We start from the raw sequence: 57,671 nt of genomic DNA on the forward strand, positions 1-57,671 counted from the left end.
CGAACCGGTAATCCCGCAGCGCGATGCCCAGCGCGATATTGGCCGCCTCGCGCGTGTTGCCGGCCATCAGAAGCAACGCCTTTGTGCCCTTCAGCTTGGCCAGCGTCGCGCCCGCCTTGCGCGCGTCGACCGGTGTTGCCTTGCGGTCCAGCACCAGCACGTCCAGCGCCTCGGCCGCCATGCCGGCCGGCCAGGCCAGGGTCATCACCTGTCCCGACTTCGCCTTGCCGAACCGCTCGCTCTCGACCAGCCGCGCCACCGCCCCCTTGGTCAGGCGGTTGGCCCGGCGCGCGCCGGGGTCCAGCTTGCCGTCCGGCGTCACCATGATGGCGACACGCCCCTCGGCGGTCGCGATGGCATCCAGATCGGTGGCTTCAAAACGGATCGATGTCGAAAGGCTCATCAATAGGGCTCCCATGTCCTGATTGCGCCCAGAGGTAACGCGCGGGGCGCGGCTTGACCAGACGCCAGTTTTCACCGCATACCGGGCGCAGCGGGTCGGAGCCGATATCGCGCAGGCAACCGGGGGAACGAAGTGTCACGCTACGACAGATATGTCCTGTCGCAATACCTGGTCTTCTTCGGCTTCTTCGCGCTGATCCTCGTCGCGGTCTTCTGGATCAACCGGGCGGTCGTGCTGTTCGACCGGCTGATCGGCGACGGGCAGTCGGCGCTGGTCTTTTTCGAGTTCACCGCCCTGACCCTGCCCAACCTGATCCGCATGGTGCTGCCGATGGCGGCCTTCGCCGGCGCGCTCTACGTCACCAACAGGCTGAACAACGAAAGCGAACTGACGGTGATGCAGGCCACCGGGTCGAGCCCCTGGCGCCTCGCCCGCCCGGCGCTGGTCTTCGGCCTGATCACCGCCGTCATGATGGCGATCCTGACCCATGTGCTGATCCCCGCCTCGACCAAGCAGCTCGCCCTGCGCGAGGCCGAGGTCGCGCGCAACGTCACCGCCCGCCTGCTGAACGAGGGCAGCTTCCTGCACCCGGCCGCCGGCGTCACCTTCTACATCCGCCAGATCGACCCGGACGGCACCCTGAACGAGGTGTTCCTGTCCGACCTGCGCGACCCGGCGCAGAGCGTGACCTACACCGCCGCCGAGGCATTTCTCGTCCGCGACGGGGCGCAGGCCAACTTGATCATGGTCGACGGGCTGGCGCAGCGGCTCGACACGGAAACCCAGACCCTGTCGACCACCGTGTTCTCGGATTTCTCCTATGACATCAGCCCGCTTCTCGCGCGGAGCGACGACCGCAGGCGCAACATCCGCGCCATTCCCACGCTCGAACTGATGAACGACAGCGCCGGCCTCGCCGAGTCCGAGGGCTTCTCGGCCGGGCGTCTGGCCGAGGAACTGCACCTGCGCTTCGCCCGGGCGACGGTCTGCGTCGCCGTCACCCTGATCGGTTTCTCCGCCCTGATGCTGGGCGGCTTCTCGCGCTTCGGGGTCTGGCGTCAGGCGCTGCTGGCCTTCGTGGTGCTGGTCCTCCTGGAGGGGCTGCGCGGCGTGCTCTCCGACCCGGTGATCGAGGACCCCGCGCGCTGGCCGCTGATCTACCTGCCGACTCTGATCGGGCTTGGCATCGCGGTGCTGTTCCTGCACCTCGCCTCCCGGCCCGCCCTGTTCCGCCGCCGCACCGCCGAGCCCGCCGCGGACGAGGTCGTCGCATGATCCTCGACCGCTACTTCGCCCGCCGCTTCACGCAAAGCTTCCTGCTCATCGGCGCGGTCTTCCTGACGCTGATCATGCTGGTCGATCTGATCGAACAGCTGCGCCGGTTCGAGGGCGTCGAGATCGGCTTCGGCCAGCTCATGTTCCTGATGCTGCTGAACGCGCCGGCGGCGATCAACGAGATCCTGCCGCTCCTGATGATCCTGTCGACCATCGTGCTCTTCGTCGGACTGGCCCGCAGCAGCGAACTGGTCGTGACCCGCGCCTCCGGCCGCTCGGGCATCCGCGCGCTCGCCGGCCCGCTGCTGGTCGCGCTGGTGATCGGCGGGCTGGCGGTCAGCACGCTCAACCCGATCGTGGCGGCGACCTCGAACCGCTACCAGGACCTGTCGGACACCTACCGCACCGGCGGCCCCTCGGCCCTGTCGCTCAGCGGCGAGGGGCTGTGGCTGCGCCAGGGCGGCGGGCGCGGCCAGTCGGTGATCCACGCCACCGGCTTTGGCGGCATCGATGCGGACGTGACGCTCTACGGCGTGACGATCCTGACCTATGCGCCGGAAGGCAACCCGGTCCGCCGCATCCAGGCCGACAGCGCCCGGCTGTTGCCCGAGGAATGGCTGCTCACCGGGGCCAAGGTCTGGGTGCTGGCCGCCGGCATCAACCCGGAAACCACCGCCGCGCAACATGACGAGCTGCGCATTCCCACCACCCTGACCGAGGACCGCATCCGCGACAGCCTCGGCCGCTCCACCGGCGTGTCGATCTACGACCTGCCCGACACCATCCGCCAGCTCAAGCAGGCCGGCTTCTCGACCAAGAAGCACGAGGTCTGGCTGCAGGTCGAACTGGCGCGCCCGCTGTTCCTGATGGCGATGGTGCTGGTCGGCGCCGCCTTCACCATGCGCCACACCCGGCTCGGCGGCACCGGCGTCGCGGTGCTGACGGCGGTGCTTCTGGGCTTCGGTCTCTACTTCGTGCGCAATTTCGCCCAGATCCTCGGCGAGAACGGTCAGTTGCCGGTCGCCTTCGCCGCCTGGGGTCCGCCGATCGCCTCGATCCTGCTGACCGTCGGCCTGCTGCTGCACGCGGAAGACGGCTGATGCGCTGGCGACGCGGCCCCTCCCTGCGCGGCCTGGCGCTGGCCCTGGCGTTGAGCACCGCCACCCTTCAGGGCGCGGCGGCCCAGCAGGCTGAAGCCGCCGATTCCGCGGCCCCGGCGACGCTGGTCGCCGACAGTCTCTTCATCACGCCCGACCGCCAGCTGATCGCCGAAGGCAATGTCGAGGCCTATCAGGGCGACGTGCGACTCAGCGCCCGGCGCATCACCTACGACCGCGCCAGCGGCACCCTGTCGATCGACGGCCCGATCCGTATCGAGGAAGACGGCGAGATCACCATACTGGCCGACGCCGCCCAGATGGACGCCGGGTTGCAGAACGGGCTGCTCAGCGGCGCGCGCCTCGTGCTGGACCAGCAGGTCCAGATGGCCTCGCTGCAGATGGCACGGGTCGGCGGCCGCTACACCCAGCTCTACAAGACCGCCGTCACCTCCTGCCATGTCTGCGCCGATGGCCGCCCGCCGCTCTGGCAGATCCGCGCCCGCAAGGTGATCCATGACCAGGTCGAACAGCAGGTCTATTTCGAGGACGCCCAGTTCCGCATTCTCGACGTGCCGGTGCTCTACCTGCCCGCCTTCCGCCTGCCCGACCCCACGCTCGACCGGGCGCGCGGCTTCCTCGTCCCCTCGGTGCGCACCACGTCACAGCTCGGCACCGGGGTGCGGCTGCCCTATTTCATCCCGATCGGCGACAGCCGCGACCTGACGCTCGCGCCCTACGTCTCCTCGTCCACGCGCACGCTCGACTTCCGCTACCGCCAGGCCTTCCGCAACGGCCGCCTGACGCTCGAGGGCGCCTATACCCGCGACGACCTGATGCCCGGCGAATCGCGCGGCTACCTGTTCGGGATCGGCCAGTTCGACCTGCCGCAGGATTTCCAGCTGCGCTTCGACATCGAAACCGTCAGCGACAATGCCTATCCCTCCGACTACGGCCTGCCCGATGTCGACCGGCTGCGCACCGAGATCGCGCTGAACCGGGTCCGGCGCGACAGCGCCTTCCAGTTCGACCTGATCAAGTTCAAATCGCTGCGCGACGAGGATGAAAGCACCCTGCCGCTGTTCGCCTCCGACGCCTTCTACGAACGGCGCTTCTTCCCCTCGGCCATCGGCGGCGAGGCACGGCTCAGCTTCATCCTGCACGGCCACCAGCGCGAATCCGATCTCGACCAGGTGGGCCGCGACCTCGCGCGCGCCACCGCCGACCTCTCCTGGCAGCGCAGCTGGTTCACCGCCGCCGGGTTGCGCGCCGACTGGCGGCTCGGGGTCGCAACCGATCTCTTCGAGATCTTTCAGGACAGCCTCTATCCCGACGAGATCGTGCGCGTCACCCCGCGCACCGCGCTGACCCTCAGCTACCCGATGGCGCGCACCCTGCCCTCGGGCGTGACCCATTACCTCGAACCGATGCTGCAGGTGGGCTGGAGCGACGTGCATGGCGAAGAGCCGCCGAACGACGAAAGCACCTTCGTCGAGTTCGACCGTGGCAACCTGCTGGCGATGTCGCGCTTTCCCGCCGTCGACCGGCGCGAGGACGGCCCGACCCTCGTCTACGGGCTCAACTGGTCGCGCACGGCGCCCACCGGATGGCAGGCCTGGGCCACCGTCGGGCAGATCTTTCGCAAGACCGCCGATGCCGATTTCTCTCCCACCTCGGGCCTGTCGGGCACCTCCTCCGACATCCTGCTCGCGGGCCAGCTCAAATCCGATTTCGGCCTCTCCGTGACCGGGCGCAGCCTGCTCGATGGCGACCTGACCCTGTCCAAGGCCGAGCTGCGCGCCGATTACCTGTCCGAGCGGCTGAACGTCAGCAGCACCTATCTCTGGCTCGGAACCGACCCGGTCATCGGGCGCGACGACGCGCTGTCCGAACTCTGGTTCGACGGCGACTACCGCATCAACCGGGCCTGGTCCGCCGGGGCCGATCTGCGCTACGACCTGACCGATGCGCGCGCCACCCGCGCCGGGATCGGCTTTGTCTATCGCAACGAATGCGTGACGGTCGATCTTTCGGTCAGCCGTCGCTATACCTCTTCATCAAGTGTTGAGCCTTCCACCGATTTCGGATTTAGTGTGTCGCTCAACGGCTTTGCCATCGATGGCGGAAACGAACAGTACAGGCGGTCATGCAGTTGAATTCGATGCCCTTTCCCACGTCCTTCACCCGGCCCCTGCGCCATGCCGTGCTGGCGCTCTCGCTCGGGTTGGGCGCGGTCGCCGCGCAGGCCCAGGGCCTGTTCTCGCCGGTCATCACCGTCAATGACGAGGTCATCACGCAATACGAGCTGGAACAACGCGCCCAGTTCCTGCGCCTGCTGCGCGCACCCGGCAATCCCGAGGAACTGGCAAAGCGCGACCTGATCAACGACCGCCTGCGCGTTCAGGCCTTCAAGGATGCCGGGATCGAGGTGACGCGCGACGACATCGACGCCGGGATCGAGGAACTCTCCTCACGCACCAACCTGTCCCCCGAGGAATTCATCCAGGCCCTCGAAGAGGGTGGCGTCGCCGTGCAGACGCTCGAGGATTTCGCCCGCGCCAATGTCGGCTGGCGCGACCTCGTGCGGGCGCGGTTCCTCGCCCAGGCCCGCCCCAGCGACGCCGAGATCGACCGGGCGCTCGGCTCCGGCGGCAGCGGCGGCGGGGTGCGCGTTCTCCTGTCCGAGATCATCATCCCGGTGACCCCGCAGACCATGGACCAGGTCGAGGAACTGGCCGGCCAGATCGCCCAGATCCGAAGCTACGACGCCTTCTCGCAGGCCGCCTCGCAGTATTCCGCCGCGCAGACCCGCAACAATGGCGGCCGGATGAACTGGATCGACCTGAACACGCTGCCGCCGGGGCTGCGGCCGCTGATCCTCGAACTGACGCCGGGCGACGTGACCGACCCGATCAACCTCCCCGACGCGGTGGCCCTGTTCCAGATGCGCGGCATCCAGGAAACCGCCAGCGCCGCGCCGCGCTATTCGGCCATCGACTACGCGATGTATTACATCCCCGGCGGACGCACCCCCGAGGCGCTCGGGACCGCCGCCCAGATCGCGGCCAGCATCAACACCTGCGACGACCTCTACGGCATCAACAAGGGCCAGCCGCCCGAGCGGCTGGAGCGCGAGAGCCGCGCGCCGGGCCAGATCCCCAACGACGTGGCCGTCGAACTGGCCAAGCTCGACGAGGGCGAGATCTCGACCACGCTGACCCGCTCGGGCGGTCAGACGCTCGTGCTGCTGATGCTCTGCAGCCGCACCGCCGACCTGAACCAGGACGCCTCGCGCGAGGAGGTCGCCGGCGCCCTCGTCCAGCAACGCCTCGCCGCCTCGGCGCAGAGCCTTCTCGACCAGCTGCGCGCCGACGCCGTGATCGTCGAACGATGAGGCCCCCGGTCGCGCTGACCTGCGGCGAACCCGCCGGGATCGGGCCCGAACTGGCACTGAAGGCCTGGCAGACCCTGCGCGACACCTGCCCGCTGGTCTGGATCGGCGACCCCCGCCACCTCCCCGAAGGCGCCCCCGTCACACTGGTCGACGATCCGGCCCAGGCCGTCGCCGCCAGCGCCGCCGCGCTGCCCGTCCTGCCGCACCGCTTCGCCCGCGAGACGGTTCCCGGCACGCCCGACCCGTCCAATGCCCGCGGCGTGATCGAGGTCATCGAACGCGCGGTCGCCCTGGTGCAGACCGGCAAGGCCAGCGCCGTCTGCACCGCGCCGATCCACAAGAAGGCGCTGATCGACGGCGCCGGCTTCGCCTATCCGGGCCATACCGAATTCCTCGCCGCGCTCGGCGGCTGCGACCGCGTGGTGATGATGCTGGCCAGCGAGCGGCTCCGCGTGGTGCCCGCGACGATCCACATCGCGCTGGCCGAGGTGCCCAAGGCCCTCACCCCCGACCTGCTGCGCGAGACGATCCGCATCACCGCCGACGGGCTGCGCCGCCGGTTCGGAATTGCGGCGCCCCGTATCGCGGTGGCCGGCCTCAACCCCCACGCCGGCGAAGGCGGCGCGATGGGGCGCGAGGAGCTCGACTGGATCGCGCCGCTTCTGGCCGAGATCGCCGCCGACGGGCTGTCCGTCAGCGGCCCGCATCCCGCCGACACGCTGTTTCACGCGGCCGCGCGCACGCGCTATGACGCCGCGATCGCGATGTATCACGACCAGGCCCTGATCCCGATCAAGACGCTGGATTTCGACCGCGGCGTGAACGTGACGCTGGGCCTGCCCTTCGTGCGCACCTCGCCCGATCACGGCACCGCGCTGGACATCGCCGGCCGCGGCGAGGCCGACCCGACCAGCCTGATCGAGGCGTTGAAACTGGCACAACGCATGGCTTCCGGATGAGCGCCATCGACGCGCTGCCGCCGCTCAGCCGGGTGATCGCGGATCACGGGCTCAGCGCCCGCAAGTCGCTGGGCCAGAACTTCCTGCTCGACCTCAACCTGACCGCCAAGATCGCCCGCCAGGCGGGCGACCTCACCGGCTGCGATGTGCTCGAGATCGGCCCCGGCCCCGGCGGGCTGACCCGCGGTCTGCTGGCCGAGGGCGCACGCCGCGTGCTGGCGGTGGAAAAGGACAGCCGCTGCATTCCGGCCCTGGAGGAGATCGCCGCCGCCTATCCCGGACGGCTGACGGTGATCGAGGGCGATGCGCTGGAGATCGACCCGCTGGCCCACCTGACGCCACCGGTGCGGGTCGCGGCCAACCTGCCCTACAATGTCGGAACCGAACTGCTGGTGCGCTGGCTGACGCCCCCCGACTGGCCGCCCTTCTGGCAGAGCCTGACGCTGATGTTCCAGCGCGAGGTCGCCGAGCGGATCGTCGCGCAGCCCGGCAGCAAGGCCTATGGCCGGCTCGCGATCCTCGCGCAATGGCGCTGCGAGGCGCGGATCGTGATGGCGCTGCCGCCCGGCGCCTTCACGCCGCCGCCCAAGGTGGCCAGCGCCGTGGTGCACCTGACCGCCCTGCCGGAACCGCGCTTCCCGGCGGATGCGGCGGTCCTGTCGCGGGTGGTCGCCGCCGCCTTCAACCAACGCCGCAAGATGCTGCGCGCCGCGCTCAGGGGGCTGGCGCCGGATATCGAGGAGGTTCTGCGCGCGGCCGGGATCGCCCCCACCGAGCGGGCCGAACAGGTGTCGCTCGAGGGCTTCTGCGCCCTCGCCCGCACCTTGGCCGCCCGCTAGGCGCCTTTACTCGGCCGCTTCCGGATTGTCGTTGGACTCGGGCTTGGGCTTGGCATCGGCCTTGACCGCGGGCTTGCGCGCGCGCGGCTTGCGGGCCGGCTTCTTGGGCGCGCTTTCCGGCGTCTCGACCAGGCCGCTGTCGTTGCCGTCGTCGCTGTCGCCGCCCAGGTCCAGAACGTCCGGCTGCGGTGCCGAGGACGGATCGTTGCCCGACGGCGCGTTGGCGGCTTCGCGCTCCTGGCGCTCGGCGCGTTCGCGGTCGCGTTCGGCCTGGCGCTCGCGGTTCTGCCGCTCCTGCTCCTCGCGCCGCGCATCCATCTCGCGCTGCGCCTCGCTCAGCAGGCGCAGGTAATGCTCGGCATGCTGCTGGAAATTCTCGGTGGCAACCCGATCATTGGACAGCTGCGCATCGCGCGCCAGCTGGTTGTATTTCTCGATGATCTGCTGCGGCGTGCCCCGCACCTTGCCTTCGGGACCGGAACTGTCGAACACGCGGTTGATGACATTCCCGCCGCTCTGCGGACGGTTGCGGTTGGATTTCGACCGCGAACGTGATTTGGACGATCTCATGTGACTAGTGTCAGCCTTGTCTTCCGTGTCTGTCGATCCGTTTCACGCCTCTTGCGTTCAGTTCTACCGGATCATCGACTTTTTGGGCTTGGCGTTGCATGGGGGCCGCGAACGGCACCGGACGAGGCAACGCTTCTGAGTAAACACGTCCTGCGCCCACAGACAAGGGTTTCAAGACAGTTTTTCGCAAATTCCATGTCAAAAACGCCATTTTTGGCGGTTTCAAGCGACGGTCTCAGCCATTTTCCGCGCGGATCACGCGCGGGCGGCGGTCCATGTCGAGGATCGTTCCGATGCCGCTCAGCCCCGCCTCGGCCAGCAATCCGCCCACCGCCTCGGCCTGTGTCGGGCCGATTTCCAGCAGCACCCGACCACCCGGCGCCAGGTGCGCGCCCAGCCCCGCTGCGATGGCCCGATAGGCGCCCAGCCCGTCGCCGCCATCGGTCAGAGCCATTTCCGGTTCATGCCGCCGCACCTCGTCCTGCAGGTCCGCCATCTCGCCCTTGGCGATATAGGGCGGGTTGGCGACGATCAGGTCGAACTGCCCGGTGACCGCGCCGAACCAGTCCGATTGCAGGATCTCCGCCCGCGCCTGCACCCGGTGCAACACCGCGTTGGCGCTGGCCTGCAGGCAGGCGGCTTCGGACAGGTCGATGCCCACGCCCGTGGCGTCCGGGGTTTCGGCCAGCAGCGTCACCAGGATGCAGCCCGAGCCCACGCCGAGGTCCAGTACCCGCGAGAACGGCGCCGACAGCGCCGCCTCCACAAGGGTTTCGGTCTCCGGGCGCGGGTCCAGCACGTCGCCGCTGATCTTGAAGCGGCGGCCATAGAAGGCACGCTCGCCCAACAGGTGCGACACCGGCACCCGCACCGCGCGCAGCGCGATCAGCTGCTCGTAGCGTTCGCCCACGTCCGGCGCCAGGTCCTCGGGCGCGATCAGGGTGACCCGGGCGGCCTCGATCCGGGCGGCATGGGCCAGCAGGATACGCGCGTCCCGCGCCGGCTCGTCGATCCCGGCGGCGCGCAGGCGCGCCGTGGCGGCGACCATGGCCTGCGCGGCGGTCGTCACGCGCCCATCTCCGCCAGCATCCGGGCCTTGTCATCCGCACTCAGCGCGTCGATCACCTCGTCGAGGTCCCCCTGCATCACCTGGTCCAGCTTGTAGAGCGTCAGGTTGATGCGGTGATCCGTCATCCGTCCCTGCGGGAAGTTGTAGGTGCGGATGCGCTCGGAGCGGTCGCCGCTGCCGACCTGCGCCGCGCGGCTGGCCGAACGCTCGCTGTCCACGCGCTGGCGCTCCAGGTCGTAGAGCCGCGATTTCAGCACCTGCATCGCGATCTCCCGGTTGCGGTGCTGCGATTTCTCGGAACTGGTGACGACGATGCCGGTGGGCAGATGGGTGATGCGCACCGCGGAATCGGTGGTGTTCACGTGCTGCCCGCCCGCGCCCGACGATCGCATCGTGTCGATTCGGATGTCGCCCGGATCGACCTGCACGTCCACGTCCTCCGCCTCGGGCAGCACCGCGACGGTGGCGGCGCTGGTGTGGATGCGCCCGCCGCTCTCGGTGGTCGGCACCCGCTGCACCCGGTGCACGCCGCTCTCGTATTTCATCCGGGCGAACACGTTCTGTCCCTTGATATGGGCGACCAGCTCCTTGATCCCGCCCAGCTCGGTCGCCTGCTCCTCGACGATGTCAAAGCTCCAGCCCCGCGCCTCGGCATAGCGTTGGTACATCCTGAGCAGGTCTGCGGCGAACAGCGCCGCCTCGTCGCCCCCGGTGCCGGGCCGGATCTCGAGAATCGCGGGCCGCGCGTCGGCCTCGTCGCGCGGCAGCAGCGCCAGTTGCAGCGCATGTTCCGCCTCGCGCAGGCGCGCGCGCAGCAGCGGCAGCTCCTCCTCCGCCAGCTCGCGCATGTCCGCATCCGCCAGCATCGCCTCGGCCTCGGCCAGTTCCCCGACGAGCCCGCGATAGCTGTCGATCTGCTCGACCACCGGGCGCAGGTCGGAATATTCCTTGGCAAGCCTGGCGATCTCGCCCCCGCCGCCACCGGACATCGCGGCTTCCAGATACTGAAACCGTTGCACGATCTGATGGAGGCGTTCGTCTGGAACCATGCGCGCGGTGTCCGACATCGCAGGGCTTTGGTCAAGAGGCACGCTGTGCTAGGATTCGCACCATGAGAGTTCTGACCTGCCTATCGCTGATGCTCGCCGTCTCCCCCGCCCTCGCCGACGTGACGGGCCCCAACGGCAAGGTGCAGGATTGCTACTGCACCGACACCTCCGGCGCCCGGGTCGAACTGGGCGAGACGATCTGCCTGCACGTGGACGGGCGCATGTTCATGGCGCAATGCCAGATGTCGCTGAACGTGCCGATGTGGCGCGAGGTCAGCAAGGGCTGCCTGTCATCCCGCCTGCAGAGCGTCGATCCAGCCCTCGACCCGCTCCCGGTTCACTCCCAGATCTGACCGCCCGAACCGCGCCCGGCCGTGGATCACCAGGCTGTCGCCCTCGCGGCGCACCGTGGTATAGTCGGGAAAGCCCATCACCGCGCTGCGGGTCACGTAGGTCACCATGCCCTCCTCGACCGTGCCGGCCAGCGGCTTGGTGCGCGGCGTCGACAGGATGATCGCGTCCAGCCGCGACAGCGTGTCCGGCCCCGCCTCGATCACCCGCACCACGCCGTTGCTTCGGTCGCGGTCCTCGCTGATGCCCTCGGGCATCGCGTGCCAGACCACCGGGTCGCTCGGCGCCAGCCGGATATAGCCCAGCAGCACCACCACGACCGCCACCAACACCCAGAGCAGCATCATCAGTCTTCCCATGTCCGCCTTGTCCCGGTCGTCCCCTCGCCCGGACCACGGGGCCGGGCGTTATCTCTGTTGCACCCCGGGCAGCACGCACAGCAACTCGTAGAGGAGGTTCGCCCCCGTCAGCGCCGTGTTGCCCGACGGGTCATAAGGCGGCGACACCTCCACCAGATCGCATCCGACGATCCGCAGCCCCTTGAGCGCGCGGATCAGCTGCAACGCCTGCGGGGTGGTCAGACCGCCGATCTCCGGCGTCCCGGTGCCCGGCGCATAGGCCGGGTCAAGACTATCGATATCATAGGTCACGTAAGTCGGCCTATCGCCGATATCGCGACGTATTTCCGCACCCAGCTCGGCCAGCGGATGGTTCCACAGCGCCTCGGCCGGGAACTGCTGGAACCCCCAGCCGCGCGCCTCGGCGAAATCGGTGGCCGCGTAACCGCTGCCGCGCAGGCCGATCTGATAGGTCTTGTCCGCCTCGATCAGCCCTTCCTCGTAGGCGCGGCGGAACACCGTGCCGTGGGTCTCGCGCTCGCCGAACATCTCGTCGTTCACATCCGCATGCGCATCCACATGCACCAGCGCCACCGGGCCATGCTTGTCCGCGATGGCGCGCAGGATCGGCAGGGTGATCGAATGATCGCCCCCCATCGCCATCGGGATCAGGTCATGCGTGAGGATCGCGCCGTAACTGTCTGATATGATGCTGATACTGTCAGACAGCGAAAAGGTGTTGATCGCCAGATCCCCGATATCCGCCACCTGCAGGCTGTCAAACGGCGCCGCGCCCGTGGCCATGTTGTAGGGCCGGATCATCGCGCTTTCCGCGCGGATCTGCTTGGGGCCGAAGCGGGTGCCCGAACGCCACGAGGTGCCGATATCCATCGGGATGCCCAGCACCGCCACGTCCAGCCCCTCCAGCGCGTTGGCCGCCGGCAGGCGCATGAAGGTGTTCGGCCCGGAGAACCGGGCCAGGTCGTTGCCGCTGATCGGCTGGTTCAGCCGCTTCATGCCAGTTTGCGCCAGCCGAGAAGGCACAACAGCTCGGTCGCCACGTGGGCGCCCGCGATCGCCGTCGCGCCGGTGGTGTCGAACGGCGGGCTCACCTCGACCACGTCGCCGCCCTTGATGTCGATACCCGCGATCCGGCGCAGGATCACCGCCACCTGCGCGCTGGTCAGACCGCCCCAGACCGGCGTGCCGGTGCCCGGCGCATAGGCCGGGTCCAGCCCGTCGATATCGAATGTCAGATAGGTCGGATGATCGCCCAGGATCGCGCGGATCTTGTCGGCCGTCGCCTCGGGCCCGATCGCATGAACCTCGCGCGCGTCGATGATGTTGACGCCCAGCGTGTCCTCGTTGACCGTGCGGATGCCCACCTGCACCGACCGCTTCGGGTCCACGATCCCCGATTTCACCGCCTTGTAGAACATCGTGCCGTGATCGACGCGGCTCATGTCGTCATCGGCCCAGGTGTCGGTATGGGCGTCGAACTGCAACAGCGCCATCGGCCCGAACTTCTCGGCATAGGCCTTCAGGATCGGGAAACTGATATAGTGATCGCCCCCCAGCGTGACCGACGCCGCCCCGGCCTCGAGGATGCCGCGGATATGCGCCGTCACCCGGTCGGGAAAGGCCGGGATGTCGGCATAGTCAAACGCCATGTCGCCGTAATCGGCGATGGCCAGATCGCTCAGCACGTCGATCGGCCAGCCATAGGGCGGATCGAAAGCCTGCAACGCGCTCGCCTCGCGGATCGCGCGCGGCCCCAGCCGCGTGCCGGGCCGGTTCGTCACCGCCTGGTCGAACGGAATGCCGGTCACCGCCACGTCCACGCCGGCCAGGTCCTTGGTATAGCGCCGCCGCAGGAACGAGGTCGCCCCGCCAAAGGCGTTCTCGAAGGACAGCCCCTTCAGATCGTCCCGGGTAAAGGCCTGATCGACCTGGGTCTTCGCGTCTTCGAGTGCCATTATGCCTCCGTTCCGGCCAGCGGTTGCGCCCGCTCGACGACGCGGGCGAAGAACGAGGCCCCGACCGGGGCGATCTCGTCGTTGAAATCGTATTTCGGGTGATGCAGCCCGGCGCCGTCCCCCTGCCCCAGGAACAGGTAGGCACCCGGACGTTCCTGCAGCATATAGGCGAAATCCTCCGCCCCCATCTCGCGCCCAGCCTCGGCCACCACCCGGCCCGCGCCGGCCACGTCACGCGCCACCTCGGCGGCAAAGGCGGTCTTGTCGGGATCGTTCACCGTCGCCGGATAGCCGGTTTCGTACTCCAGCTCCGCCGTCACCCCGTAGCTGGCCGCCTGCCCCGCGACGATCGCCGCCATGCGCTCCTTCACCATCGCCTGCACCTTGGGGTCGAAGGTGCGGATCGTGCCGTTCAGATAGGCGGTGTCGGGGATCACGTTGTTGACCGTCCCCGCGTGGATCTGCGTGACCGAGATCACCAGGTCGTCCAGCGCATAGTTGTTGCGGCTGACGATGGTCTGGAACGCGGTGGCGATCCCGCAGGCGGCCATCACCGGGTCGCGCGTGTCGTGCGGCATCGCCCCGTGCCCGCCAACGCCCTGCACGTGGACGTGAAAGGAATCCACCGCCGCCATCAGCGGCCCCGGCGTGGTATAGAACGCGCCCTCGTCAAAGCCCGGCGCATTGTGCAGCGCATAGACCTGGCCGATGTCGAACCGGTCCATCAGACCGTCCTGCACCATCACGCCGGCGCCGCCGCCTTCCTCCTCGGCGGGCTGAAAGATCAGCGCGACCCGGCCCGCGAAATTGCGCGTCTCGGCCAGGTAGCGCGCAGCCCCCAGCAGCATGGTGGTGTGCCCGTCATGGCCGCAGGCATGCATCTTGCCGTCATGGGTGCTGGCATATTCCAGCCCGGTGGCCTCGGTGATCGGCAGCGCGTCGAAATCCGCGCGCAGGCCAATGGTCGGCCCCGGCGCGCTGCCCTGCACGATGGCGACGATCCCGGTCTGCGCGATGCCCTCGTGCACCTCGTCGACGCCGAATTCGCGCAGCCGTTCGGCGATATAGGCGGCGGTTTTCGGGCAGTCGAACCCCAGCTCGGGAATGGTATGCAGGTGACGCCGCCAGGCGGTCATGTCGGCGGCGTAATCCGCTATTCTGTTCACGACGGGCATGGGGTGGACTCCTGTCTATCTGGATGGATGATGCATCTGACACAGGAACAAAGGCCCCTGCAATGCCAGATGACACGCTGATAGACGACCGCTCCGCCGGGATCAAACGCCTGCTCGCGATCATGCGCCGGTTGCGCGATCCCGACACCGGCTGCCCCTGGGACATCGAACAGGATTTCGCCAGCATCGCGCCCTACACGATCGAGGAGGCCTACGAGGTCGCCGACGCCATCGACCGCGCCGCCTGGGACGAGCTCGAGGGCGAATTGGGCGATCTGCTGCTGCAGACGGTCTATCACACCCAGATGGGCGAGGAGGCCGGCCATTTCACCTTCGATTCGGTGGTGCAGGCGATCTCCGACAAGATGGTCGCGCGCCACCCCCATGTCTTCGGAGACCAGTCCCGCGACAAGACCGCCGAACAGCAGACCCGCGACTGGGAGGCGATCAAGGCCGCCGAACGCGCGGACCAGGCCCGCAAGGGCGCGCTCGACGGCGTCGCCGTCGGCCTGCCCGCCCTGCTGCGCGCCTACAAGCTGCAGAAACGCGCCGCGCGGGTCGGCTTCGACTGGCCCGATGCGGGCGACGTGCTGGCCAAGATCGCCGAGGAAGCCGCCGAGCTGGTCGAGGCCCGCGACAGCGCCGCGCCCGACCGGATCGAGGAGGAGTTCGGCGACCTGCTCTTCGTCATGGCCAACCTCGCCCGCCATCTCGGAATCGAGCCCGAGGCCGCGCTGCGCCGCGCCAACGGCAAGTTCATCCGCCGCTTCGAAGGGGTCGAGGCGCGGCTGCGCGCCCGCGGAAAATCCCCCGAGGACAGCGACCTGGCCGAGATGGACGCGCTCTGGGATGCGGTCAAGGCAGACGAGCGCCGCCCCAAAGCGTGACCCCCGGCAGCTCGGCCAGCCGCGCCAGGTCGCGCTCATAGCGCGCCAACAGCCGCGCCCGGTCGGCCGCCTCAAGCGCCGCAAAGCCACGCGGGGCCCGATCCTCCGCATGCTCCGCGATCACCCGCTGCCAGTCCCGGCGCGCCAGCGTCTCGCCCTGCCGGTACCGCGCCTGCAACGCCAGCAGCGCGGCATCGGTCGCGCTCAGGTTGACCGCCCGCGACGGCTCGCGCAGCGCCGCCGCCTCCAGCCCCGGCACCAGCCGCGCCAGCACCTCCCGGCTCTCGCCGCGCCGCGCATAGGGCACCACGGTCAACCGCGCCGGCGCCAGCGCGTCCCGCATCTCGGCCACCAGCTCGGGCCAGCCCCGGTCCAGGCCCAGGACGGCCGGCACCAGCTCGGCGAAGGGCGGCACCGGGTTGTCCTCGGCCCGCTTGCGATGGGCCGACACGACCAGGTCGGCATAGTCGCGCACCACCAGCAACAGGTGCGCCGGCGCGCCCAGCGCCGCGCGCAGCGTCGCGCAGCGCTTGCCCGCCGCCGGGTAGAACCGTCCCTCGTACAGATGCCGCATCGGGCCGAGGATGTTCTCCTCCGACAGGATCAGCCCGGCCTCCCCCTCCGGGCAGAGCGCCGCCACGTGCGCACGGGCCTGGGCGGCGAATGCGGGCACCCGCTTCTCGCCATGGCGCGGGCGCGGCAGGCGCAGCCGCAACCGCCCGCCCGGCACCCCGTCCCGCCCCGGATAGGCCAGCGCGAATCCCGCTGCCTCCAGCCGCGCCCGGTTCGCGCTCAGGCACAGCTGGAACGAACTGCTGCCGGTGCGATGCGCCCCCGCATGGATATAGACCGCCCTGTCCATCCGGCGCACGATGGGCGAAGCCACGCCCGCGCGCAATCGGCTTCTGGACAAACCCGCGCGGGCTTGCGACTGTCCGCGCCTTCGATCCCGAAAGGCCCGACATGCCCCCCCGCAAGATCATCATCGACACAGACCCCGGCCAGGACGACGCCGTCGCCATCCTGCTCGCCCTCGCCAGCCCGGACGAGATCGAGGTTCTGGGCATCACCGCCGTCGCCGGCAACGTGCCGCTGGCCCTGACCGCCCGGAACGCCCGCATCGTCTGCGAACTGGCCGGCCGCCCCGACGTCAAGGTGTTCGCCGGCTGCGACCGCCCGCTGGGGCGCAAGCTGGTCACCGCCGAACATGTCCACGGCAAGACCGGGCTGAACGGCCCCGTCCTGCCCGACCCGGTGATGCCGCTGCAGCCCCAGCACGCGGTCGACTTCATCATCGACACCCTGCGCCGCGAGGCCCCCGGCGCGGTCACGCTCTGCCCGCTCGGCCCGCTCACCAACATCGCCATGGCCTTCGAGAAAGCCCCCGACATCTGCGACCGCCTGGCCGGGATCGTTCTCATGGGCGGCGCCTATTTCGAGGTCGGCAACATCACCCCGGCCGCCGAATTCAACATCTATGTCGATCCGCAAGCCGCTGATATCGTGTTCAGATCAGGCGTCGAGATCACCGTGATGCCGCTCGACGTGACACACAAGGCGCTGGTCACGCCCGCGCGCAACGCGGCCTTCCGGGCGCTGGGCAGCCGCGTCGGCGTCGCGGTCGCCGAGATGACCGACTTCTTCGAACGCTTCGACAAGGAAAAATACGGCAGCGACGGCGCACCGCTGCACGACCCCTGCGTCACCGCCTACCTGATCCGGCCCGACCTGTTCTCGGGCCGCCATGTCAATGTCGAGATCGAAACCCGTTCCGAACTCACCCTCGGCATGACCGTGGCTGACTGGTGGCACGTCACCGACCGCACGCCCAACGCGATGTTCATGGGCGACGTGGACGCCGACGGCTTCTTCGACCTTCTGACCGAACGGCTGGCCCGGCTGTGAGCGCCGCGCTGCATCTCGCCGGGCCCGAGGATCTCGACAGGCTCGCCACGCTCGTCGCCCGCTTCCACGAGGAAACCGGCATCACGCTGGATGACGAGTCCCGCCGCGCCGGTCTCCTGCCGCTGCTCGAAGGCATCCCGCACGGGGCCGCCTACCTGATCGGCCCCTCCCGCGCGCCGATCGGCTACGTGGTCGTGACCTTCGGCTGGTCGGTCGAATTCGCCGGTCTCGACGGGTTCATCGACGAGCTTTACCTGCGCCGCGCCGTGCGCGGGCGCGGCATTGCAACCGAGGTCCTCAGCAGCCTGCCCAAGGCGCTGGCGGCGGCGGGTCTCAAGGGGCTGCATCTCGAGGTCGACCGCGACGCCGAGGCGACCCGCCGGCTCTATGCCCGCGCCGGGTTCGTCGAACGCGACCGCTACATGCTGATGTCGCGCAAGCTCTGAGCCGCGCGGCCCCTTGTGCGGCCACCGGAAACAGCGCAAAGTCGGAATATGTGCTGGAGCGAAACCGCCACCCTCTCGATGGTCGGCCTCGGGGCGGCGGCGACGGTGATCGCTGTCCGGCGTGGCGAAGCCCGGGCGATCTGGGTCGCGATGGGCTATTTCACCGCGATGGAGGCGCTTCAGGCGATCGGCTACACCGTCGTCGATCAATGCGGCGATCCGCTCAATCGCGGTGTCACGGTGCTCAGCTACCTGCACATCGCCTTCCAGCCGCTGGTCGTGAACGCCTTCGTGCTGGCGCTGCTGCCCGAGCCGGTGTCCGAGCGCACCCGGCGCGTCGTGATGGGCCTGGCCGGGCTCGCCGCGATCCTGCTGCTGATGCGGCTGGTGCCGCTGCCGGCCGCGCCCTGCCCGCCGGGCGACGCGCTGTGCGGGCCGGCCTTCTGCACCGTGTCGGGCTCCTGGCACATCGCCTGGGAGATGCCGCTCAACAGCCCCTGGCGCGTGCTGTTTCCCTGGCTCGGCTCCTGGGCGCAGTTCCCGGTCTACGTCCTCGCGATGTTCGTGCTGCCGCTGACGGTCGGGGCCTGGCGCTTCGCGCTGTTCCACGCCCTGTTCGGCCCGGTGCTCGCGCTGGCGCTGACCGACAACATGAACGAGATGCCCGCGGTCTGGTGCCTGTTCTCGGTCGGCCTGCTGATCCTCGGCCTCAGCCCGGCGGTCCGCCGCCAGATCGCCCCCGCTCCGCGCCGCGCCTGATCCGCCCTCGCAGGCCCGCCCGTTAACCCCTCGCGCCGCACGCCCCGTTAACCGCCGCGCCGGCACATCCGCGTCTGCACGCGGTATGCACGGCGTATGCACGCCCGGCACACCCCGCCAGACCCCCGGTTAACGCAGTCCCACAGGCCCACAACGCCCCCGCCGCCTCCACCGGACCTCATCCCGTTCACGATCTGGAAAGATAGGTAAACACGCCTCGCGTCTCGCAGGGCCGAAGGCGATGGTCGGAACCAAGCCGCATGATCTCGTGCCAGTGCCGCATTGCCCGTTATGCGCTTACCAACGCCAAGCGCTCCCTGCTCCACCTCGCAGAGGTGTCTCGTAAATCTTTGATCTACTGGGGAGTTATGGCTCCGGCGGTAGGGGCAGGTGCCAGTCAGCAAACACCTCTGAAATCAAAGGAAAATTTCCTCCGAGTCCGGATCGAATCCGGCGGTGTGCTAACAGATGTGCCGTAACCTGTGCACCCCGTCAATAGGTGCACAAAAAGCTTCAGCCGATCCCGAAGGCACGGTGCAGCTCCGCCGGAACCGGCTCGGGCAATTCCCATTCGATTGTGATCGGCCTTTCACCTTCCCAGTTCACGAAACGCGGCTTGCCGAGATAGGTGAAGGGGGCCGCGGTCTTGCCGCGTAGTTTCGAGCTGCGCACGAACAGATGGACCTCCTTGTTCGGAAGTTCTCGGGAGAGGATGCGGCCACGCTCGCTATTCTGTTTCGTGCTGGTCTGACTCTGCCATTGCATCCGTCGGTCCGACAGGAAGTGGTCTTCGTAATGATTGCCCTGCGCCAGGCTGCCCTTGTTCAGTGTCGTCAGCAGCACCAGGCCGGTGCGGGTCTTCACGATACCGGAGTTCCAACTGCCCGGATTGAACGTCTCTCCGAAGAGTGGCGGGATGTCTTCGCGCATGTATTCGTGCCATATTGCAGGCGCGCCGAATGGCTGTGCGGCCTCGTCGATCTCCTGCCGGCGCGGGCCAGCGTCTGAGGCGGAAACGATGCGCCATGTGGCGAGTTCGTCGACGGCGGCCGAGACGACGGGGCCGGTCTCGCCGCGGACGGCCAGCTTACCCTTATGCTCGACGACGAATGGCGTCATGAGCCAGTGGCTCGTGGCTTCTTCGAAGTCGTCTCGAGTTATGGGTTGGGCCTGACTGGACGCAGGTATGGCGGCAGTGATTGCCGCGTGCAGGCTCTGCCGGGAAACCGAGCCTCCAGCGATAAGTGACGACATCAGCGCGGGCCCAGCGGGACAAGGCAGAGCCGGACGCTCGAGGGCCCGCATGAGCCCGGCTTGTCCCAGGACTGAAGCCGGCACCTCGTCGCCCATATCCCGAACGAACTCAAACCAGCCACCGTGGCCGGTCCGGGCAGGCGAGAAGCCGGCCTGCGCGAATTCCAGCGCTGTGGGTCGGCGCCCATGGCGCAGGAGGTGGACCCTATACCAGGCTTCTGCTTCGTCCTGCGCTCCGGTGGTGGCAAGCATAGAGCGCAGAAAGTCGAGCGCCTTTAGGTCGTAGGTGATCTCGCAGCCCTCGGGAAGATCGAGTTCACCGGCAACCAGTAGGTCCAGACGCTGCGACAGTGCCCGATCCCCGTCGCCTGCCGAAAGCAGCGCGCGCGCCTTGGTTAGGAAGGTCCGGTGATTGCCGATGTAGTCGATGACGCGCAGCACCTTGCCCTCGATGCGGCGCAACCCTCGCCCCAGTTGCTGAAGGAAAAGGATGGCGCTTTCCGTGGGCCTCAACATTAGGACGGTGCCGATCTGCGGAACATCCACGCCTTCGTTGAACATGTCCACGGCGAAGAGGATGTCGAGTTCACCTGCCCCGAGCGCCTCCAAAGAAGAGGTGCGCGGGGCGGAGCCTTCGCCCGAATGGACTGCGACCGACCTCAGACCGGCGTTTCGGAAGAATTCCGCCATGAACTCCGCGTGACGACGCGAGACGCAAAATCCAATCGCTGGTCCGTCTCCATGACGCCACAACTGCTCCAGGGCGTTCTGCGCCCGCGCCTGCGTTGCGACTGCCGTCGTCAAGGCCTCCTCATCGAAACGCGTGCTTCGCCACGGAATCTGCGCGTAGTCGATGTCATCCGGCACGCCGAAATAGCGGAAGGGCGACAGGAACCCGCGCGAGATGCCCTCGGCGAGATCGCATCGATAGACAAGGGTGTCGTCGCAGAGTGCCAGCAGGTCGGCGCCGTCTGTCCGGTCAGGCGTCGCTGTCAGTCCCAGCAGGAACCGGGGACGGAAGTGTTCGATGAGCCGACGATAGGTGGCGGCGGAGGCGTGATGAAATTCGTCCACAACGATATAGTCGAAAGCCTCCGGGTCGAAGCGACGAAGATGGTCGGTCTTGCCGAGGGTCTGGATCGAGGCGAACAGGATTTCTCCCTCGTCCTTCGCGGAACCCGAGTAAAGTCCGAACCGCGCCTCGGGCCGGATGCGTCGGAAGGTGGTCATGGCTTGGGTCAGTATTTCCTCGCGATGCGCCACGAACAGCACCCGCTCGAAATCGGTTGCGTCGAAGGCCGAAAGCCAGGTCTTTCCGAGACCCGTCGCCAGAACGACGAGCCCGGCACGTTTGCCATCCGCCCTTGCACGCGCCAGCGCGGCAAGAGCCTCACACTGGATTTCATGTGGTGCCGCTGTCGGTAGGGGGATGTCATCTTTCGCGATTGCCTGAGCCATTTGAGGCAGCGGCTGGCGCCGCCGTCTCGCGGAATAGGCATCGATCCAGGCCTGGGTGAGCGGCTTCACGTTGGGGGAGCGCAACAGCTCTTCGAAGGCGTGTTCGACCGGTTCCCAGTCTTTCTCGCCCGAGACACTTAGGTTCCACTCGACACCATGGATCAACGCGGTCCGCGTTAGGTTCGAACTGCCGACAATGGCCGTTCCGCCGTTGCCAGCCGCCCGAAAAAGCCAGGCCTTGGGATGGAAGCTGCCTCCCGCAGTTTCAAAGACATGTCCCGAAACATCGCCGGGGAGATCACAGAGCCGCCGCAGTGCGGCCGGTTCGCTGACGTCAAGATAATCTCCGACGACCAGCCGCAACCGTCCGCCTCGATCGAGCAGGTCGCGGAAATAGGGCTCAAGCATGACCAGGCCGCTCTCCAAGACGAAGGCCACCGCGAGATCCACCGATCGGGAACGGTCGATATGATCTACCAGCTGATCAAAGAAAGCTGGCCCGCCACCCGTATAGAGAGCCGATGGCGGTTCTTGGTGGCCGATGGAAAGCACGAGGTGACCGAAGGGCGCTTCCACAGTGATCTGCGTCCCGACCGTCATATGCGGCCCGAGGGCGCCAAGCATCGCTATCTGCTCTGAAAAGTCGAGGTCGGCCCAGCTTGCGACATGCCGAGGGGCCGCAACCGAGCTGACGGCAACCCGCAGGCCATCGCATATTTCACAGGATTGGGAGACTTCGCTCATGCCGTCCGGGAGTTACAAACATGCGGACGTTATTGCTGGCCCGGGCGATTGACCAGGCCACTCGAGCCACCATCCAACGAATTTTTTAATTGGCGGCGTGGGCAACCGCCATCTTTACATTCGAACATCTCCCTCGCGAAGAATGTCGCGCCATTTATTGAGGAGCTTTTGGGAATCGTGACCTCCTTATGGAGGAAAAATCATACCCTACAGTCGAATATTAAGATGGCCAACCTTCCTCTATTCGATTGAATAGATTTCAAGTCTGCTGCTTTGGTCCTTGAAGTCCCGACTATGGAAGGTGCACTGCATGAGCTTCTTCGATGGCCCGACCGATCAAAATCGTCGACGTTGTCTTCATTGGTGTTACGATAAGGTCGCCTGTCTCGGCGACGTTGATGAATTGGTTGATCTGCGCTGCAAATTCTTCAGGGCATTTAGCTTCGCATTGCGGTGGACGTCCGCCAGAACCTCAAGAATCGTGTCCCGGTCCTTCCGGTCGAAGATGTTTTGTCGGATGCCGAAATCGACTGACAGAATGATGTCATCTTGCGCCGGTCGCTCGGCCTCACCATATTTTCCGGGGCGAAAAAGCCAGAGACGCGTCATGCGACCACCTGCTCGAGGATCGATCTCGCCTCCTCAATACGGCGGATGCTCAGCTTCGTGATCGGACGGGTGTTGAATACTTCGAAAGGCTTCAAGTTGCTGTTCGCGCCGTCGCGTCCCTTGCGGACCGGATCGGGCACCGCATCCACCCATCCGTCGGATTTCCAGACCTTTTCGGTGATCTCCACACCTTCCGGCAGGCTTGCCGGGACGGACATGCGCGTCAGCCAGAGATTCACGACGCCGACATGGCCGGACTCAAGGCCGATCGGACGTCCTTTTGATCGTGTCCGCCAAACCTTGAGATGAACCTGACGGCTCGTCGTCTTCTTCGGCGGCACCGGTTGGATGTCAGGATGCGTCTGGAGCCAATGTTCGATGAAGTTCTTCAGGTCAGCGATCTCGCTCATGCGGATTCTCTCAATTGCCGCGCCTCTGCCAGTCGCTGTCGATCTTCACCCTCGAACAGTTTGAACTTCTGTTCGAGCAACTGGTGAATACGCGCCTCGGCGTGGTTCTTGCGGTTGAGGAAATTGATGACGGTGACGTCGATTTTCTGGCCATAGCGGTGGCAGCGACCGATGCGCTGCTCGACCCGTTGCGGGTTCCAGGGGAGGTCGTAGTTGATCAGGAGCGAGCAGAATTGGAGGTTGATGCCCTCGGCGCCGGATTCCGTCGCGATCAGGATCTTGCGATCGTTGCGGAAGGCCTCGACGACGGCCGCTTTCATGTCTGCGGTCTTCGAGCCCGACACGACATCCGTCCCCCGATGCTTCTCGAGCCAGGCCTTGTAGAGCGCGTTACTGTCCTTGTCCGAGTTTGAACCGTTCATGACGACGGTCTCGCCCTCGAACCCGTTCTGCTCCAGTAGCTCCCGAAGGTAGGTCTGGGTGCGCACGGACTCGGTGAAGATCACCGCCTTGCGCTGCCCGCCCTTGTTGGTGATCTCGTCCAGCACGTTGGGAAGGCACTCGAGCAGCGCCTTGCCCTTGGCGTTGTCGGAGATCGACCTGGCGAGGTCGCGGTATTCGGTCAGCTTCCTGATCTCGGCTTCGAGCTTTACGGGATCGACGCGTTCTGCATCCTCGTTGCCATCATCCTCGACGGCGTCCGCCTCTGAGCCCGCCCCGGCTTCGCGCCACTCTTCGGCATGTTCGCTGAACCCATCCAGGTCATCGAGAGTGTCATCGTCGACAACGCGCTTCGCCTCCAGACGCCGGATCATCTTTTCGAGCGTCTGTGTCACCGCGAAGGAAGACGATCCCAGGATCTTGCGCAGCATCAGCGTGACGAGGTGTCGACCGTACTGCCCAAGGGCAATGGTGTCCGGGTCCTGAAGATAGGCGGACACCTTGTCGTATAGTTCCGTCTCAAGGCGATCAGGCGTGAAATCGAAGGTTTTTGGGAGACGGTTCGTGTAGTTGATCAGGCCTGCGCGCTGCACCTGGCGTCGCAGGGTGCGCTTGCAAATCGGCTCGAGGCGTTTCGCCAAGAGTGCCTGCGAGGCACCGCCCTCGCGCCCGCCGAACTCGCTTCTAAACGCCTGCTCAGATCCGAAATAAGTATCATCGATGAGGCTGATGAGGCCGAAGAGCTCCATTAGATTGTTCTGCAAGGGTGTCGCGGTCAGGAGAAGCTTCTGACGGCCTGCCAGAGCTTTCCTGAGCACCGAGGCCCGAGAGTTTTCAGTCGCCTTGTAGACGTTCCTGAGTTTGTGCGCCTCGTCGAAGACCACCAGGTCCCAAGGAACGTGTCGAAGAGTGTCCGACAGCCGCGCCCCATATTCATAGGACATGATGATCACGGCATCATCTCGCCCTACAGGGTTGGGCTTGCCTTCCTTCTCGATGTCCTTGATCCGCTTCGCATCCAGGATCACCGACGGCAGTGAGAATTTTTCGTGCAGCTCCGCGGCCCACTGCTTTCGAAGCGATGCCGGCACTATGAGAAGGATTTTTCGCTGCCTTTCCCACCAGCGCTGACTGATCACCAGCGCAGCCTCGATTGTCTTTCCAAGGCCGACTTCGTCCGCCAGCAGGACGCCTTTCGACAGGGGCGAACGCAGGGCGAAGCTGGCCGCGTCGACCTGATGAGGGTTCAGATCGACTTTGGCCGACGACAGGGACTGCGTAAGGGCGTCAGAATCTGAAATTCCCTCCGATGTCAGGTAGTTGGCGAAGAACTTCGCTTGAAAATCAGAGTATTCTCGGCCCAAGTTTACTGCTCCAGTTTTTTGGGCAGATCAGACAGCTTTCTCTGTAAATGGTCAACTGGTCACTTCACTTCGCAAGACGTTGGCGTAGCATGATTTTACACTGATACCGACGCCATCTACGTCATCGATTACGTGCTGTGGGGAAGGCGTTCTCTCCCAAGGTCTCTTTCATCATCGCGAGCATTCGTGTCCGGAAGTCCTCTTCGTGCTCGAGCTCAGCGATCCGCTCTTTCAGTGCGCGGATCTCAGTTGTTGCAAGCCCGAGTTGCTCTTTGGGTTTGTGATTGTCTTGCTCGAGCTGTTCAATGTCAGCATCTTTTCGGTCAAGCCGAGAAAGAAGGCTCCGTATTTGCTCGCGCTGGTTGCCCAGGTCCACGTTCTGCTCTGTCAACTTCCTGCCTGCCAAAGCACGCAGCTTTTCGTGCTGTTCGCCGATGTGTCCGAGAACAGCTGACTCGACCAACGAGCCGATTTTCTTTACTGCGTTCAAGGTTTCAGACGGCAACGCGGAAATCAGCAGAGCCAGCCGCTGCTGCTCGCGCTCCTCGACCAGTCTTTGAACCTCCTTGTCGAGGCTTTGGGCATTGATACCGCCGGCAACGCCGAGATCGTCACACATCGCTTTCTTGACGGTGTCTCCAGTCGGCACTTCACCGTTGCGCTCGACGATCTCTATGCCCTCAATCACCTGGGTCTCAGTGTATTTCGGCGGGCGGCCGGTTCTCTTGTTTGTCATGGTCTTTCCTTGCGGGGTTTCGCAAAGTCTTTGCGAAAGAGGGTTTGTGAAAAGCGCGGTCAAGACCGCTGAAAAGTAGATTGGTCCGTTCGCCGAGGCCGGAAGGAGTTTCTTGCCCCGCCAGGCGATTTTGGTGTGAAATCCGGCCAGAGAATTCTGGCCATATCGAGCGGCGCGCCCTGATCGTCGAGGATGATCGCGGGCACGGTCTGCCCCCCCTGGGGCCTCTTGAGCCGGACAGGCGTAATACTCCAGCCGTTGGCGGCCGCGACACGTCGGCAGAGCGACACCATGTGCGATGTCGATCGTCCCCGGCGGAACCCCTTAGCACTCGGTTCGGTCTCGAAGTCTATCGGAAGATCGGCACATAGTCCGGCGGCCGAGAGCCTGGCTCCGCGCACGGGGCGGCCCATCGTGGCGCGCAAAGCTTTTTCCATCCGGATGAATCCGAGCCAGTCTGGCTCGTGCTCCAGCTCCAACTCCAGCGCTCGGAAAGTGCACAGACGCGTGACCGGAAACTCCGGCAGCGGCAGATTGCTCAGGATGACCACCCGTTTGTCGCGGTTCGGAGAGACAAGCCGCAGTCGGGCGATGGCCTGTAGGGTGGCGCACTCGCGAGACTGAGCAAGGATCGCCTGGGCGCGCCGGTCCGGATGCGCATGGCGGGTGCCATCTCGAAGAGATCCGTCTGCCATCAGAATTCCGGCACTTATTGCAGGCAGCGGTCCAGCAACGTGCGCGGCGATTGGCTGAGCGTCCTTCGAAAACACGGCGCGCGCCAATCTCTCGACGTCGCTGACACCGGGCTGGAGGCGACCTACGATGACGATGGTTGCAAAATCCTCGTAGTCGTTGACGCCTTGCGTCCTCGGTCCGAACCAGCGCGGCTCTGCTCCGAGGAGCGGTCTTCTGAGTGCCTCCTCTTCGGTCCCGGCCGCAGAGTTTCCGACATCCGCATGCAAAGCCCGGAGAACGGATGTTGTGGCCACGACAAGGACACCACCGTCTGCTGCCTTTTCGACTTCCCGCCGGATGATCGTCAGAACCTTAGCGCGCCGCTCTGCACCCTCTTGCTGATGAAGCAGCCAGCTGTTCGATAGGGTCAGGTCCGATACCTGAACGATATCCGCGATCGGCGGCGATTGGATTGAGACGAATGCCGCCCTCGGAGCGACGCGTGCGGTGATGTCCGGGTCGGCGTCTGCGTCGAGAAGAAGCAGTGCGGCTTCGCGACTGACAACACCAAAATCGGATGACTGGATCTCAAGCCGCGAGCCTTGCTCCGTCTTGGCTTCGGACAGTCTCAGACCGACGCAATGGCCAGTTTCACTTTCGGCCAAGCGCTTGAGGATCTGTTGCCGCTGCCGCGACGCGATGAACGATCTGGTGTCGAAGGTCTGGAGGCAGAAATCCAAAGTCTTGGGGCATTGCCACGGACCGATTTCAAGGTAGCTCCGCGATTGCTCCTCCGCTTTCACGAGGCTCTCCAACTGTTCGGTGTCGATGCCCGATTTTCGCAGATGTTCGTGCAAGGGCAGGCCGCGTTGCAGACCATCAACGATTGCGGCCCTGGTTCGAGAGAGGGCATCGAGCAGACCTTCGGGGAAAGACTTCGGTGGCGCCCGCATGAAATCGTCTATCGAGAGATTCGACCTGCGGATCAATGTGGGCCAGACTTTCTCGTCGACTACGCGAAGAGCCGTCTCGCAAGTGCGATCAATGGGAGCATCGACGCCGAGGTAGGCGTAAGCAAGGAACACGACATGGGGACCTGGCACGTCCTTCTGCTCGAGATAAGGACATCCGGAAGCGCAGGCCGATTGAATGAAATTCCCATCCGGGTCCTGTCCACGACAGAGTGCTTGCGTGACGGAAGGAACGAAGCCGGAAATCTCATTTGCGAGTTCGGAATGTTCGCACATCGTCTTCTTGCCGTCGTCCGGGCGCAGAGCGCTGCGTCCGCGGATAACGCGGGATGGCAGCCCGGGCGCGAGCTTTCTAAAATCAGCACAGGCCCGTTCCGCAAGGTCGAGCGTCGGCACGTAAATCATCACATGCCCTCGACCCAGAAGGGCCTCCCCATAACGCGCGATAACACGCAGCGCTGTCGCGGTTTTTCCGAGGCCTGCCGTGACCTTCAAGGCCAAGGCGGCGTCGGGCATCGCTGTCGCCTCGGCTACCGCCTTAACGAATGCCTCGATTTCCTGCTCGAGGAGTTCTCTGGCTTCAGACGGCGCCAGCCAATGAGGGATTGGGGCCGCCGCCTCGATCTGTTCTTCATGCTTCATCTGCATCCTCCGTTTTGGAGGAACTGGGCGCAGGTGTTGTCACGAAAAAACGCCCGCAATCACGACGGCGTGATCTGTGTCGCAGTAGCAAAGGTGTCGCGCCTCAATTGATATTCCTAATTGACGCATGACACCTTTGGTCGTGCTCCCAACATTTCAGAGGCACCCTTGCGGGGCCTATTTACTTCTCAGACCAGCTTGAGGAGAAAAAAATGCTGTCTGTTGAGGAAGTTGCCAAGCATTACGGCCTGCGTCCCGACACGGTCCGGCGCAAGATCCGGACCGGTGATATCGAGGCGATCCGCATCGGTCGGGTCTTCCGCCTTACATGGCCGGATGTGTGGGCCTGCGAGGACGGACCGATGCCGAAACGCGCGCGGATCACCCGCTATCAGGATGACATGCTGTGCAAAAAGCGGATTGCCGGGGCACTCCGCGTCAGCGTGCGCACCGTGGAGCGGTGGATTGATGAGGGGATGCCCACGCGCCGCGTTTTCGGCGCCGTGCGCTGCAACCCTCATGACGTAACCGACTGGCTGAAGCTGAGGGGCGTCGATCTCCCGACGGGATGGTGGACGTGACCTCGCCTCTCTGTCGCACAGATGGGACAAGGATCATCCCGACACGAGCGGGACGACCCCGGCTGTCGCACAATCGTCCCCAAACATAAATCGGCGTCATGTTTGGGGGCGATCCTGCGAAACGCGGGAAAATAACGACGCACTGTGCGAAACGCCCCGCCGGGCGCGATCTCCTGAAGGGACCAATTCCGGTCCATGTATCGACCCCTGCCAGCCGCCTTTCTCATTGAAGGCGGCCCGCCGGGTCCCGAACCTGGAGATCGAAGATATGAAGCACGAAAGAACACTAACCAATACCGCGAGCGCGACGTTCACCGACTTTCTGGAATGGTCGAAGGAGACCGGCCAGGGCCGAGATACGATCTACGAGATCGAAAAGGTTGCCGCACGGCTCGACATGACCGATGAGGAACTGGAACTGATCCCGGCGGAACTAAGCTATTTCGAAAAGGTCATCGCTACGTCACCCTACGGCGCGGTCTCGCGGTCGAAAAACCTCGAAACTGCCCGCAACCGTGGCAATTCGCGTGTTCGCAATGCCCTCAAACGGTTTCTCGCGGCCCGCGGGCAGCAGACGCAGGACGCTATCATCCGCGCCAGTTACGACCGGGCGATCGGCTTCATCGTCGACAACGAAGGCTTCGTCGATCGCGGGGCTCTTTTTACCACGAACACACACCGACCGTTTCTGCTGGTCAGAGCGCGAGCGCAGGTCGGCCTGTCTGATTTTGACCAGACCGAGTTCAGTCGACTCTGGCACGACGCCACGCCAGATGGCCGCAAGTCGCTCAGGAATTTTGCGCAACGGGTTGGCGAGCTTCGGCGGGGCCATAACCGCTGGCCGGGGCTCGCGGACCAGTTGCCGTGTCAGGACTTCGTTGTGCCGGTCACGTCAGATCGAGCCCGTCGCATTCTGTGGAAATCACTGCCGGTATCCTTCCGTGCGGATGCCGAGGAGGTGTTTCGCCAGACTCTGCGCCAACCTGCCGACCTGAAAACCTGGGCAAGAGAGCAGCTGCGCCTCGGTCGGCCCGCGGTCGAAATCGACAAGGAGATCGCGGAGCGTGCCGGTAAGAAGAAGCGTTCACCGCAAAACATCGATTCCGCTCTCAACGGCTATCGCCAGGCCACGACCTGGCTGTTGCGCGAAAGCTACGCGTCCGAGGCCGGGTTCGCTGGGCTCACAACACTGCGCGACCTGTTCACGGTCGACGCGCTGGAGGCGGCCTGCGACGCGCAGATTGCGCGGAGCTCGGCCTCCGTCACGCTCAAGGATTCCGCCGAGAGTTCTACGCTCTGGTCGAGATTTACCAACCTGACGACGATCGCGCGCCACGGCCTGCGTGATCCGGAGGTCCTTTCGCGGATCGGTCTCGTGCGCATGTTTTATTCGGACTACGTCCTTTCGCCCACAGAGATGACTGCGGACGCGGAGGCAATCTGCGACCGGCTGCGCAAGTCGCCGCATCTTGCGGCTGCATTCGTGAACGCTCCGGCCCGCCTTGACGCCATCGCCACCGAGACTTTGAATACAGCAACGACCGGATTCGCAATGGAGCGCGGATTGCGGCTCTCCGCTTGCGCGGCCAGCTATGCCGTGCAGGTCAGCCGGGCGCTGCGGCCCGCCAACCTGTTCATGACCCGCCGCAAGGCTACACCTGGATGCCCTCGGAATCTCACCTGGATCGTTGATAGGGAGCATGCCGAGATCCGGTTTTCGGGCGGAGAGGTCAAGAATGGCCAGACTGTGATCGTCAACGTGCACGGTGAGGACGCCCGCATTCTCTGGGACTGGGACCGAGTTCATCGCCCGGCACTTATGAAGATGCGGGGCATCGAGTCGTCGCCCTATCTCTTCCCGGGCACTGCCAGTCCACGGCTGCGCAAGTCGGCGCTGAATTTGCCGAGCGGATGCATGTCCGTCGCGTCGATCATGGAGCTGTGGGACCTCGGGGACCGACAGCTCGGCCTCGGCCTGACGCCGCATCAATGCCGCCACGCACTCGCGACGCTGATGCTCGCCGTAAGACCGGGCGATTTCGCAGGTGTCGCTTCCGTTCTCGCCAACACCGAACAAGTCGCGCGGCGCCACTACGGCAAGGACAGCGGTGAGGCGGCGGCCGTGGCCGTGCGCGAGTCTCTGCTCGCGCAGCACCCCGATATCTTTGCGCGCATGCAACGGAGGACATGATATGAAGGCCGATCTCTCTGTGGTTCTCAAGGATGCGCCGGCGGCCGTGCGGCGGGCGATGACAGAGGACGCGCAGGATCTCGCGCCAGGCGCGGCGCAGGTCATGGGGCGGTTCTGGTCGGCTGTGCGTGCGGGCAAGGGTAACCTGTCGATGCCTCCGGCGGATGCTTACCGCTCGGCCGCCGCATCGGAGTCGACGTTTCGGTGTCTAATGCGCACTATGGCGGCATACGCGCCGCACGTGTCCACCGCGCCGGCGAAGCTCGTCAGCGACGAATGGTATGCCCGGCGAAAGAAACCGCCGGCGAAGGCGGCCTCGAAGCCGGTTAAGCCCGTCGGAGCAAACTGGCCTGCATCCTGGCGGCGGATGAAACCGAAACTCGATGCCGCGCCAATATCGGTCAGCACACGGGAGCGCTACTTCGCCAACATTGACCGGTGCGCCGCGGTTGTCACTGAGGGCTTGGCTTCGGACACGCACGGATTCATCGCAGCCTGCGAGTTGGCGGACGCGTTTCTATTCCATGCCGACGAAAGCCTACGCGTGAAGCCTGTGACGGCCGCGAATTACATCTATGGTCTGATTGCTCTTGGCGTCAGGGGTGGCGTGGCGGAAGAGAGCTTGACCGCCATGCGGGTCATCTGGCGAGAACTACAGGATCAAGCCGCGCTTGATGAAAAGAACAAGTATGAGCGGCTGTCGGCCTTGATGGAGCGAGGAGGCTATGCCCATGTGGCGGACAGGATCGGTGAACTCAGAACGCGCGCTCAAGATCTGCCGGCACACAGCGCAGCCGGGCGACGCTCTATGCAACAAGCTGTCGTGTGTGCCGTCATCCTCAACAAGCCGCCGCGCAAAGGCGATCTCGTATCGTGGCGGTTCGGCGAAGAACTCATCCGTGACATCGATGGGACCTGGCGCGCCGAGTGGGAGCAAGAAAAGACAGGAGGCGAGACGGAAACAGGTGGGATGTGGCCGGAGATCTGTGACATCCTCGATGAGTGGATTCTCGGCGGCCGTCCCGATCGCCTCGTTCACATGCGTTACAACGAACTCGTCGGGCGGAACTGGCTGTCGCACGATGACACGACGCCCTATCGCAACCTTCCAACCGAGTTGACCAAGGCCGCGATCGGAGTGCCGTCCCACGATCTGAGAACGCTGGCCGCGGATTACATGCGACGTCATGATCCAGCTCACGCCGCTGACATCATAGCCACGCACCTTGGGCATGCCGACCGAAAGTCGACCGCGCCCTATCGCGCCGAGTGTGATGGGGCGGCGGGCCAGGCGATCTGGCAAGGGGTGCGTTCGATCATTTCGAAACAGACTGGAAAACCGAGCAGCAAGCGCAGGAAGCGGGTGCATACGCTCAGGCCGTAGCGCCGCCATTCCTGATGGTCGGCAGCACGCTCGGAGCAAATGGAAGAACGGGATCGGTTCTATCTCTCGCGGCCGTCTTTGTGAGGCCGCAAGAGATGGGCCGATCTCAAAAGGGAAGAAAAGGATTATAATTCATATAGTTACATGCATCCGGATACCATCGCTTGACCCGCGCATGACGCGGAAACCATCCGGAGACCAACATGAAGCTCGATCCGAAATCCGCCTTCGCCCCCGATCTCGTTCAGAACGTCCCTTCCGATCCGCTCCTCAGCTTCGTTTCCGCGCGACATGAAGCGCTGTGGAGTGCCGCTCGTCTGCTCGGCGGTAGCCACTCCGCTCGGCTCGTCGACCGATGCGCGCAAGCTCTCCGCGACGACCGGTGCGTGACACGGCGGACAAGGATTATGCTCGGGCAGATCCTCGCGGTCTTGTCGCTCGACCATGTCGACGACCCAGACTTGCCATACATGGGTTACTTTGCGGCGATCGATCCCGGCGACCCGGTTGTTGATGAGATCTGCCTCCTCACAGACGAACTCCGCGGGGTCCTCGAAGGCGCGGACATAGATCATCCGCGGACTCCGCACCTCCGGTCCGTCGCGTAGCTCTGCGCTTCGGCCGACACCGCCGGTTTCTCCTGCCGGCGGTGCTTGACGACCCGAGAACATCGATCAGCCGTAGTGGCTGGCTCTCGCGGTCAGGAGACCAAGATGAACAAGCCCATCAATAGCGACGGCTTTCACTTCGCCGCCCTCGAGGCCAGGGACTTTATCCGGACCCACGGAAACGGTCTCTCCGAGATCATGTTTGCCCTCGCGGGCGATCACGGTCTGGACCTGTTCTGCGCCGCCGATCGCGCGCTTGATGCGTCGCCGCCGGACTTCCGACAGGTCTCGGCGTTCGTGCACGAGATCCACGATTTGCTGGCGTCGTGCGGCACACCGGAGGATCGCTACGCCAATGCACTCCGTTGGCACGGAGCCCGGATGGCGGACCTCGCTCGGAGATTGCCCAGCTGAACATCACAATCCGGTTTCCGATACCGGACCCAGTCACGGATGCGGACGAACCGGTCTGTCGGGCGGGTGTGCCGCCCGACACAAGTCCACCCGCGTCTTCCTTTACCTTTCGCCCGGACTGGGCTTGGCGAGCCGCGTGCGCGCCGACCCCGTTATCAGGAGACCCTCCGCATGCCGAACCAAAGCAGATTTCTCGCGCTCATTCTCCGGCACCGACCAGAAACGATCGATCTCGAACTGGACACAAATGGCTGGGTGCGGATCGATGACCTGCTCAAAGCCATGAGGCGGTATGGTCGACCGATGTCCCGCGCCGAGCTCGAGAGGGTCGTCTCGGCAGATCGGAAGGGGCGGTTCACGCTGTCTGCCGACGCGACACGCATCCGCGCGGCGCAAGGTCATTCAATCGAGTTGGACCTCGGCCTCCCGCCGTCAATTCCTCCGGATACCCTTTATCATGGCACCGCCAGACACCACCTGAATGCGATTTTCGGACGAGGACTTCACCCAGCGCGGCGGCAGTTTGTTCATCTCAGCCGCGATTTCGAGGCGGCCAGGTCAGTTGGGTCCCGACACGGCAAGGCAGTGGTCCTGTCCGTGGATTGCGCCGCGATGAACGCGCAGGGACATGTCTTTTTCCGCGCCGACAACGGTGTCTGGATGACCGCGACGGTGCCCGCGCGGTTCATAGGCTTCGCGCCGAACTGAGCGGAACGTTGGTTGTCCGCTTCAGGCACCGGAACTGCATTGTCGCGGGCTACCTGCGGCCTCCATCATGCCACGACCCGGAGGCCATGTTCCTGCGCGCGCGCCTTCACGGCTGCTGACGGATCTTCGAACGGCCTCCTGACCTTGGAGACATCGACAACGACGGATTCCAGACGCCTGGCCAGCTTTTCGGTCTTGAGATTCTGCCCGTAGGACTGGTCGCCCTCGTCGGTGCGGGTATGCCCCATGAGGCGACAGCGGATGGCATCGGACTTGTCGTCGCCGAGCAGGTCGTGGTGGAACGTCGTGCGCAAGGCGTGAAAATCCAGTCCGGGCCAGTAGCACTCGTTGGTCTTGCGGTAGTAGGCGAAGGTCTTGCTGAAATTCGCCGAGAAGGTTCCCTTCTGCTTGCCGCGATTGAGGAACGGGAAGAGCCGAATGTGGCAAGCTTTTTTCCGTAGCTCGACCAGTTTCAGCAGCCCGAGCTCGACCAGTTGCGGGTGGACCGGAAGCGTCCGGGCACTGCTCAGGGTCTTTACGCCGTTCACGATGGTGTGCTGGATCGTCAGTGTGGGGATGCCCTTGTCGGTCCCGAAATCATCCGGCCCAAGCTGAAGGATTTCTTCCATCCGCATCCCCTGGTGCCGAGCGATGAGTGGTGCCCAGAACAGCGGCTCCCCGATATCCTCAAGGGGCTCCTGAAAAATGCGAGATCCCAAGAGCTTGTAGATGCGATCGTCCCAAGCTTGACGTTTACGTCCCCCCTCGCGCTTTTTCAGTTTTTTCTCCTCATCATTGGTCCAGCAGCAGATTGCAAAGGGATTGCGATCAATAAGCTGCATATCCATCAACATCTTGCCGACATTCCCCAAGACACGTCCGTGATTGATGTAGGTTGTCACCGAGATCCGAGGTTTGGTATTCACCAAGCGCATCTTGTCGATCTCCTCCGCGGTGGCTCCCCTCGCTTTGGCAGCCTCGATGTCCCTTTCAAGTCGGGCTTCCTCCGCATCGGCTCTTTCGATGAGTTCGATCAGCGTATACTCGCCGCGATCCCTTTCCGAGCGGCCGTGATTTGCTGGAACGCCCCAAAGGAGGTTGAGGGCATCATTGACGTCGTCGACGGTAATTTCGTCGATAGGGTCATCTCCAAAGCATGCGGGCCAGAACGCTCTCGCGAGGCGATACTTGCCGACATAATTTTCAGGGAGCCGTTCCTCTGTTGTCTCCGCATTCGGTTTCGTTACCTTTTGCCGTTTCTGGTAATCCGTAAACGGAGGCCGATAACCAAGGCTCACGAGCTCGAAATAGAGCTCGATCGCCTCCGGCACCGTGATGCCGCGCTTTTTCTTGAGTGCGGCTCGGGAAGCCTCAGATAGGAGTTTCTGATCGATAAGGATACGCGGCGGGCGAGCGGCAATCCGCGCCGCCTGCCAGCTTTCGTCGGTATAACCTTCCGGGCGGTCAAACCCATCCGGCACGACGATTTGGGTCAATAAGGTTGAATTCAGAAACGTAGACGTGCAGGCAGACGGCCTGCTACTGGACGCCTCACTTTGCGTTTCGGGTGTCTCAGGGATGGGGTCGGGCAGCGTAGCAAAGGCAACTCCCGCATCGGGCATGTTCGAGGCAGGCATTACATGGGCGGACATCGGCGTGGCCGGGACGGCTACACTCGTTGCGAAGGCAGCCGGTGCAATCGCGCTTTGCGCCGGAGTGTCGAGTTGCGGCACTGCTGGCGCTGACGCTGTGCTGACCGCGCGGCGGAAGAACACGGTCGGCTGGTCATAATGGCCTTGCTGGCGACGGGCACGCTCCAGGCTCACGTCGAGCAGGACCTTGGTCGCCTCGTAGGCCAGCGCAGCCCAATCCTCGTCGGCTTCATCGATCTCAATCCCGAGTTGCCCCGCGACATGACGCAACGGATGTCGCGCGACCTCCCGGTTGCCCAGATGAAGAGCCTGGCGCAGGGTTGCCTGGAGCGCCTCCTCACGTCGCAGACCGAGGGCGGCCTCCTCCGCGCTGCGGGGGCCGGCAACGGCGCGGGCGCGCTCGAAGGCCTCGATCTCGAAGCGAGCGAGGCTTTCCAGCATCCAGACCTGTGTTTCGGGCGCAATCGCCATGATCATCTCCGCATCCGCGGCGAAGACCAGGTCGCTCATCTCGGTGAGGCGGCGGGCCAGGATCTTCGCGTTGGCCGGGACATGGGTGCGAAGCGAAAAACAGAGGAACGACTTTTTCGATGGGGTGCAGTTGGTCTCTTCCGGATCGTCTCGGGAGGCGCCGCCCCGGTCCCGTAGGGACCGGGGTAGCCGTCTGCGCCAGTAGTAGCCGTTTCGGCGGATTTCGAGATGGGGCGGCAAGCTCCGATTCCGGGGCATGGGAATGCCCTCCTGTGCACACGTTGTGCACCGCCGTGTGCACCGGTTTGTGCACCTCATCGGGCGAACTCCGATTCCGGATCTCGGAAAACCTTTAATTTCAGTAGCTTGCTGGGGTTTTGGCTCCGGCGGTAGGGATCGAACCTACGACCAATTGATTAACAGTCAACTGCTCTACCGCTGAGCTACGCCGGAACGGTGACGGGGCTATAGCAATCTGGATTTGTGGCGTCCAGAGGGTATTGGCGCAACGGGGTGAATTATTTTGAGGATGCGTCACGCAAGCGGAAACGTGCGGTTGCAGACATAGGCGTTTCGGCAGCGACGCGTGATTTTCCTGACAGGTCAATGAGATGCGCGAAGACATTGCGCTCCGCGGCGGGGATGAGCGCGGGTGGCGTGTCATGATAGATCCGCTCCGCCAGTGCGCGGGCGGTGGCGGGGCCGGCGGCAAGCGCTGCGAGGATCTCGGATTCGCGCATCATGCGGTGGGCGATCAGCCAGTCCAGCCGTCCGGACGGATCCGTCACCGGGGCTCCGTGGCCGGGATGAAACACGCGCCAGGTGCGGGCGCGCAGCCGGTGGCAGGAGGCCATGAAATCGGTCAGGTCGCCATCCGGCGGAGAGACCAGCGAACTGGCCCACCCCATCACGTGATCGGCCGTGAAACAGGCGTCCTTCCAGCCCAGAGCGATGTGGTTGCCAAGGTGACCCGGCGTGTGCAGCACCTCGAGCGCCCAGCCGTCGCCTTCGATGATCTCGCCATCCTCCAGGGCGCGATGCGGGCGAAATGCGTGGTCGATGCCCTCGCCACCTTCCTGCATCCCCGACTTGGCCAGCCCCTGCATGATCGCGCTGCGGCCGGCCCGGGCGTCGCCGAAGGCGAGGATGGGGGCCCCCGTGCGCTCGCTGAGGTCGGCGGCAAGCGGCGAATGGTCGAGATGGCTGTGCGTGACCACGACGTGGGTGATTGCCTGACCGGGTTCGACAGCGGCAAGGATCGCCTCGAGATGCGCGGCGTCGTTGGGTCCCGGGTCGATCACGCAGAGCCCTCTCGTACCCAGCAGGTATGTGTTGGTGCCACGGTAGGTCATCGGCGACGGATTGGGCGCGAGAATGCGGCGCAGCCCCGGTTCGAGTTCGATGGCGAGGCCGGTGGGCGGATTGAAATCGTCTGGTGGCGGTGTCATCGCTCTTTCTCTTGCTGGGGCGGGGAGCTAGGTTCGGCACATGTCGTTCGCATGGCTCAAGAAATACCTGCCGCGGGGGTTGTACGGCCGCGCTGCCCTGATCTTGATCGTTCCGGTCGTCAGTGTGCAACTGGTTGTTTCGGTTGTATTTATCCAGCGCCATCTGGAGGACATCACCGGGCAGATGTCAATGACGCTGGTGCGGGAACTGGACGTCATCGCGGAACGGGCCCGCACGGCCGGAACGCGGCAGGAGGCGCTGGACCGGATGGAGCCGTTCCTGTCGGCCTTCGAGATGGATGTGCGCTTCGTGCCGCTGGAGGCGGTGCCCGACGATGACTACATCCGCTGGTACGACTATTCGGCACGGGTGGTGCGGCGCACTGTTCGGCGCGCGATGCCCGAGACGCTGGCGACAGTGTTTCCCGACAACCGCTTGATACTCCTTTATTTCCAATCCCCCATCGGCCCGGTCGAGGTGGGCGTCAATCGGCGACGGGTGACCGCCGCCGCGCCGCACCAGTTGATCGTGACCATGGTCTTCTTTGGCGGATTGATGACCGTCATCGCGTTTCTCTACCTGCGCAACCAGTTGCGCCCGATCACCCGGCTGGCCGATGCAGCGCAGGCTTTCGGGCGCGGGCGCATGGTGCCCTACAGCCCGTCTGGCGCGACCGAGGTGCGAGCTGCGGGCGGGGCATTTCTGGACATGCGCTCGCGGATCGAACGGCAGATGGAACAGCGGACGATGATGCTCTCCGGGGTGAGTCACGATCTGCGCACGCCGCTGACGCGCCTGAAACTGGGGCTGTCGATGATCGACGAGGAGGAGGCCGAGCCGCTGCTGCGCGACGTTGCCGAGATGCAAAGACTGTTGGATGCGTTTCTCGACTTCTCTCGCGGTGCGGCGGAAGGTGAACCCGAGCCGACCGACCCGGTCCACCTGGTAGAGCAGATCGTCGCGGATGCACAGCGGGCGGGTACGCCGGTCAGTCTGGGTGCCTGCGAAGGCGCGGGCGAGGTTCCACTGAGAGAGATGGCGATCCGTCGTGCGCTGGAGAACCTGATCGGCAACGCCGTGCGCTATGGCTCGCGCGCGGTGGCCTCGGTCGTCGTGACGGAACGGTCATTGCGGTTCCGGGTCGAGGATGACGGTCCGGGCATACCGGCAGAATTGCGCGCCGAGGCGATCAAGCCGTTTTCGCGACTCGACCCTGCCCGCAACCAGGACAGGGGCAGCGGTGTGGGTCTGGGACTGGCCATCGTGGCCGATGTGGCCCGGGCTCATGGCGGTGTCCTGCGGCTGTCGGAAAGCGCGTCGCTGGGTGGGCTCTGCGCTGATATCGTGATTGCCCGTTAGACCAGATTGCGCCGGTCAGCCGTCGATGCGGGCTGCCATGATCGCGATTGCCTTCTGATAGACCCCGGCGGCATTCCATTGCTGGATCACAGCGAAATTCGGCTCGCCCACCTGATAGCCGCGCCCCGGTTTCCACCCATTCTGGCGGAGGAAGTTGGCGGTGGAGGCCAGCGCGTCGGTGATGTTGTAGAAATCGACCCTGCCATCGCCGGTCGCGTCCACCCCATAGACAAGCGCGTTGCCGGGGAGAAACTGTGTGTGACCGAGCTCGCCATGCCTGGCGCCCAGCGTGCCACTGGTCAGAGTGCCTTGGTCGACCAGTTTCAATGCGCCGATGGCGTGGGGCCTGAAGAAATCCGAGCGGCGGCAATCATACGCCAAGGTGGTGATCGCAGAGACGACCTGACTGTCGCCCATGAATCCTCCAAAGGCGGTTTCCATGCCGTGAATTGCGATGAGGATGCCCGCGGGCACACCGTACTGCCGTTCGAGCGCGGCATAGAAATCGGGGTTACGCGCCTTACGCTTGCGGCCCTGGGCGACGATCGTGTCGGCGCCGCGCACCTGCATGAACTTGTCCAGAGAGTAGCGAAAGGATTTCTGGTTGCGGTCCGCGGCGATGGTGCGGGTCGCGTATTGCGCCTGCGACAGCGCTTGCAGGCCGGCCGTTCCGACGCCTGCGCGCCGCGCTTCCTGGGCGAAATCCGTTTTCCAGGTTTCGAACCCGGCGCCGGTATTGCCGCAGGTCGCCGCCTCGAGCCCGACGGGCAGCGAGAGCATCGCGACGAAGGCGAGACGAAACAGGGACATGGCATACTCCACGAAGAGATCGGAACGAACAGGTCAATGCTAACCGGATATCGTGCAATTTCCACAACAATGACTGCGATCCGGTAAATCGGCCCCGTGAAAGCGGCCGCAGGAGTGCAGCAAAAAAAGAAGCCGGCCCTAAAAAAGGGCCGGCATGATGGTCATGGTGTGACTGCACCGGAGGTGCGACGGTGGTGACCTTTTGGACGCCTCAGGCTTTCCGCGATGCGCGCCGGCGACGGGCAAAGCCCAGAGCGCCCAGACCCACCAGCAGCAGCGGCGCGGCGGCGGGCAGCGGGACGGCGGCCGGGTTTGTGTCGACCCGCAGGGTGAAAGACGAACCCGTGAAGTTCGATCCGAGCGCGATCGCGTAGTTGAGGTTCAGGTTGGCCAGATCCTCGATCGAGTCCTGTTCAAGCATGACGCCCTTCAGAAACTCTTCAATGTCCGCGATGTCGTCATAGGCATAGGTTTCCCAAAGGCTCTCATCGAGGGAATAGACATCCTTTGCGCTGAGCGTCCCCATCACACCGTCAAGACTGTCGTCGATTCCGCGGCGCACTTCCCAGCCGAGACCGTTGTCCCAAGCCATGACGAGGGGATCGGAGACGCCATCGAAATCCCACAGCAGCCCGTCCGGTGCCATCGACTGGTCGAGCCAGTCGCCGAAGATCGCGCCATAGCGGCCATAGAAACCGTCGCTGGTCAGCGTATCCTCGTTGGGGCTGTTCAAGTCGAATCCCGAGCGGTCGGCGGTGTCGAAGAATCCGCCCAGCGTGAAATTGGGGTTCGGATTGGGCTGCTCCGTGCTGCCGAACAGACCGAAGGGAAACTGCGAGAACGCGGCTTCATTGTTCGGACCCAGTTCGACGCTACTGGAGAAGGCAAGCCCGTCGCCATCGGTCGATGCCTGAAAGCCCGAGCCGACGCCCGTGCCAAGTTGCACCGAGAAGCTTTCGAGCTTCTGGCCCGACAGGTTCACGATCCGGTGGAACACTTGGTAGAGCGAGTCACTATCGGTGGTGGTGACATCGAAGACCAAGTCCACTGGCCCGGTATCCGTCAGTTGCTGCTTGAACCGCTTGCCACTCTGAAAGCCGCTGTTGCACTCTGCTGTGCTCGACGCAAGGATGCAGCCGTCGAACGTCCCCTGACCGGTCGTGTATCCTGTATTGGACACGCGCAAGCCGGGGTCGCCGGCCTCGGGTGCTGCATAATAGATCTGTCCGTTGGTGGCGGCATTCGCGTCGGGCAACGTGCGATCATAGACGACGCTGGCGTCGGTGGCGGTCCCGCTGACCGGACCGCCAAGCACGACGTTGTCCGTATTCCATCCGCTGATGGTCGCCGCGTGGGCGGCCATCGGTGCTGTCGCGGCAATCGCCAACGCGGCTGCCGAGAGTTTCCCCAAGTTCTTCATATTCCCTCCAAAACTCAAACACTGTGACCGGTTTCACCCCCAAGTGGCCATCACACACGACCACGAACTGATCATTTTCCGATCAACACATTCGGAAGATTGCATAAACAATTTTCGAGATCAAATGATATTCTAGCTTTCGCATGTAATTTCGGTGCAATGCGGCGATATGACCGAACCCGCTGCCGACCGCGAAAAAAACAGGCGCCCGCGAAGGGCGCCTGTCGACAGGGTTCGGCGCGGGAGTGGCCCGCACGAAGGACCGGATCAGCAGCTGTAGTACATGCCGAATTCGACCGGGTGTGGCGTGTGCTCGTACTTGTGCACCTCTTCCATCTTCAGTTCGATATAGCCTTCGATCTGCGCCTTGGTGAAGACGTCGCCCTGCAGCAGGAAGTCGTGGTCCTTGGCCAGCGCCTCCATCGCCTCGCGCAGGCTGCCGCAAACGGTCGGGATGCCTTCCAGCTCCTCGGCGGGCAGGTCATAGAGGTTCTTGTCCATCGCTTCGCCCGGATCGATCTTGTTCTTGATCCCGTCGAGCCCGGCCATCAGCAGGGCGGCGAAACACAGGTACGGGTTCGCGGCCGGATCGGGGAAGCGGGCCTCGACACGCTTGGCCTTGGGGCTTTCTGTCCACGGGATCCGCACACAGCCAGAGCGGTTGCGGGCGGAGTAGGCACGCAGAACCGGGGCCTCGAAGCCGGGGATCAGGCGCTTGTAGCTGTTGGTCGACGGGTTGGTGAAGGCGTTCAGCGTCTTGGCATGCTTGAGAATGCCACCGATGAAATACAGCGCTTCCTGCGACAGGTCGGCGTATTTGTCACCGGCAAAGAGCGGCTTGCCGTCCTTCCAGATCGACATGTTCACATGCATGCCCGACCCGTTGTCGCCATAGATCGGCTTGGGCATGAAGGTGGCCGATTTGCCATAGGCATGCGCGACGTTGTGGATGACGTATTTGTACTTCTGCAGCTCGTCCGCCTGCTCGGTCAGGGTGCCGAAGATCAGGCCCAGCTCGTGCTGGCACGAGGCGACCTCGTGGTGGTGCTTGTCCACCTTCATGCCGAGTCGCTTCATGGTCGACAGCATTTCGCTGCGCAGGTCCTGGGCTTCATCGGTCGGGTTGACCGGGAAATAGCCGCCCTTCAGGCCCGGGCGGTGACCCATGTTGCCCATCTCGTATTCGGTGTCGGTGTTCCAGGACGCGTCGGTGGCGTCGACCTCGTAGGAGACCTTGTTGATCGAGTTGCTGAAGCGCACGTCGTCGAACAGGAAGAACTCCGCCTCGGGGCCGAAATAGGCCACGTCGCCGATGCCCGACGCCTTGAGATACGCCTCGGCCTTCTCGGCGGTGCCGCGCGGGTCGCGCTCATAGGCTTCGCCGGTGTCGGGCTCGACGACCGAGCAATGCAGGCAGAGCGTCTTCTCGGCATAGAACGGGTCGATATAGGCGCTGTCCGTGTCGGGCATGAGCTTCATGTCCGAAGCCTCGATGGATTTCCAGCCGGCGATCGACGACCCGTCGAACATGAAGCCTTCTTCGAGGAAGTCTTCGTCAACCAGGTCGGCCACGACCGTCACGTGCTGAAGCTTGCCCCGCGGATCGGTGAAACGGATATCGACATACTCGACATCCTCGTCCTTGATGGTCTTGAGAATTGCGTCCTTGCTCATTCCCTTTGGTCCTTTCCTAGAAATTGGTAGTATTTTCAGAGCGCGTCCGAGCCGGTCTCGCCGGTGCGGATGCGGATCGTCTGTTCTACGCTGCTGACGAAGATCTTGCCGTCACCGATCTTGTCGGTCTTGGCCGCGTCGACGATGGCCTCGATCGCGCCGTCGACCTGGTCGTCGTCCAGCACGACTTCGATCTTCACCTTGGGCAGGAAATCCACGACATATTCCGCCCCGCGATAGAGCTCGGTGTGGCCCTTCTGGCGACCGAACCCCTTGACCTCGATCACCGAGAGGCCCTGCACGCCGACGTCCTGAAGAGCTTCCTTCACCTCGTCCAGCTTGAACGGTTTGATGATCGCTTCGATCTTTTTCATGGGGCCCTCCTGAGCGATTGCTTGAGCCGGGTGAGACCATTTCTCCGTGTTGTCTACAATCGGTTCCGGTGGCAGGGTTCGCACAGGCCGAAGGGAAATCCCGGTCGCGCCCACATTTCGGGCAATGTGCACAATTTTCGGGCGGAATTGAATCGCCGAGGGGTTTGTATGGGTGACTTGTTGAGCGCCGCGCAGATGAAAGAGATCGAAACGGCCGAGATCTCCTCGGGCGCGGTGACCGGTCTGGAGTTGATGGAGCGCGCCGGCGCGGGCGTGGTCGAGGCGATCTGCGCGTGTTTTCCGGATCTGGCCGAGGGCGCGCACAGCGCGGTCGTGCTGGCGGGGCCGGGCAACAATGGCGGCGACGGCTTCGTCATCGCGCGGCTTCTGACGGAGCGAGGCTGGCGCGTGAGCGTGCATTTCCTGGGCGACGCGGATCGCCTGCCGCCGGATGCCAAGACCAACCATGATCGCTGGGGCAGGATCGGCGCTTGCCTCCCGCTGTCCGATCGCAGCCCCGGCACGGTCCGGTCGATGCCCGACCTTGTGGTGGACGCGCTGTTCGGGACCGGGCTGACCAGGCCGCTCGAGGGCGATGCGGCCTTCGTGCTGGACAATCTCGACATGCTGGGGACCGAGTTCGGGCTGCGCAGCGTCGCGGTCGATATCCCGTCGGGCATCTGTGCCGACAGCGGCAAGGCGCTCGGCTGCTGCCCACGGGTGGATCTGACCGTCAGTTTCCATGCCGAAAAGCTCGGCCACCGGCTGGGCGAGGCGGAGCGGCACTCGCGGCGGGTCGTGGTCAAGGATATCGGGCTGCCGCGCGACGAGCAGGCGGGGCCGCACCCCGAGCGGGTGCAACTGGTCGGGCCGCCTGATCCCTTGCGCCTCGCCAAGCCGGGGGCGGGACAGAAGTATACCCACGGACATGCACTGATCCTGAGCGGCGGAGCGGGCCGCACAGGGGCTGCGCGGCTCGCTGCGCGCGCAGCTTTGCGGGTGGGCGCGGGACTGGTCACTCTGGGCGTGCCTCCGGCCGCGTTCGCCGAGGTCGCGAACCAGATTACCGCGTTGATGGTGTTGAAGATTTCGGATGCGGACGAGCTGGGCGAACTGCTGTGGGACACACGTCTGAACGCGCTGTGCCTGGGGCCTGGGTTGGGCCTGACCGAGCGGGCGCAGGCGTTGATCGGGACGGTGCTGGCGCTGAAGCGGGCAGTGGTGCTGGATGCGGATGCGCTGACCCTGTTCAAGGACAGGCCCGCCGATCTGTTCGAGATGTTGCATGCGGGCGCGGTGCTGACCCCCCATGGCGGCGAGTTCGCGCGGCTGTTCCCGGACCTTGCGAAGAAGCTGGCCGCCGAACCGCTTTCGGGACCGGCTTACTCCAAGGTCGACGCGGTGCGCGCGGCCGCGAAGCGGGCCGGCTGTGTTGTGCTGCTGAAGGGGCCGGATACGGTGATTGCGGCCCCTGACGGGCGCTGTTCGGTGCATTCGGCGCAGTTCGACCGGTCTGCCCCGTGGCTGGCGACGGCGGGGTCGGGTGACGTGCTGGCCGGGCTCATCACCGGCTTGATGGCGCGCGGGTTAGACCCGCTTTCCGCTTGTGAAACAGGGGCTTGGCTGCACACGGAAAGCGCGTTGCAATTTGGCCCCGGCCTGATCGCCGAGGACCTGCCGGAGCACCTGCCGGCGGTGCTGCGCGGCTGCGGGCTCTAGCCGCCCCCGCGCGGCATATTCCCCTCGCATCGGTCGCAAAGCTTTGCTAATCAGCAGCGCATCGCGATGGCGAACGTGCGGGTGTGGCGGAATTGGTAGACGCACCAGATTTAGGTTCTGGCGCCGCAAGGCGTGGGGGTTCAAGTCCCTTCACCCGCACCAGCCCTCGAATTATTCTTGAGAACAGTAGACCATTTTGCCACTCGTCTTTCAGGCTGCGTTCTGGAACAAGGACTCGTGGCCATAAGACGGCAGTTGCGGCGAGGGTGATCACGGACAGGAAGACCTCTAGGCATGTGTCACATCTGGTCGCTACGCGCCGCCAGCCCCTGAGCCCTCCGAAAATGATCTTGATCCGGTTGCGTGGTTGAATTCCTGCGTTGAGGAAATTGGTGGTCGTCTTGCGTTGGTATCGACTTGGTAATCGGACGCATATCCCGTTGTCTTTCGCCCAAAGCAGTCGGTCGACGTCTGGGGAGCGGTTGAGCAGAACTCACGCGCCAATGTACCAAAGTAGACGGTTTCCCGACCAAGAGCGACGAATAGTGTGAGTGGTCGGCGACGGTTGTCGGAGATAGCGCGCCGTTTGATCCTTGTTGGGACGTTGCTGAGCAATGCCTCGGGGAGGAGGACCCTTTGATTTCCGTCAAGTGTCGTGAAGCATGCGCTCTATCAGAAATCAATGAGTCCTGACCCTAAGAGCCCTTGTCGGGTCACCTAAGAAAACCCCTTGCATCGGGCCTCCCGCAACGCCGGATGCGCGAAAGGTTCGCGCACTTAATCGGCGTCATCTCTTACAGTGAAACTCCCGTTTCCGACGCGGAGTTCCGACCGGCGCGCGAAGCCTTCACTCACAGGACTTTTTTGGGCCACGAACCCATTTCCCTTGGGCCCCGACATGCTGCAACACCCTGCTTCAGGCCGAAGCTCCGTCGCGTAGCGCCACATCGTCGAGCTCCTCGGCCAGCGCCTTGGCGCTGGAGGCACGGGGTTTGGAGAGGCCGCCGAGCAGCGAGTAGGCCGCCGGTGTCAGGAACAGCGTGAACACAGCTGCAAGGCCGAGGCCGCCGACGATCACCCACCCGATCGCTGCGCGCGCTTCTGCACCGGGGCCGCCGCCCAGGATCAACGGGAGGCCAGACATCACGGTGCAGATCAGCGTCATCGAGATCGGCCGCAACCGGGCCTGCGCGGCCTCGAAAGCCGCGTCGACCGCCGATTTGCCTTCGTCGCGCAACTGGTTGGCGAACTCCACCAGCAGGATGCCGTTCTTGGCCATGACCCCGATCAGCATGAGAACACCGATTTGGCTGTAGATATTGATCGTCGTGCCCGTCACCAGCATGGCGTAGATTGCGGCACAGACGCCGAAGGGGACCGTCAGCATCACTACCAGCGCACTGGTCAGGCTCTCGAACTGCGCCAGCAGCACGAGGAAAACGACCAGCAACGCGATCACATAGGTCGCTGTCAACGCGGACGACGTTTCGTCGAGCGATGCCGCCTCGCCCAGAAGGATCAGGCCGATCCCCTCGGGCAGTCGGTCCTGCGCCAAGGCGCGGACATCGTCGATCACCTCTCTCAACGTGACCTGAGGCGACACCGAGGCGTCGATCTCGATGGCGCGCCGCTGTGCGTGGCGGTCGAGTTCCGCCGCCACGCCCTTTTCCTCGAAGGTGACGATCTGGCTCAATGGCACCAACTCGCCGACTTCCGATCGCACGTAGAGGTTCATCAGGTCGATCGGATCGCGCACAGCCCCTGCCGCCGATTGCAGAAGCACGGGTACCGCTTCGTCGTCGATGGTCAATTCAGCGATTTCGTCCTCGTCGATCAGCGCGCGCAGAGTATTCGACAGCATCGACATCGGCACCCGGAGGTCCGAAGCCCGGGACCTGTCCACGCCGATACTGAGCTGGGGCTGCGTCGCCTGGTACTGGACGCGCACGCCCGACAGACCTTCGACCTGAGCGAGGTCGCGCGCGAACGTATCGGCCGCCGCGGCGATACCGGGATAGTTTGCGCCGGTCAGCGCGATGCTCAGACCGCCGCCGGACCCGCCGCCCCGCAGACCCAGGCTGTTGCCGCCAGAGATGCGGCTCTGCGCCCCCGGGATCATGTCCAGATCGGCCCGGATGGCGTCTTCGATATCGCCCTGCGACGTCTCGCGTTCGTCCCAAGGGATCAGCCGCACGGCTATCGCGCCCCGGTTCAAGTCATAACGCCCGGTGATCGAGAACAACCCCTCGGCCACCCCCTGCTGGATAAAGGGGCGCAGGATATTCTCGACCTGAACGACCTGCCGGTCGGTGTAGTCTAGGCTCGTGCCGTCCGGCCCTTGAATCCAGACCGACACCATGCCCCGGTCCTCCGGCGGGACGAGCTCTTCGCCAAGGTCGTCATAGACGAAGGCCGCACCGCCCGCCAGCAGCGTCGCCGCGACGATGGTGACCAGGGGAGCCTGGATCATCGGCTTCACCATCGCGCGGTACAGCGCGGCAAGACGATTGCCGATCCCTTCGAACAAACCACCGTTCTGCCCGAGCGGATCGCCCAGAGACGCCAGCATCGGGCACATGGTGAGCGCGACGAAAGACGAAATCACCACCGTGACCGCGAGCACGAACCCGAATTCCGTGAAAAGCCGTCCGGCGTCACCCGGCAGGAAGGAAATCGGCACGAAAACGGCAATGAGCGTCGCCGTGGTGGCGACCACCGCGAAGAAGACCTGGTGCGATCCGATCACCGCGGCGGCCTTGGCACCCATGCCTTCCTGCCGACGGCGCTGGATATTCTCGGTCACGACGATCGCGTCATCCACGACCAGCCCCGTCGCCAGAACCAGCGCAAGAAGCGTGATGAGATTGACCGAGAACCCCATCAACCAGATGCCTGCGATCGATCCGGTGAGCGCGATCGGAATCGCCACCGCGGGGATCAGCGTCGCGGTGAGACGTCCGAAGAACATCCACATAACCGCCACAACGATGACCAGCGCCAGCGACAAGGTCTTGATCACCTCGGTGATCGACCCCTTGATGAACACGGCATCGTCGCTCGTCACCTGAAACCCAAGGTCCGGAAACCGAAGCTTCAATCGATCTATTGCGCTCGATATCTCCTCGGAAATACGGACTGTGTTGGACTGCGCCTGCCGGACCACGCCGAGGCTGATGACCATTCGTCCATCGAGCCGCGCCACGCTTTCGGGCGAGGCGATCCCGAAATAGACCGACGCCACGTCGCCCAGTCGCACATCATCGCGCAACAACAGGTCCTCGATCCGTGCGGGGCTTGACACGGTCGCATCCGCGCGCACCAGGACTTCGAGCGAGCCCGAGCCGAAACTGCCGACCGGCACGTCGAACTGTGCCGCGCGCAATACGTCCGCGACCTCTCCGATGGAGAGCTCGAAAGCGGCGAGACGCGCCGGGTCCACCTCGACGCGCAGGACCCTTTGCCGATCTCCGAAGAGAACGACCTCCGCCACGCCGTCGACGGCGGTGAATTCGGTCGCCACCGCGTCTTCAACGAGTCGCGTGAGCTCATCTATGGGGCGGGTTTCGCTCCAGACGGCGACATCGACGATCGGGTCGGCATCCTGTTCGGACTTGACCACGAACAGGTCTTCGACCCCGCTTGGCAGGCGATTTTCGACCCGCGCCACCGCCTCGCGGACATCGTTGGACGCGTTGGCGAGATCGCGGTCCGGGCTGAACTCGACCCGCATCCGGAAATTGCCCTCTTCCGAAGAGGTGCGCACCGACCGAACACCGGCGACCCGCGCCACGGCGCCCTCCACTAAGGAAGCGACTTCGGCATCGACGGTGGTCGGCGAGGCACCGGGATAGTTTGCCCGAACGGAGACAACAGGCCGGTCCACATCGGGCAACTCGCGCACCTCGACGCCCCAGAAAGCACCGATGCCAGCGATCACGATCAGAAGGCTCATCACCGCAGCAAGATAGGGCCTTCGCACGCTGAGATCGCTGATGCCCCGACCGCCGATCATCATGAGCTTGCACCTGCACGCGCATTGAGTACCTGCACCGCCGAGTCCGGACTCAAACGCTGCGTACCTTCCACGACGATGGCATCGTCCTCGCTCAACGGGCCATCGACGATCACGAGTCCGCCGCGCCGACGCACCAGACGCACCGCGACCTTTTCGGCCCTGCCCGCCGAGACCCGCCAGACATGCAGGCTGCCTTCAGAAAATTGCAGGGCAAGTTCCGGCACCGCCGGGAACACCTTGCCCGGCAGATCGAGACGCAGCGAGAAGGAGGTTCCAGGGCGCAGGTAGTCGCCCGCGTTGTCTATCGATGCGCGCACCCGCGCGGTGCGCGTGGCGGCATTCACCCGACTGTCGATCTCGGCGATCTCGCCATCGAATATCCGCCCCTCGACGGACGGTGTCGTCGCGGAAACGGGCAGTCCGAGCTCCACGCGACCGAGGAGCGCTTCGGGCAGATCGAACTCCACGAGGATCCGGCTTCGATCGTCGAAACTCGACACCGGATCATCGACCGCAACGCGATCGCCGATCTCGACCGTCGCGATCCCGGTGATGCCGTCGAACGGCGCGGAAAGCACGCGGTCGCTCAACTCCTCGCCCGCTTTCTCGAGCTCGATCTCGGCCACCCGGTAGTCCGTCTCGGCCTGTTCCAGCCGCGCTGTGGCCGCCGCGCCCGTGTTTTGAAGTCGCCGATACCTGTCGCGCTCTTCAGTGGCCCGCTGCAAGCGCGCCTCAGCAAGAGAAACAACCAGTCGCTGATCGACGTTTTCGAGCCGCATGAGCACGTCACCCGCGGCGAACTTGCGCCCCGGCGCGACGTCAAGCGAGATGATTTCTCCTGACGCAGGTGCGCGCAGCGTGACCGAGCGGACCGCGAACCCCGTCCCGATGGCTGTGAACGACAGGTCATCCCGCACCATCCCGGCCCTTGCAACCATTACCGGAGTGGCCTGGCCAGCATCGGTTGCAGCGGTGGAGCGAGGCGCTTCGGCTGCGGCCCCATGCCACAAGGCAATCGCCTCTGCCCGGTATTGCCAAGCGACCCCTGCAGCAACCACGAGCACAAAGCACAGCATCGCCTGCTTCCAGAAGGCAGTCGTCTTCATTGACGATGTTCCCGGAATACTGGGTCAGTATGTGTTTTGCACATCGGTCACGGTTCCTTTCCCCAAAAGATACGACAGGCCGCGACGAAAAGCACCTCACGTTCCCTTTTGCCGTCGCAAAGGCGTCCGGCGTGGTGGCCGATTGCTATTTTTGGCATCCTTCGGGCGCGCCCTTGGAATCTGCGAAAGATGGTAGGTCGATGCGGCGCCACCACCAAGCATCCCTTCCATGCCTCTTGCCAGGCACCGAGATCCGCGCGATGGGCGGCACCCTCACGGCCAGTTACACAGGTTGTCAAGACGCGAATACCCTCACTGTCTCTGTCTACTGTAGGCCGCTAGGGTGTATATTGAGGTTGGTTTCCACGCCGGTGGGAGCACGTGGGGCACAGACGCAGATGATTTATCAGTTCGCCGGATTTGAACTCGACACAGATACCGGTGAACTGCGCCGTGCGGGCCAGTCGATTTCGATCGCACCGAAAGCCTTTTCCGTTCTGACCTACCTGGTCAAGAACCACGACCGGATGGTGTCGAAGTCTGAACTGCTGGATGCATTCTGGTCCGCGAACGTCTCCGAAGCCGCGCTGCAGACTACCATCAGTCTTGTGCGCAAGGCTCTGCAGGCAGGACCGGATCAAGCACCGATCATCAAGACTCTTCACGGCAAGGGCTTTCGTCTGGTCAGCCCTGTGACGATCGTCGCCGATCCAACACCGATGCCGCCCACAACCGCTCTGCGACACGTTCAGGAACGTCGTCTTGTCTCGGTCCTGTACGCGCAGATCTCGGCGGAGTCTGACGGGCTTGCGCAGGTGGAGCGATCGCGACTAAAGGCTGAGTTCATCCAGATCGCACGCCAACAGATCGAGGCCGACAAAGGGCAGCTGATCCGGATGATGATGGACGATTTCACTGTCTCTTTCGGCCTGACCCCGCATTTCGAAGACGGGGCGAGACGGGCAGCCTATTGCGCCTGGCAGTTGGCGGAACAGGTTCGCTCCGTCGGGCGCACGGGTGTCTCCGTTTCCTTCGGCATCGAGACCGGAACGGTTCTGAATGACGGGGCCGACTCCGGTTGGACGGCACCTGACGAGATCGAACATCGCGCATCGCGACTTGCACGCGATGCTGCCCCCGGCACGATTCACATCAACGAGACCACCAAGCTTCAACTTGGCGAAGAGGCGCGGTGCGTTCCGATCGGCCAAGGGTATCTGCTGACCGCCCCCCCGGAACAGAGATCCGGAATCCCCGCCCGGCCGCACATCCGCCCGACCCGCTTTGTCGGGCGCAAGGCCGAACACGCCTTCCTGACCGCAGCTTGGGACGGTGCGCAAAGCGGCAGCGGCAAGGCGGTGACACTGTCAGGACCCGCCGGGATCGGAAAGACCCGCTTGGTCTCGGAGTTTCTCGCCGCGGCACATCTTGGACCTGAGCGAAAGACCGTGGTCCAATGTCTGCCACGCTTGCAGGACAGCGCGATGGCACCAATCCGACAAATGTGTCGTCGATTGTTCGACGCCCTGCCCGACTCGCTGCTGGAGGATAGACTCGATCGTGCTTTGCTCGGCTGGTTCCTGGACAGGCCCGAACGCCCCGATCCAATCCTCGAAAGCGTCTCTGATCAGATGCGCCGGGTCCAGAGTCGTGCCTTGGTCTTGCGATTGCTGAACGAAATCTGCACAGCGACACCGCTGATCCTTGTCTTCGAGGACACGCACTGGATGGATCGCGAGTCGCGCGCTTATCTCGACGAGCTAGCCCGAAACGCGGATTCAATGGCGCTGCTGCTCCTCATCACCACGCGCTCCGGTGCCACATCCGCGTCGGACAGTGCGTCGCTCCTGCTCTCCCCCCTTGGCCGTGACGAGAGCCTTGCCCTGCTGCGGGAGATGCCGGAAGCAGCGGACCTTGGCACCGAGGAGGCGGTTACGCTGGTCGATCGCGCCGGAGGAAATCCATTCTTCCTCGAAGAACTGGCGCTCGCGCTCCGGTCGGAAAACGAAGTACGGACGAATCTTCCGGAAACCGTTCAGTCCGTCATGGAGGTGCGGATCGCCGATCTGGAAGTCCGCGCGCGCACCCTGCTTTATGCGATCTCCGTCGCCGGTCCGGCCGCCCGGCTCGGTCATGTCGCCGACCTGCTCGGATTGTCCGAAGCCGAGATCGGATCGGATCTCGCGCACCTCGTCGAGCTGGGTTTTCTGGTCGCGGAAGCGGACTGCTACGGTTTCCGCCACGCGCTGCTGCATGACACGGCATATGCGATGATCGCACCGGACGACCGCAAGAGTCTGCACAAACATGTGGCGCATTTGCTGGAGAGTATGCCGGAAAACGAGCCCGTTCGCCCTGAAACGCTGGCCTGGCATCTTCAGCAGGCCGACGAGACCGAACAGGCGCTCGTTCAGTGGACGCGCGCGAGCCAGGCGGCCATGTATCGCTCGGACCGGCAGGACGCGATATCCTTTGCCCGGAACGGTCTGTCACTACTCGCGCCCGATTTCCCAGACGCTGCTGAACACGAACTGAGATTGCAACTGTCGCTCGGGACCGCGCTGATGGCGGTTGAGGGATATGGTTCCGCGCGCGTCGGAACCGCGCTCGACCGCGCCCGCGTCCTCGGTGATGGCCGCGCGTCGTTCAAGAACCAGACGCGCATCCGGGCCGGTCTTTGGGTCCATACCTGGGTTGCGGGCAAGCTTGCGGAGTCGATCGATCACGCCGAAACCCTGTTGCGCATGGCCCGGCAGGCCGAGGACCCTGCCCTGCTCCTGCAGGCCCATGCCGGCCTTGGTGCGGTATTGGTGCATGCCGGCAACCTGACCGCGGCGCAGGACCATCTCAAGGCTGGATTGTTCCATGCGACACCCGACATCGTGTCATCGATCACGGTCCAGAACTCCGCCGTGACCTGCGCGGCCTATGCGTCATGGGTTGCAGGATTGCGAGGGAACACCGAGGAAATGCATGGCTTCTGCGAACACGCCTCCGATCTCGGCAAAGCCGTCAGTAACCCTTTCGCGCGCGCGATCAGCCTTTCGCTTTGTTCGGCGGCCCGCATGTTCGTCGGCGATGTCGAGGGCTGCCAAACGCTCGCCTCAAAGGCCGCAACCCTTAGCCGCGAACACCACTTTCCGTTCTGGCTGGGCACCGGGCTGATCCTGTCGGGCTGGGCACTAGGGCAGCGCGGACAATTCGACCGGGCCTTTGACGAGATCGACGAGGGGCTCGCCGTTTTCCGGGAAACGGGCGCACGGGTGCAATTGGCGAACTGGTACGGATTGAAGGCCGACACCTGCCTTTCAGCCGACCAGCCGGAGCTGGGACTCCGCATGGTCGACCAAGCGTTGGACTACGCCACCAGCACCGGCGACATATGGTTCGTGCCGCGCATCCGCGCCGTCGCCGCAGCCCTTCATCGCCGCCTCGGAAACGCCAAGGAGGCCCGCCTGCATGCGTCGCAATGCGAGCGTCTCGTGCAAGTCAATTCGCTTGGCCCCGCCTTCGTGACGACCGGCATCGCCCGGCGGTGATCGCAACGCCGCCGCGATCGGTCGTCAGAACTTGCTCAGAACTTCGTCAGGATTGGTTCGCCGCCGCGGGTTAAGATGACCTCATTTAGACGTTGCGCCATTCACTTGATCGCACGGTCGGTTTGCCGACACGCGGTCAATCAAAGATCGGATTCATTATGGCTTTCATTCCAAGTGATACGCGGTTTCCTCTCCAGTGGCACCTTCTGAACACCACCCCGGGCGAATACGACCTGAACGTCGTTGACGTGTGGGACGACTACGACGGGTCAGGCATCATCGTGGCGGGGCTGGACGCCGGGTTCGACTACAACCACCCGGACTATGACAATTACCGGACCGATCTGGACTGGGACTTCGAAAACAATGACTCCATTGCCCTGCCTGAACCGGACCCCGACCTGACGGACGACACCGATGTCGATGCGCATGGCACGCCGATCCTTGGCATCGTCGGCGCCGCGCAGGACGGCGTGGGCACCGTGGGGATCGCCTTCGGGGCCGAGCTTGTCGGCTACAAGACCGACTGGTCGCGCGACGAGGTCGAAGCCGCGATCGAGCGCGCGACGCGCGACAATCTCGACATCATCACGATGAGCTATGGCGAAGGCAGCGGTAACATGTTCGTCCATCGTGATGACCTCGTGGATGCCGCCGAGACCGCCGCCGAGGACGGGCGCGACGGCAAGGGTCTGATCATCGTAAAATCGGCGGGCAACAGCCGCCGCGACGCCAATAACGCGTTTCGCGAGGAGACCACCGGCGAAGCGTTGGAGAATTCGCGCCACACCGTCGTCGTGGCCGGGGTGAGCGATGAAGGCGAACTGCCGCCCATCGCCAACCAGATCGGGGATCCGAGCGACTCCGAGAACAAGAGCTCGAGCCCCGGCGCCAACATCCTGACCACCGCGTTCTACGGGCGCGAAGGCGACTCCGTGCAGACCACCGACATCACGGGCGCGCAGGGCTATTCCAGCGGCGACTATACCGGTTTTACCGGGACATCGGCCGCTGCCCCCCAGGTCGCAGGCGTGATCGCGCTGATCCTGGATGCCAACCCGACCTTGGGCTGGCGCGACGTGCAGGACATCATCGCCTACAGTTCGCGCCACATCGGCAGCACCATGGGCGCGGCCCCCATCGGCGAGGAACAGGGCACCCAACCCAACGGCGCGACCTGGTTCTGGAATGCCGCCGACAACTGGAATGGCGGCGGGCTGCATTATTCCAACGACTACGGCTTTGGCCTGATCGACGCCAAGGCCGCCGTGCGCCTGGCCGAAACCTGGACCACGCAGAAGACCAGCGCCAACGAGGTCAACCCGGCGCGAGTCGACGGGCTGGACCGCGAAGTCACCATCGCCGCGGGTTCGACCAGTGGCGGAGCGAACTTCTTTTCTATGCGCTTTTCAAACGGCATTCAGATCGAAAACATCACGCTGGCGATCAATTTCGTCGAGGTCGCGAACCTGAACGATCTGGAAGTCTACCTGACCTCACCGGGCGGCACACGGGTGCAACTGATCGCCGATACCGGCTGGTTCGGCGAGTTCAGCGGCAGCTGGCGGTTCGGCAGCACGGCTTTTCGCGGCGAATCCAGCGCTGGAGTCTGGCGGCTTGAGGTCCGCGATGACGATAACGCGGTATCCTCGCCGATCACGATCAACGATATCGACCTGTGGATGCATGGATCGGCGGAAACCGAGGACGACCTCTTCATATTCACCAACGAATTCGTCCTCTACGGCGGAGTCGAAGGACATTCCACCAACTTCGACGGCGGCGTCGGGCACGATATCATCAACGCAGCGGCGGTGGACGGGTCCATTCGTATCGACCTGATGGCCGGGACCGGCGATATCGCCGGGCGCCAGCTCACCATGTCGGGGATCGAGGATGTGTTTGGCGGTGACGGCAACGACCGTCTGACCGACGGGGTCGGCGTAAACCTGCTGCGCGGCGGGCGCGGCAACGACACGCTGCGGGATTCCGCCGCCGGCGGCAGCGATACCTTCCGTGGCAACCAGGGGCGCGACACGGTGGAAGTGACTTCGGCCATAGGCAGCGACGCCTTATATGGCGGACAAGGCCGAGACCTGATCGACTGGAGCGAAAGCGGCGAAACCTCGGCCACCTTCGATCTGGTTGCCGGCGAAGCCCGCGACACGGATGGCAACAGCGAAGTGATGCGCAGCTTCGCCGACCTGATCGGCACAGAGCGCGCCGACACCATCATCGAGAACAACAGTCGCAACGTGATCGACGGCCATGGCGGCAACGACACGCTGATCGTCTCCAGCATCATCCGCAGCGATGTGTTCCGGGGCGGCACCGGGCGGGACACCATAGACTGGAGCGGAGTCAACGAGCAGAACGCTCGCTTCGATCTCGGCTCGGGAACTGCGCGTGACAGCGATGGCAACACCGAGATCATGGAGTCCTTCGAGAACCTGATCGGCACGGAAAACAACGACGTCATCATCGAAAGCGGCGCGGTCAACGTGATCGACGCGCGCGGCGGCGACGACATCGTGCGCGTGACGACACTGATCGGCGACGACAGCTTTACCGGCGGGTTCGGAATTGACAGCATCGACTGGTCCGCCTCGGCCCAAAATGGCGGCGTCTATGATCTCGTGCTCGGCACGGCACGTGCGGGAAACGAGGTCGAGACCATGTTCGGGTTCGAAAACTTCTTTGGAACCAACCAGTCCGACACGATCATCGAAGGCGCCGGCGTCAATGCGATCAACGCCGGGGCGGGAAACGACATCGTGCGCGCCACCTCGCTGATCGGGAATGACACGATCAACGGCGGCACCGGCATCGACACCATCGACTGGTCCGGATCGGCACAGGCAGGCGGGCGGTTCGATCTGGCCGGCAACGTGGCGACGGCGAGTGCGGGGTCCGAGGCCATGATCAACTTTGAGAACCTGATCGGCACCGGCCAATCCGACACGATCATCGAAAGCGCCACGCACAACGTCGTCGACGCGGGGAGCGGAGACGACACGCTCATGGTCACGTCCCTGATCGACGGCGACAGTTTCACCGGCGGTTTCGGCATCGACACGATCAACTGGTCCCTGTCCGCGCAGGCGGGCGGGGTGTACGACATGTCCGGCGGGACCGCACGGTTCGGGTTCCTGTCCGAGATGATGTTCGGCTTCGAGAATTTCATCGGCACCGACCAGAACGACAGGATCATCGAGGGCGCGGGGCTCAACGAAATACGGGCAAGCTTTGGCGATGATATTGTCGAGGTCACCACCCTGATCGGCGGGGATTCGTTTCATGGCGGCGCCGGTGACGATATCATCGACTGGTCTGGCTCGGCCCAGGAAGACGGCATCTACGACCTGCATTTCGGCGTCGCACGGTTCGGTCGCCAGAGCGAAACGATGGTCAGTTTCGAGACCTTCATCGGAACCGACCAGGACGACAGGGTGATCCAGGGCAACCTGACCCATCTCATCCACACAGGCTCCGGCGACGACACGATCGAAGCCCGGCTCGCGGTCCATGCGACCGACTTCAACGGCGGCGCCGGGATCGATCATATCGACTGGCACGACGCGTTCGAAACCAACGGTCGGTTCGATCTTGCCGCCGGTACCGCCCAGGGCGCAGGCGGCACGTCTGTCAGCATGGCGAATTTCGAGGATCTCACGGGGACCGTCTTCGCGGACACCATAAGGGGCAGCAACGGTGACAACATCCTGGAGGGCATGGACGGCGACGACCGAATCTTCGGTCGCGGCGGCGGCGACCGGATCCTCGGCGGTGCAGGCGATGACGATCTGCGCGGCGGCGGTGGCGACGACTTCATCTTCGATGGCGATGGCATCGACCGGATGCGAGGCGCCAATGGTGACGATGTGTTCGACCTGATCGCCGACGACTTCGTCGACCGGATCAGAGACTTCACCATCGGATCCGACCAGATCCGGCTGTTGGGTTTCGGATTCGACGATCTGACAATCACAGACCTGGCGTCGGGACATGTGCGCGTCCGCTATGGTGAGGACAGGCTGATCCTGCGCGACGCAGATGACACGCTGAGCGCAAGCGACCTGACCGAGGCGGCTTTCCTCTTCGCGTGACACTCAGCACCGTTCGCAGGGCGGCTCACGATCACGATCGAAGGCGCGGGCATGTCGCCCGCGTCTCTGGACGCTTGCCCATGCGCCCATTCTGACGGATCATGACCCCATGACCAGAACGGCGAACACCATGGGCAGCGGTCCGACCGACCAGCAACCTGCGTATCTCACGACGAAGGAAGTCGCGGATCTGCTGCGCGTGAAGGAACGCAAGGTCTATGATCTCGCGGCGGCGGGCGAAATTCCCCATCGGCGCATAACCGGCAAGCTGCTGTTTCCCGCGTCAGAGATTACC

The 57,671-nt window shown here is 64.4% G+C and carries 45 protein-coding genes and 2 tRNA genes (2 of these 47 only partly in view); 22 read left to right on the forward strand and 25 right to left on the reverse strand.

The features are described 5' to 3' along the window. Window positions 1–403: the 5' end (the start) of a leucyl aminopeptidase gene (locus JF290_RS17770; RefSeq protein ID WP_199026250.1), read on the reverse strand. 1,082 nt of this gene lie to the left of the window's left edge; only the first 403 of its 1,485 coding nucleotides appear in the window; its start codon is at window positions 401–403; the stop codon falls past the left edge of the window. A gap of 132 nt (window positions 404–535) precedes the next feature. Here JF290_RS17770 and lptF point away from each other — a divergent pair, with 132 nt between their 5' ends. The 6 genes from lptF to rsmA are packed head-to-tail and all read left to right on the forward strand — an operon-like array spanning window position 536 to window position 7,967. Next, on the forward strand, window positions 536–1,678 hold the full coding sequence (gene lptF, locus JF290_RS17775; protein WP_199026251.1) for an LPS export ABC transporter permease LptF: 1,143 nt from the start codon (window positions 536–538) through the stop codon (window positions 1,676–1,678). After that, window positions 1,675–2,778, forward strand: a complete 1,104-nt coding sequence (gene lptG / locus JF290_RS17780; protein ID WP_199026252.1) for an LPS export ABC transporter permease LptG — start codon at window positions 1,675–1,677, stop codon at window positions 2,776–2,778. The genes lptF and lptG overlap by 4 nt, the downstream gene beginning before the upstream one ends. Further along, on the forward strand, window positions 2,778–4,931 hold the full coding sequence (locus tag JF290_RS17785; protein WP_199026253.1) for an LPS-assembly protein LptD: 2,154 nt from the start codon (window positions 2,778–2,780) through the stop codon (window positions 4,929–4,931). The genes lptG and JF290_RS17785 overlap by 1 nt, the downstream gene beginning before the upstream one ends. Then, window positions 4,922–6,169: a peptidylprolyl isomerase gene (locus tag JF290_RS17790; protein WP_227363372.1), complete on the forward strand. Its 1,248-nt coding sequence runs from the start codon at window positions 4,922–4,924 to the stop codon at window positions 6,167–6,169. Before JF290_RS17785 ends, JF290_RS17790 begins: the two co-directional genes overlap by 10 nt. Next, window positions 6,166–7,128 carry a 4-hydroxythreonine-4-phosphate dehydrogenase PdxA gene (gene pdxA / locus JF290_RS17795; protein WP_199026254.1) on the forward strand — a complete coding sequence of 321 codons (963 nt, stop codon included), beginning with the start codon at window positions 6,166–6,168 and terminating at the stop codon, window positions 7,126–7,128. Before JF290_RS17790 ends, pdxA begins: the two co-directional genes overlap by 4 nt. Continuing rightward, a complete protein-coding gene (rsmA, locus tag JF290_RS17800) occupies window positions 7,125–7,967 on the forward strand; it encodes a 16S rRNA (adenine(1518)-N(6)/adenine(1519)-N(6))-dimethyltransferase RsmA (RefSeq protein ID WP_199026255.1) in 843 nt (280 codons plus the stop codon). The genes pdxA and rsmA overlap by 4 nt, the downstream gene beginning before the upstream one ends. Before the next feature lie 6 nt (window positions 7,968–7,973). On the opposite strand, the gene JF290_RS17805 is transcribed toward rsmA, so the two are convergent. The 3 genes from JF290_RS17805 to prfA all read right to left on the reverse strand — a co-directional run bounded on the left by JF290_RS17805 (window position 7,974) and on the right by prfA (window position 10,655). Continuing rightward, a complete protein-coding gene (locus JF290_RS17805) occupies window positions 7,974–8,537 on the reverse strand; it encodes a DUF4167 domain-containing protein (protein ID WP_199026256.1) in 564 nt (187 codons plus the stop codon). A gap of 235 nt (window positions 8,538–8,772) precedes the next feature. Continuing rightward, on the reverse strand, window positions 8,773–9,585 hold the full coding sequence (prmC, locus tag JF290_RS17810; RefSeq protein WP_199026337.1) for a peptide chain release factor N(5)-glutamine methyltransferase: 813 nt from the start codon (window positions 9,583–9,585) through the stop codon (window positions 8,773–8,775). Between the two features lie 17 nt (window positions 9,586–9,602). Continuing rightward, window positions 9,603–10,655 (reverse strand): peptide chain release factor 1, encoded by a 1,053-nt coding sequence (gene prfA / locus JF290_RS17815; RefSeq protein WP_199026257.1) that lies wholly within the window; start codon window positions 10,653–10,655, stop codon window positions 9,603–9,605. Window positions 10,656–10,717: 62 nt separating this feature from the next. Here prfA and JF290_RS17820 point away from each other — a divergent pair, with 62 nt between their 5' ends. Further along, on the forward strand, window positions 10,718–11,008 hold the full coding sequence (locus tag JF290_RS17820; RefSeq protein WP_199026258.1) for a hypothetical protein: 291 nt from the start codon (window positions 10,718–10,720) through the stop codon (window positions 11,006–11,008). Here JF290_RS17820 and JF290_RS17825 read toward each other — a convergent pair. From JF290_RS17825 to JF290_RS17840, 4 genes are read right to left on the reverse strand one after another with little or no spacing between them, the layout of a single operon-like run. Beyond that, complete coding sequence (locus tag JF290_RS17825) at window positions 10,946–11,365, reverse strand: DUF1499 domain-containing protein (RefSeq protein WP_199026259.1); 420 nt, start codon at window positions 11,363–11,365, stop codon at window positions 10,946–10,948. The two genes, JF290_RS17820 and JF290_RS17825, sit on opposite strands and share 63 nt — an antisense overlap. Before the next feature lie 48 nt (window positions 11,366–11,413). Next, window positions 11,414–12,361 (reverse strand): agmatinase, encoded by a 948-nt coding sequence (gene speB / locus JF290_RS17830; protein ID WP_199026260.1) that lies wholly within the window; start codon window positions 12,359–12,361, stop codon window positions 11,414–11,416. Next, entirely contained in the window at window positions 12,358–13,320 is a 963-nt protein-coding gene (gene speB / locus JF290_RS17835; RefSeq protein ID WP_199026261.1) for an agmatinase, read from the reverse strand. The genes speB (JF290_RS17830) and speB (JF290_RS17835) overlap by 4 nt, the downstream gene beginning before the upstream one ends. Continuing rightward, window positions 13,320–14,495, reverse strand: a complete 1,176-nt coding sequence (locus JF290_RS17840; RefSeq protein ID WP_199026262.1) for a M20 aminoacylase family protein — start codon at window positions 14,493–14,495, stop codon at window positions 13,320–13,322. The genes speB (JF290_RS17835) and JF290_RS17840 overlap by 1 nt, the downstream gene beginning before the upstream one ends. A 62-nt stretch (window positions 14,496–14,557) precedes the next feature. On the opposite strand from JF290_RS17840, the gene mazG reads away from it, so the two are divergent. Further along, window positions 14,558–15,382: a nucleoside triphosphate pyrophosphohydrolase gene (mazG, locus tag JF290_RS17845; protein ID WP_199026263.1), complete on the forward strand. Its 825-nt coding sequence runs from the start codon at window positions 14,558–14,560 to the stop codon at window positions 15,380–15,382. Here the strand turns inward: mazG and JF290_RS17850 are convergent. Further along, window positions 15,351–16,268, reverse strand: a complete 918-nt coding sequence (locus JF290_RS17850) for a hypothetical protein (RefSeq protein WP_199026264.1) — start codon at window positions 16,266–16,268, stop codon at window positions 15,351–15,353. The two genes, mazG and JF290_RS17850, sit on opposite strands and share 32 nt — an antisense overlap. 77 nt (window positions 16,269–16,345) lie before the next feature. On the opposite strand from JF290_RS17850, the gene JF290_RS17855 reads away from it, so the two are divergent. The 3 genes from JF290_RS17855 to JF290_RS17865 are packed head-to-tail and all read left to right on the forward strand — an operon-like array spanning window position 16,346 to window position 18,492. Continuing rightward, window positions 16,346–17,287 carry a nucleoside hydrolase gene (locus tag JF290_RS17855; RefSeq protein ID WP_199026265.1) on the forward strand — a complete coding sequence of 314 codons (942 nt, stop codon included), beginning with the start codon at window positions 16,346–16,348 and terminating at the stop codon, window positions 17,285–17,287. After that, window positions 17,284–17,733: a GNAT family N-acetyltransferase gene (locus tag JF290_RS17860; protein WP_199026266.1), complete on the forward strand. Its 450-nt coding sequence runs from the start codon at window positions 17,284–17,286 to the stop codon at window positions 17,731–17,733. The genes JF290_RS17855 and JF290_RS17860 overlap by 4 nt, the downstream gene beginning before the upstream one ends. A 48-nt stretch (window positions 17,734–17,781) precedes the next feature. Continuing rightward, a complete protein-coding gene (locus tag JF290_RS17865) occupies window positions 17,782–18,492 on the forward strand; it encodes a DUF5765 domain-containing protein (protein WP_199026267.1) in 711 nt (236 codons plus the stop codon). 513 nt (window positions 18,493–19,005) lie between these two features. On the opposite strand, the gene JF290_RS17870 is transcribed toward JF290_RS17865, so the two are convergent. The 6 genes from JF290_RS17870 to JF290_RS17895 form a co-directional block, all read right to left on the reverse strand. Further along, the gene (locus JF290_RS17870) at window positions 19,006–21,948 is read right to left on the reverse strand and encodes a DUF3427 domain-containing protein (RefSeq protein WP_233155521.1); all 2,943 of its coding nucleotides are present in this window, start codon (window positions 21,946–21,948) and stop codon (window positions 19,006–19,008) included. A gap of 366 nt (window positions 21,949–22,314) precedes the next feature. Next, window positions 22,315–22,557 carry a hypothetical protein gene (locus tag JF290_RS17875; protein ID WP_199026268.1) on the reverse strand — a complete coding sequence of 81 codons (243 nt, stop codon included), beginning with the start codon at window positions 22,555–22,557 and terminating at the stop codon, window positions 22,315–22,317. Further along, window positions 22,554–22,967, reverse strand: coding sequence for a hypothetical protein (locus JF290_RS17880; protein ID WP_199026269.1), 414 nt, complete (start codon window positions 22,965–22,967; stop codon window positions 22,554–22,556). Before JF290_RS17880 ends, JF290_RS17875 begins: the two co-directional genes overlap by 4 nt. Next, window positions 22,964–24,772, reverse strand: coding sequence for an SNF2-related protein (locus JF290_RS17885; RefSeq protein ID WP_199026270.1), 1,809 nt, complete (start codon window positions 24,770–24,772; stop codon window positions 22,964–22,966). The genes JF290_RS17880 and JF290_RS17885 overlap by 4 nt, the downstream gene beginning before the upstream one ends. A 121-nt stretch (window positions 24,773–24,893) precedes the next feature. Next, the gene (locus JF290_RS17890; RefSeq protein WP_199026271.1) at window positions 24,894–25,508 is read right to left on the reverse strand and encodes a coiled-coil domain-containing protein; all 615 of its coding nucleotides are present in this window, start codon (window positions 25,506–25,508) and stop codon (window positions 24,894–24,896) included. 59 nt (window positions 25,509–25,567) lie between these two features. Further along, complete coding sequence (locus JF290_RS17895) at window positions 25,568–27,796, reverse strand: DEAD/DEAH box helicase family protein (RefSeq protein ID WP_199026272.1); 2,229 nt, start codon at window positions 27,794–27,796, stop codon at window positions 25,568–25,570. Between the two features lie 212 nt (window positions 27,797–28,008). Here JF290_RS17895 and JF290_RS17900 point away from each other — a divergent pair, with 212 nt between their 5' ends. From JF290_RS17900 to JF290_RS17910, 3 genes are all read left to right on the forward strand, one after another. Further along, window positions 28,009–28,377, forward strand: a complete 369-nt coding sequence (locus JF290_RS17900) for a helix-turn-helix domain-containing protein (protein ID WP_199026273.1) — start codon at window positions 28,009–28,011, stop codon at window positions 28,375–28,377. 268 nt (window positions 28,378–28,645) lie between these two features. Next, complete coding sequence (locus tag JF290_RS17905) at window positions 28,646–30,568, forward strand: site-specific integrase (protein WP_233155523.1); 1,923 nt, start codon at window positions 28,646–28,648, stop codon at window positions 30,566–30,568. 1 nt (window position 30,569) lies between these two features. Continuing rightward, entirely contained in the window at window positions 30,570–31,952 is a 1,383-nt protein-coding gene (locus JF290_RS17910) for a hypothetical protein (protein ID WP_199026275.1), read from the forward strand. 140 nt (window positions 31,953–32,092) lie between these two features. Here JF290_RS17910 and JF290_RS17915 read toward each other — a convergent pair whose 3' ends face one another. Continuing rightward, window positions 32,093–32,527, reverse strand: a complete 435-nt coding sequence (locus JF290_RS17915; protein ID WP_199026276.1) for a hypothetical protein — start codon at window positions 32,525–32,527, stop codon at window positions 32,093–32,095. 138 nt (window positions 32,528–32,665) lie between these two features. Between JF290_RS17915 and JF290_RS17920 the strand changes: the two genes are divergently transcribed. Further along, window positions 32,666–32,974: a hypothetical protein gene (locus JF290_RS17920; RefSeq protein WP_199026277.1), complete on the forward strand. Its 309-nt coding sequence runs from the start codon at window positions 32,666–32,668 to the stop codon at window positions 32,972–32,974. A 171-nt stretch (window positions 32,975–33,145) separates the two neighbouring features. Beyond that, window positions 33,146–33,682: an RNA 2'-phosphotransferase gene (locus JF290_RS17925; RefSeq protein WP_199026278.1), complete on the forward strand. Its 537-nt coding sequence runs from the start codon at window positions 33,146–33,148 to the stop codon at window positions 33,680–33,682. 65 nt (window positions 33,683–33,747) lie between these two features. On the opposite strand, the gene JF290_RS17930 is transcribed toward JF290_RS17925, so the two are convergent. From JF290_RS17930 to JF290_RS17940, 3 genes are all read right to left on the reverse strand, one after another. Then, a complete protein-coding gene (locus JF290_RS17930; protein ID WP_328701290.1) occupies window positions 33,748–36,123 on the reverse strand; it encodes a DUF6538 domain-containing protein in 2,376 nt (791 codons plus the stop codon). Between the two features lie 60 nt (window positions 36,124–36,183). After that, window positions 36,184–36,258 (reverse strand) — tRNA-Asn (locus JF290_RS17935). Between the two features lie 65 nt (window positions 36,259–36,323). Then, complete coding sequence (locus tag JF290_RS17940) at window positions 36,324–37,253, reverse strand: MBL fold metallo-hydrolase (protein WP_199026280.1); 930 nt, start codon at window positions 37,251–37,253, stop codon at window positions 36,324–36,326. Between the two features lie 40 nt (window positions 37,254–37,293). On the opposite strand from JF290_RS17940, the gene JF290_RS17945 reads away from it, so the two are divergent. After that, complete coding sequence (locus tag JF290_RS17945; protein ID WP_199026281.1) at window positions 37,294–38,613, forward strand: ATP-binding protein; 1,320 nt, start codon at window positions 37,294–37,296, stop codon at window positions 38,611–38,613. A 15-nt stretch (window positions 38,614–38,628) separates the two neighbouring features. Here the strand turns inward: JF290_RS17945 and JF290_RS17950 are convergent, their stop codons facing one another. The 4 genes from JF290_RS17950 to JF290_RS17965 all read right to left on the reverse strand — a co-directional run bounded on the left by JF290_RS17950 (window position 38,629) and on the right by JF290_RS17965 (window position 42,891). Then, the gene (locus tag JF290_RS17950) at window positions 38,629–39,423 is read right to left on the reverse strand and encodes a lytic murein transglycosylase (RefSeq protein WP_199026282.1); all 795 of its coding nucleotides are present in this window, start codon (window positions 39,421–39,423) and stop codon (window positions 38,629–38,631) included. A 211-nt stretch (window positions 39,424–39,634) separates the two neighbouring features. Further along, on the reverse strand, window positions 39,635–40,843 hold the full coding sequence (locus JF290_RS17955) for a choice-of-anchor F family protein (RefSeq protein ID WP_199026283.1): 1,209 nt from the start codon (window positions 40,841–40,843) through the stop codon (window positions 39,635–39,637). Window positions 40,844–41,110: 267 nt separating this feature from the next. Further along, window positions 41,111–42,517 (reverse strand): type I glutamate--ammonia ligase, encoded by a 1,407-nt coding sequence (gene glnA / locus JF290_RS17960; RefSeq protein WP_199026284.1) that lies wholly within the window; start codon window positions 42,515–42,517, stop codon window positions 41,111–41,113. Between the two features lie 35 nt (window positions 42,518–42,552). Continuing rightward, window positions 42,553–42,891: a P-II family nitrogen regulator gene (locus tag JF290_RS17965; protein ID WP_199026285.1), complete on the reverse strand. Its 339-nt coding sequence runs from the start codon at window positions 42,889–42,891 to the stop codon at window positions 42,553–42,555. A gap of 168 nt (window positions 42,892–43,059) precedes the next feature. On the opposite strand from JF290_RS17965, the gene JF290_RS17970 reads away from it, so the two are divergent. Beyond that, window positions 43,060–44,610 (forward strand): NAD(P)H-hydrate dehydratase, encoded by a 1,551-nt coding sequence (locus JF290_RS17970; protein ID WP_199026286.1) that lies wholly within the window; start codon window positions 43,060–43,062, stop codon window positions 44,608–44,610. A 77-nt stretch (window positions 44,611–44,687) separates the two neighbouring features. Further along, window positions 44,688–44,772: transfer RNA gene (locus JF290_RS17975), tRNA-Leu, on the forward strand. 754 nt (window positions 44,773–45,526) lie between these two features. On the opposite strand, the gene JF290_RS17980 is transcribed toward JF290_RS17975, so the two are convergent. Continuing rightward, window positions 45,527–48,625 (reverse strand): efflux RND transporter permease subunit, encoded by a 3,099-nt coding sequence (locus tag JF290_RS17980; protein ID WP_199026287.1) that lies wholly within the window; start codon window positions 48,623–48,625, stop codon window positions 45,527–45,529. Next, a complete protein-coding gene (locus JF290_RS17985; RefSeq protein WP_199026288.1) occupies window positions 48,622–49,545 on the reverse strand; it encodes an efflux RND transporter periplasmic adaptor subunit in 924 nt (307 codons plus the stop codon). Before JF290_RS17985 ends, JF290_RS17980 begins: the two co-directional genes overlap by 4 nt. Before the next feature lie 44 nt (window positions 49,546–49,589). On the opposite strand from JF290_RS17985, the gene JF290_RS17990 reads away from it, so the two are divergent. The 3 genes from JF290_RS17990 to JF290_RS18000 all read left to right on the forward strand — a co-directional run. Further along, window positions 49,590–53,270, forward strand: coding sequence for an AAA family ATPase (locus tag JF290_RS17990; RefSeq protein WP_199026289.1), 3,681 nt, complete (start codon window positions 49,590–49,592; stop codon window positions 53,268–53,270). A 158-nt stretch (window positions 53,271–53,428) separates the two neighbouring features. After that, complete coding sequence (locus JF290_RS17995) at window positions 53,429–57,376, forward strand: S8 family serine peptidase (protein ID WP_199026290.1); 3,948 nt, start codon at window positions 53,429–53,431, stop codon at window positions 57,374–57,376. A gap of 109 nt (window positions 57,377–57,485) precedes the next feature. Next, window positions 57,486–57,671, forward strand: partial view of a helix-turn-helix transcriptional regulator gene (locus tag JF290_RS18000; RefSeq protein ID WP_233155524.1) — the start only. It continues 717 nt past the right edge of the window; the window shows 186 of its 903 coding nt (coding positions 1–186); the start codon lies at window positions 57,486–57,488; its stop codon lies off the right edge, out of view.

The organism is Sedimentitalea arenosa (assembly GCF_016428585.1).
In the GTDB taxonomy this organism is placed as follows: Bacteria; Pseudomonadota; Alphaproteobacteria; order Rhodobacterales; family Rhodobacteraceae; genus Sedimentitalea; species Sedimentitalea arenosa.

Bases quoted from the DNA above. Each gene is read 5' to 3' on its own strand.
- JF290_RS17900 (WP_199026273.1), top strand. From the start codon at position 28,009: ATGCTGTCTGTTGAGGAAGTTGCCAAGCATTACGGCCTGCGTCCCGAC.
- JF290_RS17895 (WP_199026272.1), bottom strand. From the start codon at position 27,796: ATGAAGCATGAAGAACAGATCGAGGCGGCGGCCCCAATCCCTCATTGG.
- JF290_RS17880 (WP_199026269.1), bottom strand. From the start codon at position 22,967: ATGAGCGAGATCGCTGACCTGAAGAACTTCATCGAACATTGGCTCCAG.
- JF290_RS17955 (WP_199026283.1), bottom strand. From the start codon at position 40,843: ATGAAGAACTTGGGGAAACTCTCGGCAGCCGCGTTGGCGATTGCCGCG.
- JF290_RS17965 (WP_199026285.1), bottom strand. From the start codon at position 42,891: ATGAAAAAGATCGAAGCGATCATCAAACCGTTCAAGCTGGACGAGGTG.
- JF290_RS17920 (WP_199026277.1), top strand. From the start codon at position 32,666: ATGAACAAGCCCATCAATAGCGACGGCTTTCACTTCGCCGCCCTCGAG.
- JF290_RS17995 (WP_199026290.1), top strand. From the start codon at position 53,429: ATGGCTTTCATTCCAAGTGATACGCGGTTTCCTCTCCAGTGGCACCTT.
- prmC (WP_199026337.1), bottom strand. From the start codon at position 9,585: ATGGTCGCCGCCACGGCGCGCCTGCGCGCCGCCGGGATCGACGAGCCG.
- prfA (WP_199026257.1), bottom strand. From the start codon at position 10,655: ATGGTTCCAGACGAACGCCTCCATCAGATCGTGCAACGGTTTCAGTAT.
- JF290_RS17820 (WP_199026258.1), top strand. From the start codon at position 10,718: ATGAGAGTTCTGACCTGCCTATCGCTGATGCTCGCCGTCTCCCCCGCC.
- rsmA (WP_199026255.1), top strand. From the start codon at position 7,125: ATGAGCGCCATCGACGCGCTGCCGCCGCTCAGCCGGGTGATCGCGGAT.
- mazG (WP_199026263.1), top strand. From the start codon at position 14,558: ATGCCAGATGACACGCTGATAGACGACCGCTCCGCCGGGATCAAACGC.
- JF290_RS17865 (WP_199026267.1), top strand. From the start codon at position 17,782: ATGTGCTGGAGCGAAACCGCCACCCTCTCGATGGTCGGCCTCGGGGCG.
- JF290_RS17790 (WP_227363372.1), top strand. From the start codon at position 4,922: ATGCAGTTGAATTCGATGCCCTTTCCCACGTCCTTCACCCGGCCCCTG.
- JF290_RS17890 (WP_199026271.1), bottom strand. From the start codon at position 25,508: ATGACAAACAAGAGAACCGGCCGCCCGCCGAAATACACTGAGACCCAG.
- JF290_RS17875 (WP_199026268.1), bottom strand. From the start codon at position 22,557: ATGACGCGTCTCTGGCTTTTTCGCCCCGGAAAATATGGTGAGGCCGAG.
- JF290_RS17905 (WP_233155523.1), top strand. From the start codon at position 28,646: ATGAAGCACGAAAGAACACTAACCAATACCGCGAGCGCGACGTTCACC.
- JF290_RS17805 (WP_199026256.1), bottom strand. From the start codon at position 8,537: ATGAGATCGTCCAAATCACGTTCGCGGTCGAAATCCAACCGCAACCGT.
- speB (WP_199026260.1), bottom strand. From the start codon at position 12,361: ATGAAGCGGCTGAACCAGCCGATCAGCGGCAACGACCTGGCCCGGTTC.
- JF290_RS17925 (WP_199026278.1), top strand. From the start codon at position 33,146: ATGCCGAACCAAAGCAGATTTCTCGCGCTCATTCTCCGGCACCGACCA.
- JF290_RS17950 (WP_199026282.1), bottom strand. From the start codon at position 39,423: ATGTCCCTGTTTCGTCTCGCCTTCGTCGCGATGCTCTCGCTGCCCGTC.
- JF290_RS17910 (WP_199026275.1), top strand. From the start codon at position 30,570: ATGAAGGCCGATCTCTCTGTGGTTCTCAAGGATGCGCCGGCGGCCGTG.
- JF290_RS17840 (WP_199026262.1), bottom strand. From the start codon at position 14,495: ATGCCCGTCGTGAACAGAATAGCGGATTACGCCGCCGACATGACCGCC.
- JF290_RS17945 (WP_199026281.1), top strand. From the start codon at position 37,294: ATGTCGTTCGCATGGCTCAAGAAATACCTGCCGCGGGGGTTGTACGGC.
- JF290_RS17870 (WP_233155521.1), bottom strand. From the start codon at position 21,948: ATGAGCGAAGTCTCCCAATCCTGTGAAATATGCGATGGCCTGCGGGTT.
- JF290_RS17915 (WP_199026276.1), bottom strand. From the start codon at position 32,527: ATGATCTATGTCCGCGCCTTCGAGGACCCCGCGGAGTTCGTCTGTGAG.
- JF290_RS17930 (WP_328701290.1), bottom strand. From the start codon at position 36,123: ATGAGGTGCACAAACCGGTGCACACGGCGGTGCACAACGTGTGCACAG.
- JF290_RS17825 (WP_199026259.1), bottom strand. From the start codon at position 11,365: ATGGGAAGACTGATGATGCTGCTCTGGGTGTTGGTGGCGGTCGTGGTG.
- lptG (WP_199026252.1), top strand. From the start codon at position 1,675: ATGATCCTCGACCGCTACTTCGCCCGCCGCTTCACGCAAAGCTTCCTG.
- glnA (WP_199026284.1), bottom strand. From the start codon at position 42,517: ATGAGCAAGGACGCAATTCTCAAGACCATCAAGGACGAGGATGTCGAG.
- JF290_RS17985 (WP_199026288.1), bottom strand. From the start codon at position 49,545: ATGGTGCGGGATGACCTGTCGTTCACAGCCATCGGGACGGGGTTCGCG.
- JF290_RS17855 (WP_199026265.1), top strand. From the start codon at position 16,346: ATGCCCCCCCGCAAGATCATCATCGACACAGACCCCGGCCAGGACGAC.
- JF290_RS17970 (WP_199026286.1), top strand. From the start codon at position 43,060: ATGGGTGACTTGTTGAGCGCCGCGCAGATGAAAGAGATCGAAACGGCC.
- JF290_RS17980 (WP_199026287.1), bottom strand. From the start codon at position 48,625: ATGATGATCGGCGGTCGGGGCATCAGCGATCTCAGCGTGCGAAGGCCC.
- speB (WP_199026261.1), bottom strand. From the start codon at position 13,320: ATGGCACTCGAAGACGCGAAGACCCAGGTCGATCAGGCCTTTACCCGG.
- JF290_RS17785 (WP_199026253.1), top strand. From the start codon at position 2,778: ATGCGCTGGCGACGCGGCCCCTCCCTGCGCGGCCTGGCGCTGGCCCTG.
- JF290_RS17940 (WP_199026280.1), bottom strand. From the start codon at position 37,253: ATGACACCGCCACCAGACGATTTCAATCCGCCCACCGGCCTCGCCATC.
- pdxA (WP_199026254.1), top strand. From the start codon at position 6,166: ATGAGGCCCCCGGTCGCGCTGACCTGCGGCGAACCCGCCGGGATCGGG.